The organism is Paraburkholderia sp. BCC1885 (assembly GCF_900996235.1).
Classification (GTDB): Bacteria; Pseudomonadota; Gammaproteobacteria; order Burkholderiales; family Burkholderiaceae; genus Paraburkholderia.
The window spans coordinates 1-56,705 of sequence record NZ_CAAJGM010000144.1 but is presented as its reverse complement, the minus strand read 5'-3'; the positions used below and the strand labels follow the sequence as shown (position 1 = coordinate 56,705).

Annotated in this window: 60 protein-coding genes and 2 pseudogenes (1 of these 62 running past the window's edge); 52 read left to right on the top strand and 10 right to left on the bottom strand. The window is 61.2% G+C overall.

The window, feature by feature from the left end; translation table 11 throughout:
- Positions 1-724 carry the 5' portion of a hydrogenase 4 subunit B gene (gene hyfB, locus FQ755_RS14640; RefSeq protein ID WP_144155314.1) on the bottom strand. 1,286 nt of this gene lie to the left of the window's left edge, so the window shows 724 of its 2,010 coding nt (coding positions 1-724); the start codon lies at positions 722-724; its stop codon lies beyond the left edge, outside the window.
- A gap of 20 nt (positions 725-744) precedes the next feature.
- Positions 745-1,572, bottom strand: coding sequence for a fused MFS/spermidine synthase (locus FQ755_RS14635; RefSeq protein ID WP_144155312.1), 828 nt, complete (start codon positions 1,570-1,572; stop codon positions 745-747).
- A 534-nt stretch (positions 1,573-2,106) separates the two neighbouring features.
- Here FQ755_RS14635 and FQ755_RS14630 point away from each other — a divergent pair.
- The 10 genes and pseudogenes from FQ755_RS14630 to FQ755_RS14590 all read left to right on the top strand — a co-directional run.
- The gene (locus tag FQ755_RS14630; RefSeq protein ID WP_144155310.1) at positions 2,107-2,868 is read left to right on the top strand and encodes a YoaK family protein; all 762 of its coding nucleotides are present in this window, start codon (positions 2,107-2,109) and stop codon (positions 2,866-2,868) included.
- Positions 2,869-2,890: 22 nt separating this feature from the next.
- On the top strand, positions 2,891-3,268 hold the full coding sequence (locus FQ755_RS14625; RefSeq protein WP_313957456.1) for a response regulator transcription factor: 378 nt from the start codon (positions 2,891-2,893) through the stop codon (positions 3,266-3,268).
- Positions 3,211-3,351, top strand: coding sequence for a hypothetical protein (locus FQ755_RS38550; protein WP_313957459.1), 141 nt, complete (start codon positions 3,211-3,213; stop codon positions 3,349-3,351). The genes FQ755_RS14625 and FQ755_RS38550 overlap by 58 nt, the downstream gene beginning before the upstream one ends.
- Before the next feature lie 182 nt (positions 3,352-3,533).
- Positions 3,534-3,980 carry a hypothetical protein gene (locus FQ755_RS14620; protein ID WP_186308532.1) on the top strand — a complete coding sequence of 149 codons (447 nt, stop codon included), beginning with the start codon at positions 3,534-3,536 and terminating at the stop codon, positions 3,978-3,980.
- Positions 3,981-3,991: 11 nt separating this feature from the next.
- A complete protein-coding gene (locus FQ755_RS14615; RefSeq protein ID WP_313957455.1) occupies positions 3,992-4,300 on the top strand; it encodes an HPr family phosphocarrier protein in 309 nt (102 codons plus the stop codon).
- 60 nt (positions 4,301-4,360) lie between these two features.
- Positions 4,361-5,131 (top strand): fused MFS/spermidine synthase, encoded by a 771-nt coding sequence (locus tag FQ755_RS14610; RefSeq protein WP_144155304.1) that lies wholly within the window; start codon positions 4,361-4,363, stop codon positions 5,129-5,131.
- Between the two features lie 86 nt (positions 5,132-5,217).
- Positions 5,218-5,445 (top strand): hypothetical protein, encoded by a 228-nt coding sequence (locus FQ755_RS14605; protein ID WP_144155302.1) that lies wholly within the window; start codon positions 5,218-5,220, stop codon positions 5,443-5,445.
- A 168-nt stretch (positions 5,446-5,613) separates the two neighbouring features.
- Entirely contained in the window at positions 5,614-5,811 is a 198-nt protein-coding gene (locus FQ755_RS14600) for a ribbon-helix-helix protein, CopG family (RefSeq protein WP_133893173.1), read from the top strand.
- A 775-nt stretch (positions 5,812-6,586) separates the two neighbouring features.
- Complete coding sequence (locus tag FQ755_RS14595) at positions 6,587-6,928, top strand: zinc ribbon domain-containing protein YjdM (RefSeq protein ID WP_144155300.1); 342 nt, start codon at positions 6,587-6,589, stop codon at positions 6,926-6,928.
- Between the two features lie 139 nt (positions 6,929-7,067).
- Positions 7,068-7,930, top strand: a pseudogene (locus tag FQ755_RS14590) (transposase); the annotation flags it as partial.
- A gap of 553 nt (positions 7,931-8,483) precedes the next feature.
- Here the strand turns inward: FQ755_RS14590 and FQ755_RS14585 are convergent.
- Together FQ755_RS14585 and FQ755_RS14580 are read right to left on the bottom strand one after the other, a co-directional pair.
- Positions 8,484-8,714, bottom strand: a complete 231-nt coding sequence (locus tag FQ755_RS14585) for a hypothetical protein (protein WP_144155298.1) — start codon at positions 8,712-8,714, stop codon at positions 8,484-8,486.
- A 327-nt stretch (positions 8,715-9,041) separates the two neighbouring features.
- A pseudogene (locus FQ755_RS14580) lies at positions 9,042-9,517 on the bottom strand (NADP-dependent malic enzyme); the annotation flags it as partial.
- Between the two features lie 138 nt (positions 9,518-9,655).
- Between FQ755_RS14580 and FQ755_RS14575 the strand changes: the two are divergent.
- The 4 genes from FQ755_RS14575 to FQ755_RS14560 all read left to right on the top strand — a co-directional run bounded on the left by FQ755_RS14575 (position 9,656) and on the right by FQ755_RS14560 (position 13,960).
- Complete coding sequence (locus FQ755_RS14575) at positions 9,656-9,907, top strand: hypothetical protein (RefSeq protein WP_144155296.1); 252 nt, start codon at positions 9,656-9,658, stop codon at positions 9,905-9,907.
- A gap of 77 nt (positions 9,908-9,984) precedes the next feature.
- A complete protein-coding gene (gene rpoD, locus FQ755_RS14570; RefSeq protein WP_260858584.1) occupies positions 9,985-12,090 on the top strand; it encodes an RNA polymerase sigma factor RpoD in 2,106 nt (701 codons plus the stop codon).
- A gap of 219 nt (positions 12,091-12,309) precedes the next feature.
- Positions 12,310-12,765 carry a 3-hydroxyacyl-ACP dehydratase FabZ gene (gene fabZ, locus FQ755_RS14565; protein WP_144155294.1) on the top strand — a complete coding sequence of 152 codons (456 nt, stop codon included), beginning with the start codon at positions 12,310-12,312 and terminating at the stop codon, positions 12,763-12,765.
- Positions 12,766-12,904: 139 nt separating this feature from the next.
- Positions 12,905-13,960 (top strand): isocitrate/isopropylmalate dehydrogenase family protein, encoded by a 1,056-nt coding sequence (locus FQ755_RS14560; RefSeq protein WP_144155292.1) that lies wholly within the window; start codon positions 12,905-12,907, stop codon positions 13,958-13,960.
- 2,211 nt (positions 13,961-16,171) lie between these two features.
- Here the strand turns inward: FQ755_RS14560 and FQ755_RS14555 are convergent.
- Both FQ755_RS14555 and FQ755_RS14550 read right to left on the bottom strand, forming a co-directional pair.
- Complete coding sequence (locus FQ755_RS14555; RefSeq protein WP_144155290.1) at positions 16,172-16,387, bottom strand: hypothetical protein; 216 nt, start codon at positions 16,385-16,387, stop codon at positions 16,172-16,174.
- A gap of 225 nt (positions 16,388-16,612) precedes the next feature.
- Positions 16,613-17,668, bottom strand: a complete 1,056-nt coding sequence (locus FQ755_RS14550) for a hypothetical protein (RefSeq protein ID WP_144155288.1) — start codon at positions 17,666-17,668, stop codon at positions 16,613-16,615.
- 79 nt (positions 17,669-17,747) lie between these two features.
- Between FQ755_RS14550 and FQ755_RS14545 the strand changes: the two genes are divergently transcribed.
- The 12 genes from FQ755_RS14545 (at position 17,748) to FQ755_RS14490 (ending at position 28,076) form a co-directional block, all read left to right on the top strand.
- On the top strand, positions 17,748-18,440 hold the full coding sequence (locus FQ755_RS14545; RefSeq protein ID WP_144155286.1) for a hypothetical protein: 693 nt from the start codon (positions 17,748-17,750) through the stop codon (positions 18,438-18,440).
- A gap of 121 nt (positions 18,441-18,561) precedes the next feature.
- Entirely contained in the window at positions 18,562-19,074 is a 513-nt protein-coding gene (locus FQ755_RS38135; RefSeq protein WP_260858583.1) for a hypothetical protein, read from the top strand.
- A gap of 485 nt (positions 19,075-19,559) precedes the next feature.
- Positions 19,560-19,808: a helix-turn-helix transcriptional regulator gene (locus tag FQ755_RS14535; RefSeq protein WP_144155284.1), complete on the top strand. Its 249-nt coding sequence runs from the start codon at positions 19,560-19,562 to the stop codon at positions 19,806-19,808.
- A 5-nt stretch (positions 19,809-19,813) separates the two neighbouring features.
- Positions 19,814-20,149, top strand: coding sequence for a hypothetical protein (locus tag FQ755_RS14530; RefSeq protein ID WP_260858582.1), 336 nt, complete (start codon positions 19,814-19,816; stop codon positions 20,147-20,149).
- Between the two features lie 339 nt (positions 20,150-20,488).
- Positions 20,489-21,370, top strand: a complete 882-nt coding sequence (locus tag FQ755_RS14525) for a ParA family protein (protein ID WP_186308529.1) — start codon at positions 20,489-20,491, stop codon at positions 21,368-21,370.
- Positions 21,360-22,382, top strand: a complete 1,023-nt coding sequence (locus FQ755_RS14520; RefSeq protein WP_144155281.1) for a ParB/RepB/Spo0J family partition protein — start codon at positions 21,360-21,362, stop codon at positions 22,380-22,382. Before FQ755_RS14525 ends, FQ755_RS14520 begins: the two co-directional genes overlap by 11 nt.
- Position 22,383: 1 nt before the next feature.
- Positions 22,384-22,965, top strand: a complete 582-nt coding sequence (locus FQ755_RS14515) for a hypothetical protein (protein ID WP_144155279.1) — start codon at positions 22,384-22,386, stop codon at positions 22,963-22,965.
- The gene (locus FQ755_RS14510; RefSeq protein ID WP_409937513.1) at positions 22,962-23,663 is read left to right on the top strand and encodes a lytic transglycosylase domain-containing protein; all 702 of its coding nucleotides are present in this window, start codon (positions 22,962-22,964) and stop codon (positions 23,661-23,663) included. The genes FQ755_RS14515 and FQ755_RS14510 overlap by 4 nt, the downstream gene beginning before the upstream one ends.
- A gap of 105 nt (positions 23,664-23,768) precedes the next feature.
- The gene (locus FQ755_RS14505; protein WP_144155278.1) at positions 23,769-24,068 is read left to right on the top strand and encodes a TrbC/VirB2 family protein; all 300 of its coding nucleotides are present in this window, start codon (positions 23,769-23,771) and stop codon (positions 24,066-24,068) included.
- Positions 24,069-24,080: 12 nt separating this feature from the next.
- On the top strand, positions 24,081-24,413 hold the full coding sequence (locus FQ755_RS14500; RefSeq protein WP_144155276.1) for a type IV secretion system protein VirB3: 333 nt from the start codon (positions 24,081-24,083) through the stop codon (positions 24,411-24,413).
- 1 nt (position 24,414) lies between these two features.
- The gene (locus FQ755_RS14495; RefSeq protein WP_144155274.1) at positions 24,415-26,904 is read left to right on the top strand and encodes a VirB4 family type IV secretion/conjugal transfer ATPase; all 2,490 of its coding nucleotides are present in this window, start codon (positions 24,415-24,417) and stop codon (positions 26,902-26,904) included.
- Positions 26,901-28,076, top strand: coding sequence for a type IV secretion system protein (locus FQ755_RS14490; RefSeq protein WP_144155272.1), 1,176 nt, complete (start codon positions 26,901-26,903; stop codon positions 28,074-28,076). Before FQ755_RS14495 ends, FQ755_RS14490 begins: the two co-directional genes overlap by 4 nt.
- Here FQ755_RS14490 and FQ755_RS14485 read toward each other — a convergent pair.
- Positions 28,020-28,214, bottom strand: coding sequence for a hypothetical protein (locus tag FQ755_RS14485; RefSeq protein ID WP_144155270.1), 195 nt, complete (start codon positions 28,212-28,214; stop codon positions 28,020-28,022). The genes FQ755_RS14490 and FQ755_RS14485 overlap by 57 nt on opposite strands.
- Positions 28,215-28,263: 49 nt before the next feature.
- Between FQ755_RS14485 and virB5 the strand changes: the two genes are divergently transcribed.
- The 13 genes from virB5 (at position 28,264) to FQ755_RS37345 (ending at position 42,297) form a co-directional block, all read left to right on the top strand.
- On the top strand, positions 28,264-28,929 hold the full coding sequence (gene virB5 / locus FQ755_RS14480) for a P-type DNA transfer protein VirB5 (protein WP_260858595.1): 666 nt from the start codon (positions 28,264-28,266) through the stop codon (positions 28,927-28,929).
- Positions 28,930-29,098: 169 nt separating this feature from the next.
- Entirely contained in the window at positions 29,099-29,839 is a 741-nt protein-coding gene (locus FQ755_RS14475) for a virB8 family protein (RefSeq protein ID WP_144155266.1), read from the top strand.
- Complete coding sequence (locus FQ755_RS14470; RefSeq protein WP_144155264.1) at positions 29,836-30,702, top strand: TrbG/VirB9 family P-type conjugative transfer protein; 867 nt, start codon at positions 29,836-29,838, stop codon at positions 30,700-30,702. The genes FQ755_RS14475 and FQ755_RS14470 overlap by 4 nt, the downstream gene beginning before the upstream one ends.
- 133 nt (positions 30,703-30,835) lie before the next feature.
- Complete coding sequence (gene virB10 / locus FQ755_RS14465; RefSeq protein ID WP_144155432.1) at positions 30,836-32,104, top strand: type IV secretion system protein VirB10; 1,269 nt, start codon at positions 30,836-30,838, stop codon at positions 32,102-32,104.
- On the top strand, positions 32,091-33,191 hold the full coding sequence (virB11, locus tag FQ755_RS14460; protein ID WP_144155262.1) for a P-type DNA transfer ATPase VirB11: 1,101 nt from the start codon (positions 32,091-32,093) through the stop codon (positions 33,189-33,191). Before virB10 ends, virB11 begins: the two co-directional genes overlap by 14 nt.
- A 50-nt stretch (positions 33,192-33,241) precedes the next feature.
- On the top strand, positions 33,242-33,640 hold the full coding sequence (locus FQ755_RS14455; protein ID WP_144155261.1) for a hypothetical protein: 399 nt from the start codon (positions 33,242-33,244) through the stop codon (positions 33,638-33,640).
- Between the two features lie 86 nt (positions 33,641-33,726).
- Positions 33,727-35,637 (top strand): type IV secretory system conjugative DNA transfer family protein, encoded by a 1,911-nt coding sequence (locus FQ755_RS14450; RefSeq protein ID WP_260858594.1) that lies wholly within the window; start codon positions 33,727-33,729, stop codon positions 35,635-35,637.
- The gene (locus tag FQ755_RS14445; protein WP_144155257.1) at positions 35,634-37,544 is read left to right on the top strand and encodes a PriCT-2 domain-containing protein; all 1,911 of its coding nucleotides are present in this window, start codon (positions 35,634-35,636) and stop codon (positions 37,542-37,544) included. Before FQ755_RS14450 ends, FQ755_RS14445 begins: the two co-directional genes overlap by 4 nt.
- Positions 37,545-37,586: 42 nt before the next feature.
- On the top strand, positions 37,587-39,362 hold the full coding sequence (locus FQ755_RS14440) for an LPD7 domain-containing protein (protein ID WP_186308528.1): 1,776 nt from the start codon (positions 37,587-37,589) through the stop codon (positions 39,360-39,362).
- 2 nt (positions 39,363-39,364) lie between these two features.
- The gene (locus FQ755_RS14435; protein ID WP_144155255.1) at positions 39,365-39,943 is read left to right on the top strand and encodes a plasmid stabilization protein; all 579 of its coding nucleotides are present in this window, start codon (positions 39,365-39,367) and stop codon (positions 39,941-39,943) included.
- Positions 39,944-39,945: 2 nt separating this feature from the next.
- Entirely contained in the window at positions 39,946-41,010 is a 1,065-nt protein-coding gene (locus tag FQ755_RS14430; protein ID WP_144155254.1) for a relaxase/mobilization nuclease domain-containing protein, read from the top strand.
- Between the two features lie 21 nt (positions 41,011-41,031).
- The gene (locus FQ755_RS14425) at positions 41,032-41,847 is read left to right on the top strand and encodes a DNA adenine methylase (RefSeq protein ID WP_144155252.1); all 816 of its coding nucleotides are present in this window, start codon (positions 41,032-41,034) and stop codon (positions 41,845-41,847) included.
- A 273-nt stretch (positions 41,848-42,120) separates the two neighbouring features.
- The gene (locus FQ755_RS37345) at positions 42,121-42,297 is read left to right on the top strand and encodes a hypothetical protein (protein ID WP_186308527.1); all 177 of its coding nucleotides are present in this window, start codon (positions 42,121-42,123) and stop codon (positions 42,295-42,297) included.
- A 51-nt stretch (positions 42,298-42,348) separates the two neighbouring features.
- On the opposite strand, the gene FQ755_RS14420 is transcribed toward FQ755_RS37345, so the two are convergent.
- Genes FQ755_RS14420 through FQ755_RS14410 form a run of 3 tightly spaced genes read right to left on the bottom strand, consistent with a single transcriptional unit; the run spans position 42,349 to position 43,871 of the window.
- Positions 42,349-43,224: a hypothetical protein gene (locus FQ755_RS14420; RefSeq protein WP_144155250.1), complete on the bottom strand. Its 876-nt coding sequence runs from the start codon at positions 43,222-43,224 to the stop codon at positions 42,349-42,351.
- 9 nt (positions 43,225-43,233) lie between these two features.
- Positions 43,234-43,560, bottom strand: coding sequence for a hypothetical protein (locus FQ755_RS14415; protein WP_144155248.1), 327 nt, complete (start codon positions 43,558-43,560; stop codon positions 43,234-43,236).
- Entirely contained in the window at positions 43,557-43,871 is a 315-nt protein-coding gene (locus FQ755_RS14410) for an H-NS family nucleoid-associated regulatory protein (protein ID WP_144155246.1), read from the bottom strand. Before FQ755_RS14410 ends, FQ755_RS14415 begins: the two co-directional genes overlap by 4 nt.
- An 888-nt stretch (positions 43,872-44,759) precedes the next feature.
- On the opposite strand from FQ755_RS14410, the gene FQ755_RS14405 reads away from it, so the two are divergent.
- From FQ755_RS14405 to FQ755_RS14345, 13 genes are all read left to right on the top strand, one after another.
- Entirely contained in the window at positions 44,760-44,981 is a 222-nt protein-coding gene (locus FQ755_RS14405; RefSeq protein WP_144155244.1) for a transcriptional regulator, read from the top strand.
- Between the two features lie 14 nt (positions 44,982-44,995).
- Positions 44,996-45,319: a nucleotidyltransferase family protein gene (locus tag FQ755_RS14400; protein WP_409937514.1), complete on the top strand. Its 324-nt coding sequence runs from the start codon at positions 44,996-44,998 to the stop codon at positions 45,317-45,319.
- A 113-nt stretch (positions 45,320-45,432) separates the two neighbouring features.
- Positions 45,433-45,729 (top strand): DUF86 domain-containing protein, encoded by a 297-nt coding sequence (locus FQ755_RS14395; RefSeq protein ID WP_313957458.1) that lies wholly within the window; start codon positions 45,433-45,435, stop codon positions 45,727-45,729.
- A gap of 994 nt (positions 45,730-46,723) precedes the next feature.
- Positions 46,724-46,945, top strand: a complete 222-nt coding sequence (locus FQ755_RS14390) for a hypothetical protein (RefSeq protein ID WP_144155240.1) — start codon at positions 46,724-46,726, stop codon at positions 46,943-46,945.
- Positions 46,946-46,953: 8 nt separating this feature from the next.
- Entirely contained in the window at positions 46,954-47,364 is a 411-nt protein-coding gene (locus FQ755_RS38665; protein WP_144155238.1) for a GNAT family N-acetyltransferase, read from the top strand.
- Between the two features lie 115 nt (positions 47,365-47,479).
- On the top strand, positions 47,480-48,988 hold the full coding sequence (locus FQ755_RS14380) for an integrase catalytic domain-containing protein (RefSeq protein ID WP_144155236.1): 1,509 nt from the start codon (positions 47,480-47,482) through the stop codon (positions 48,986-48,988).
- 770 nt (positions 48,989-49,758) lie between these two features.
- Entirely contained in the window at positions 49,759-49,953 is a 195-nt protein-coding gene (locus FQ755_RS38130) for an H-NS family nucleoid-associated regulatory protein (protein ID WP_313957454.1), read from the top strand.
- A 16-nt stretch (positions 49,954-49,969) separates the two neighbouring features.
- On the top strand, positions 49,970-50,602 hold the full coding sequence (locus tag FQ755_RS14370; RefSeq protein WP_144155232.1) for a hypothetical protein: 633 nt from the start codon (positions 49,970-49,972) through the stop codon (positions 50,600-50,602).
- A gap of 87 nt (positions 50,603-50,689) precedes the next feature.
- A complete protein-coding gene (locus tag FQ755_RS14365; RefSeq protein ID WP_144155230.1) occupies positions 50,690-52,960 on the top strand; it encodes a hypothetical protein in 2,271 nt (756 codons plus the stop codon).
- A gap of 503 nt (positions 52,961-53,463) precedes the next feature.
- Positions 53,464-53,922, top strand: a complete 459-nt coding sequence (gene tnpA, locus FQ755_RS14360; RefSeq protein WP_260858580.1) for an IS66-like element accessory protein TnpA — start codon at positions 53,464-53,466, stop codon at positions 53,920-53,922.
- Positions 53,919-54,266 (top strand): IS66 family insertion sequence element accessory protein TnpB, encoded by a 348-nt coding sequence (tnpB, locus tag FQ755_RS14355; RefSeq protein ID WP_144155226.1) that lies wholly within the window; start codon positions 53,919-53,921, stop codon positions 54,264-54,266. The genes tnpA and tnpB overlap by 4 nt, the downstream gene beginning before the upstream one ends.
- A gap of 29 nt (positions 54,267-54,295) precedes the next feature.
- Positions 54,296-55,885, top strand: a complete 1,590-nt coding sequence (gene tnpC, locus FQ755_RS14350) for an IS66 family transposase (RefSeq protein ID WP_144155224.1) — start codon at positions 54,296-54,298, stop codon at positions 55,883-55,885.
- Between the two features lie 38 nt (positions 55,886-55,923).
- Complete coding sequence (locus tag FQ755_RS14345; protein ID WP_144155223.1) at positions 55,924-56,520, top strand: plasmid pRiA4b ORF-3 family protein; 597 nt, start codon at positions 55,924-55,926, stop codon at positions 56,518-56,520.
- Positions 56,521-56,705: the final 185 nt, after the last annotated feature.

Genomic DNA, 56,705 nt, shown 5'->3' with positions numbered 1-56,705 from the left:
GTGCGGCCGGGTGCGCGTCGGGTAGCCAGACATGCAGCGGGAAAATGCCGGCCTTGGCGCCGAAGCCGAACAGGGCCAGCAGGAACGCGATGGATGCCCAGAATACGTCGAGATGCTGGTGACGCATGCTGGCGAACGTGTAGTCGCCGGTGTTGGCTTGCAGCAGGCCGAAACACAGCAGGAGCGCCAGCGCGCCGACATGGGAGATCAGGAAATAGAGGTAAGCGGCTCGACGGATCTCCGCGATGCGGTGATTGGTCATCACAAGGAAAACCGCCGACACCGTCATCGTTTCCCACGCGACCATAAAGCTATAGGCATCGTCTGCCAGCAGCAGCGCCGCCATGCTGGCGAGGCAGACGTGATATTCGAAGCAGATTAGCCCGGGCGGAGTGCCTTCACCTTTGCGGAAATAGCCAGCCGAGAACGCGCTTACGCCCGTGCTCACCACGCCGAGGACCGCTAGGAAGTACGCCGACAGACCGTCGAGCCGAAGATGGAACGGGAGGTCCGGCAATCCGAGCGGCAGGATGATTTCCTGAGGACCGGCGAACACGCCAGTCAGACCCAGTGCGCACAGCAGCAGACCGAATATCGCACCGACTGGAAAGAGGCCGTGCGCGACCACCCGTGTGCGGCGCAGGCTGGCGAGTCCGATGACCCCGACAAGCAGCCAGCCTGCAATGACCAGCAGCACGTAATGGATGACCAGCAACTGTCCCATCGGTGTCGTCTCCGGTGCCGTTAAACGTCTCGCTCAACGGCCAGTGTGTTGAACGAAAGGTACCCCGGAACGGGCTCCTCCCGGTGATGACGTTCCATTTTCGTCACGTGGCGCCGCAGGTCCAGACCCATCGATGTCGCGATCGTTTTCGCGCGGGCATGCAGGTAATCCCAGCCCGGCACGGATTCCTGCCTGAGCGCGACCGCAATGATGTTGCCACCGCAGTGCGCAGTGGTGCGGAACAGTCTTCCGTCAAACGCCCTGCGTATTCGCTCGAGACAGACAGCGAGCAGCAGGTCATTGTGCAGCAGGTTGGCTACCAGAACCCCTTTGTCGCGCAGGGCGGCACGGCAGGAATGGTAGAAGTACCGGCTGGACAGCGCGGCGGGCAAGCCCGATGCATCGAAGCCGTCAAGCAGGATTACGTCCGCGACGCCAGTCTTGTCCGACAGGTAGTCCGCGGCGTCGGCATGCACGATCTGGGATCTTTCTGAGTCAGGCGGGATGAAAAACTGCTCGCGTAACGCAATCACTCTCTCGTCGATTTCGATCGTGGTGACCCGTGCTGACGGAAATCTGTGGAAGCAGTATTTGGAGAGTGATCCGCCGCCGAGACCCACGATCAGGATATCCCTGGGCTCGTGGTGAAAAAGGCCAAAGGTCATCATGGCCCGGGTGTACGGGAGATCGAGTTCGAACGGATCACTCCTGCGCATCGAGCTTTGTATGCCGAAGGCGTCAAAACGCAGCGTCCGCTTGCGCAGTCCGTCGCGGACCACGGGTTTCCCAAGCGGCTTCCCGCACAGTTCCACCAGGGCGTGTCTGAATTGATTGTGATCGGCTGGCAATCCAATGCTCTCCTGCTAGTGCAGATCAGTTTCCGTTACCCCGAGTCATGTTGCGACCGATGAGTCTCGGCAAGTGCATGCTGTTACGCAACGAGATTCACGCTATCCGGTGCTCTTCAAGAGGGTCGTCAAGCGGCATGACACTTCTCCTCAATATGGCGCTCTCCGCCCCATCAGTTGCCGGGCATTGTCGACCCACCACCACAAACCACATCGGTCCTGCATCGTTACCGCGGCTTCCGGCGTCGGTGACGTGGTGCATCCCGGTGTGTTAACTACATCCAGCAGAAGGTCCATCGGCAGGAGCATCAAGTTACCAGTTTATGATAATTTCGTTATCATCCTAGCAGCTTTATTGATCTGGTTCCACATGTGATGCTCTATCGGGGTGCACGGAAAACGTGTCGCGTTCGTTCAGGGCGTCTGGAAGGCGGGCCTCAGTTTGCGTGTGGAATCCAGAAACCAGCTTGCGGAACCTGTCCGCGCTGGCGCCGAAGGGCGAAGCGGACACGCCAGTACACGAGTCGATACCTCATGCCAGCACACTATTTCCGCAGTCTGACGGGAAAGAACCGGAGCACCGGGGCGGACAGGCAGCTTGGTTTTTCGCTGGCGTTCGTGGCAGGTGGGACCAACGCTGGCGGCTTTCTCGCGGTGAAGCAGTACACCTCCCATATGAGCGGCGTGGTATCCGCGATCGCTGACCAGACCGCGCTGGGTGATCTCTCACTGGTCCTCGCGGGTGCCGGATCGCTGATCTCGTTCCTGCTGGGTGCTGCCTGTTCCGCCGTGCTCGTCAATTGGGGGCGACGCAGGCGACTGAACAGTCAGTACGCTTCACCCTTGCTGATCGAGGCTGGGCTGCTCCTTTGCTTCGGGCTGATCGGCAGTCATCTGGCGCTGTGGGAAGCCCTGTTCGTCCCAACGACGGTCGTGCTTCTCTGCTTCATCATGGGGCTGCAAAACGCGATGATCACGAAGCTATCGGGCGCGGAAATTCGCACCACCCACATGACCGGTATCGTGACGGATATCGGCATCGAGCTCGGCAAACTCTTCTACTGGAATTCCTCCTGGGGTGGGCCTGCAGAGCCGGCGGTGCTGGCCGACCGGGCGAAACTGAAAGTGCACGGCACGATGCTGGCCATGTTCTTCGTCGGCGGCATCACCGGAGCGCTGGGATTCAAGCACATCGGATACGCGGCCACCATTCCTCTCGCGGGACTGTTGATCGTGCTGGCGATCGTGCCGCTGATTGACGACCTGCGCGACCAGATATACCGGCTTGACCGCTAGTGCTACCGCTGCAGATCGCCGGATGGAGGAACCTGCAATGCGTCAACCCGGGCGGTCCCTCCCCATGCTGAGAATTTTTCTCGTTGGGCACTCGATCTCCGTCAGAAGAGGCGTTGCCGCGCTCCTTGAAACCATCGAAGGGGTCGAGCTTGTTGGCGCAGCGAACGAGCCCTGCGCAGCATTGGCCGGCATCGCGGCGAAGCATGCAGATTTCGTCATTGTGGATCTGAGATTGACCGGCGGTAGTGGACTGGAAGTCATTAGTGGCCTTGCGCGAAACAGCCCGCCTGTCATCACGATGCTGCGACCAATTATTCGGGCAAGGGATACCGGAAGGCCTGCATGTTGGCCGGAGCGAGCTATTACTTCGACAAGACGACGGAGTTCGATCTTGCCCTGAGCGAGATCAAGCGGATCGCCGTCGAACATTCAGCGGGCGCCGCCGGGCAAACACGCACTGATCTCCTCTCACCTGAAGGGTAGTGGTCCGCTCGCGAAATCGCTACCAACTCCAGGAGTTGTACGCACATTGTATGATAATGAAATCATCATTTATTTACGCTACAATTAAACCTGAATGGCATCCATGGCCCGGTCCATCGATGCAAGGGGTGATCAGATCAGGCAAGGTGGATCGTTCACTGGCGCCTGGCAAGGAGGTTGATGTGATCGACGCGAGTGTTGCCCTGCTGTCGCATGACTACACGCACCGGTTTTTGCGGGATGTGATGGGGATCCGTGGATTGATCGTGATCGGTGTTGGCAAGGCGGGCGAGCGCGGATTTCAGATGCTTTACCGCTTTTCGGACATTTGCGATCGCCTGGAAGAGTGCGGGATCAATGTGATCTTCGTCTATCAGAAGGAATCGGCACGACACGTTCAGGATGCAACGTCGCGGTTCGGGGCCCGGTACAGGCAAAAGCCCTGTCTGTTTCTGGACGATGATGGCCAGTTCTTTCGCGGTCCACCCCATCCAAAATCACTTCGCGTGGAGTATCTGGATCGGGTAATGAGACGGCTCGCGACGGTCGAAATTCCGTTGCAGGATGAAACGTGGGATCCGCTGCTGCGAAACTTCCTTGTCGAGGTCGTCGCGGGTTCCATGCACTAAGCGGGCCCGGGATGGGATGTGTGGTCCCGGGTCGCGTTACGCACAAGGGGAGCAGGGTGGTTGAGGTATTGATTCAGGTAGGCGGGCGGTGGGGCCTGAACGGGCAAGGGTCGGCCAGACTTGCGGTGAGTGCAGCCGGGTTTGCGAGCGACATCGTTTGCATGGCGAACGGCCGGTCCGTCAACGCAAAGGACGTCATGTCGGTCATGTCCCTGCGGGCGAGACCGGACACGCTGGTGAGGGTCCTCGCAACGGGGCCTGACGAAATTGCGGCGCTTGAAGCGCTCTCTGCCATCCTGCGTACACAGGAATCCTTCTGATCTGACCCATGCAAGACCTCCGCACCCGAAAACCGGCCGCGCAACGACTCACATTCGATCATGCCCAGGAAAAGAAAGAGAAATCTGAACAGGCCGCTGGTCATCCAGAACGAGCAGGTTGTCTCACTGTATTTTGATGCGCGCGGGGTCCAGAGCACCATGTTGCGGCGCGATCCCTGCGCCCTTGCGCTGGGCTACACGCGGACCATGATGGGTTTCCTGCTGTTCAGACCGTCCCCGCGCCGCATTTCGATGATCGGTCTGGGTGGCGGCTCACTGGCGAAATACTGCTACCGCCACTTGCCTGACACCACCATTACTGCGGTCGAAATCAATCCGGAGGTGATCGCGCTGCGCGACCAGTTTCACGTGCCGCGCGATGACGAACGTTTCAGGGTGGTTTGCGCAGATGGTGCGCAGTACGTCACCGTTCCGGACCACCGACCCGATGTGCTGCTGGTCGATGGCTTTAACGCCGAGGGCCTGCCTCCCGAGCTAGGCAGCCAGACGTTCTACGAGGCTTGCCGCCGCCGGTTGAGCGATGACGGGGTGCTGGTGGTCAACCTTGTGACGGACGAGCCGGATTTCCATCGTTACCTACGCCTGCTCAGGGACGTTTTCGCGGGTGCAGTGACCCTGGCGCCGTCCGAAGGTAGCGATCACAACATCACTGTTTTCGCATGGAAAGGAACGGACGGACTGCCGTCCTTTGCAGTCATGCTTGACCGGGCGCGCGCGCTCGCCCCGAGACACACGGTGAATCTTCATGCCACGGCCACGCGCATCGAGTACGGCAAGAAATTTAACTGGAACCGATATGGCCAGGCTTGATTGGCGAACCCGTCTGTCCCGGGCGCGGGGCGCGACCCTTACATCTGCGCAGGCTATCTGAGTGAGCGCACTCTTGAGGTAGGAAGATGACAACCGAACGCGACATTCCCGGCTGCACTTTGACACATGCGGCCGTTTGGGCACTTGAACGTCTGGCCCAGCAGCGATATGGCCGCGACGCCCCCGCCCTGATCTGGTCGGTCGCGCAGGAATTGCGTAATGCAGGGTTTGTCTCCTCGCCGGCAAGCGTGAGGAGCGCCGTGTCAATTACCCCGGCCGGCCAGAACTACCTGCGTGCCAGAGCGGAGCTTTAGGACGCAGGCACCGCGTTGCGTGTTGTCAGCTCTGCGTCGGCCCAATGGCCGAGCACAGAAAAACGCACGAGAATCGCCCCCGAACGAATGCTTCTGGCACCGCGAAAATGACTGGGGCCGCATGGTGTATTATAATTGCATTAACATACTTGGACATCGCACCCCGTCATGGAAACGAAAAGCGCTCGACTCACGATTTTAATCGATCCTGTGAAGAAGGAAGCGTTCGAAAAACTGTGCGCAGCGCAGGACCTGACGCCTTCACAGGTGGTGCGGCAACTGATTCGCGAATACCTTGAGCAGCATGGCGTCACCTACAAGACAAAGAGCACCGTCGGTGCGCGTCCACGTCGAAACACTGCCTGAGCTACCCCTGCACCAGGTCAATAATGCAATCTCGTGGGAAGCGCGGCATCAGGTTGTAACTCCACGATGCTATCGGTCTTTCAGGCACCCCCCTCTCGAGGGAGGCGGCAAGCCGTGCATCCTGCAGTTTTCACGACGACGCATGGTTACCAGGGGCGCAACGACCACGCGTGTTGCGAAATGCGCCACTTGGGCTGAAACCGCGACTGCTCCGTTTCCTCACATTATCTGAAGCTTTCGCCTTTCGGGAGCGTGGTTGTGGGGCGACCATCTCGTGAACAGCGCGAGGATCTGGCCATGTCACCAGATCATCACGCAGACTGGCCTCTGAGGTCCCAGTTGATTCGAAGTGCTGCCGGCTTCGCAGGATAACTTGCGGGAGCCGGCGATATCGCATACTGCGAGGACGCATCCTGCTTCTTCAGCAGTGGCATGCGGACCAATCTCGCGTCACCACGGGTGGTTGTCGTTACGCTCAATGCGGGATACGCTCACGCACAGGCGCTAGCAGATTGTGCGGCGCGGCCGTAGCTTGTGTCCCTGCGACATGGGGGGCGCGTTATCCGCGTCGACGGTGACACGTCCGCGCGGGGCGCACCTCTTAAGGTCGCGTCGCGTAGCCGAGGCTTGCGTTGGTCGTTTCGCCGGTGCGCTAGTGTCTGCCCGAAAGCGGATACTCAACGTTGACGTCATGAGCGTGGCAAGATAAGCACGTCACCGTACAGCGCTATACTTTCGCGCTTTTATTGCCTTCGTCAGGCACCAAGGATTACACATGAGCGCACTGCCTCCCTGTCCGAAATGCAATTCCGAGTTCACGTACGAAGATGGGGGCGTCTACATCTGCCCAGAGTGTGCGCATGAATGGTCGGCACAAGCCACCGTGCCGACCGAAACGGTTGACAGGGTTTATCGCGATTCAACCGGAAATGTCTTGCAGGATGGGGATACCGTCACTGTCATCAAAGACTTGAAACTGAAGGGTTCGGCTGGCGTGATCAAGATGGGCACCAAGGTAAAAAATATCCGGCTGGTGAGCGGCGACCACGATATCGATTGCAAGATCGATGGCTTTGGTGCTATGAGCCTGAAATCGGAATTCGTCAAGAAGGTGTGACCAGGCGCATGAATGGCGGCTGTTGGCCAAACTTCATCCGACGTCATCCGGATGTTGTCGAACGTCTCAAAGTGGCCGGGCCTGTGTGAAAACGCGCTCATCGCCTAAGCTGAATCAACGCATTGTGACCGGGTGATTCATGAAGCGATTCGTTGAAGGCGATGACCGCAAGCAGGTCGCACTACTTCCTGAATGTGTCGATGACTACATCGGGCAAGACAACCCAGTAAGGATCGTAGACGTCTTTGTAGACGAACTGGACCTTACGACGCTCGGCTTCAACGGCATTACACCAGCAATCACGGGCCGCCCGTCCTACCACCCGGGCGTGATGCTCAAGATCCATATCTACGGGTATCTGAACCGCGTACCCTCCAGCCGACGTCTTGAGCGCGAATGCCAACGCAATGTCGAGCTCATGTGGCTGACGGGACGTCCGGCGCTAGACTTCAAGAGGATCGCCGACTTTCGCCGCGACAACGGGCCGGCTATTCGCAACGTATATCGTCGTTTCGTCGAACTGTGTCGCGGACTGAAGCTGCTATCCGGCGACATGGTAGCCATCGACGGCAGCAAGTTCAAGGCAGTGAACAGCCGTGATAGGAACTACACCGCAGGCAAGATCGACAAGCGTCAGCGACAGATCGAGGAAAGCATTCAGCGATATCTCGACATGATTGAAAACGCAGACCGGACCAGTCCGACAGGTTTCGATGTGAAGACTGTGCGCCTGTACGAGAAGATCGCGCTCTTGCGTCAGCGGATGCGTGAGCTCGAGCAGATCAAAAAGCAACTGAAGACGCAACCAGACAGCTATCGCTGACTGACCCGGATTCCCGCTCCATGACCAGCGGCGGCAAGAGAACCGGCACCGTGGGCTACAACGTGCAGACCGCCGTGGATACGAAGCACCATCTGATCGTGGAACACGAGGTGACGAACATCGGGGGCGATCACGGGCAACTCAGCAGGATTGCGAGTTCTGCGAAGAGCGCGATGGGCAAGCCAAAGCGTCTGATCCGTCCGGCTACTGCCGCGCAGACCTCTATCTGTCCGGCCATCTCGAGGGCTTCGTCAACCTCGATGCCGAGCTATCGGACAAGTTAGCCGTTGCCGATTACGGTATGCCATTGCCGATTCGCGGTTAGGTGCATCGTTATCCTTAACGCGCCTCATGAGCCTGTCGATTCGCTGTTCAATCGCTGAGTTAGATCGAGTCGACGGCTAGTGGGCAGGTCGATCGCAGCCTCGCGTAGAGGAACCCCCGACGACAGTGGCAAGTTTCGCAACGCCTCCAAGGACGGCCCTTTAGTAAAGCGGATCAACTCTTCCGCTGCGGGCCGTTCAAAACACGCCCGCGCCTGCAGGTTCAGTGGCAACAGCGGATCATCGGCGGAGCAACCCCTTAGGGCGAGCGGCAGCCGGAAGCACCGGCTCATGTTGTGGGCCCCCGAAAAGCGGCGGCTGACGGGTTTGCTATTGCTCCTGATGCGGTTATCGCCAAAGCAACGAGTACGCATACTTTTTGCATCGGAGTCTCGTGGTTCTCGTATGGCTAGGTCCTTCGACTTTTTCCGGTCGTCGGCGGCGCAGCGTCGTAGATTGCACGCTGGATGTCGGATTCGTCAAAGAGCTTTTGAACGGCTGTGGCGTCGGCTGGTACTCCTTCGGTCAGCTCAACCTTGCCGATGTGAGTTTCTACAGTCTGTCCTGCAGTGTTAGTAACCAGCGCAAAAATCGACACGGCGCTGGCTGCAAGGAACGACGTCATTTTCACTCGACTCATGGAAGCTCCTTTTGTTCTCTTCAGAATTAACTGCGACGGGAACATCGGTATTTGCAGCAAAGCATCCAATCGTTTCACTACCGGAAAACAAATAGGCTCTGAACGCAATGGCCTTGCGCACCCAGAAACCGAGATATCTGTTTTCAACAATTCACGCAAATAGTGCCGCGCGCATGGCGACGGAAACGCTGTTCAAGTCCGTTCCCTGCTTGCGTTGGGAATGTCTCATTTTCGATCGAGAATGGACGTCCATATAAGGCCGTGTGAAAACGTATGTTGATTGCGGCGATTCTAAAAAATCGACCCTTCAGATCGCGCCGTATTGGGTTTGCGGTATTCGCGCTCGACGATGAAGCAATCGGGCACGTTGATGTCTTCGAGGTTGATGCCGCCGAAGGTCGGCTCGAGCGCGGCAATCATTTCGACCAGCTTGTGCGCATCGGACCCGTTCAGCTCGATATCGCATCGATGCCGGCCAACTTCTTGAACAGCACCGCCTTGTCCTCCATGATCGGCTTGGACGCGAGCGGACCGATGTTGCCGAGACCCAGCACCGCGGTACCGTTCGTCACAACGCCGACCAGGTCGCTGCGTGACGTGAAACGCGCGGCATTCAAGGGGTTCTCGACGATCTCTTCGCACGCGAATGCAACACCGGGGGAATACGCCAGCGCGAGGTCGCGCTGGTTGATCATTTGCTTGGTCGGCGCGATCGCGATCTTCCCGGGAGTCGGGAATTCGTGATAGTCGAGAGCGGCTTGCCCTGATCTGGGGTTGGCATGGCGTCTCCGGGTTAACAAAATGCACAGACAATGATAATGATATTATCACGTCAGCGGCACGCGAAGTGGGGGGGAGCGCCAAACCTGGCGGCACCGCATGAACCTGTCGCGGCCCGGCAGGGCGGCACAACCTACAGTAACGGATCAGGGAAAACCCAGATGGATTCAACTTCATGCGATGTTATCCGCCTGCGCCTGCAACCGAACCCCGTTAGCACCTCTGGGGAGGAAGCGCAGGCACAGCGTGACGTTGTTTTGCAGGCGTCACCCGACGGCAGAACCGTCGTGCGGGTCGAGTTCGATGAGCGTTTCAGCGACCATCATGCGACAGGCCCAGAACAGGAGGTCCGGCACGGAATTCCAGTATCAGAACTGATTCAGCTGATCCGCGCGCACGGCGCACGCCTCTGAAATGGCTATTCACCTCGATAAGGCTGCGGCGCGTGTTGCGTGCTAACCCTGACGTCATATGCAAAAGGAGCGACGGCGTGACGAACAAGACTGCGGAGCAGCAGACACTGGACATGGTGCCCGAAAACACCAACGTTGCGGACAGTTCACGCACGGCTGCCGTGGCTGCATCCAGAGCGCAATCGGCGAGCTCCACGACATCGGACGGCGCGTCGGACACCAATGCTGCGGTCGGGACAGCTCCATCGGGTGCACGCTCACGCTGGACCAAGGCAAACGCGCGTGCGCGCGCCGCCGGTGCCACACGAGCCGACGGGTCCTCCGGAGAGGTCGACGACGACCGCGCGGGCCTGCGCGCGTTGATCAAGCTGGGTGGCGACCGTAGGTTTGTCACCCGTAGAGAGATCAGCGATTGCCTGCCCGACCACCTTGCACAACCGGACGCGATCGAGAACGTGATCAGGGCCTTCAGCGACATGGGTATCGCTGTATTCGAGCAGGCGCCGGACGCCGAGTCGATGACGATGCACGACGCGGTCGCAGTTTCGTCCGACGAGCAGGCTGAAGAAGAGGCTGTGGCGGCAATCTCGAGCGTGGACGCGGAGTTCGGCCGTACCACTGATCCGGTGCGTATGTACATGCGCGAGATGGGCGCTACTGAACTCCTGACCCGCCAGGGCGAAATTTCCCTGGCGCGACGCATCGAAGAGGGCCGCAACGAAATGATCCGCGCCATATCGTCGTGCCCGACAACGATTGCGGACATACTGGCGATCGCTGATGCCGTCGCCAGCGGTGAAACGGCCATTGGCGAATTCGTCGATGGCATGATCGACCTGGCTGCAGTGAAGACAGACGACATTGCCGCGGTTGCGGAGGAAAACATCGAAGGCGATCCGGTCTTCGCCGAGGATCCGGACGACGAAGACGACGAGGGCGCTGAAGCCGAGTCGACCAGTCTGCGCAATGAGACTCTGAAGTGCGACGCGCTTGCGAAGTTTGCGGCGGTGGCGGACTGGTTCGAGCAATTGCGGGATGCCTACGAGACGGAGGGCTATGCTTCCGGGCGCTATCGCGCCGCACAGGCGGCGATCGAGACCGAACTGATGACGATCCGCTTCACTGTACCCACAATCGAACGTTTGTGCGGTGCATTGAGGCTGTGGGCCGACGAAGTCAGAACGATCGAGCGCGAAATCGCCCGGATCGCGGTTGACCGGTGTGGCGTGCCTCGCGACATGTTTGTCGCGCATTTCCGGGGCAACGAGACCAACGCGGCGTGGCCGCAGCAACTGATCGCAGCAGGGCAACCGTTCAGTCACATCCTGGAACGAAATCTGCCCGCGATCAGGTTGGAGCAGGAAAAACTGCTTGCCCTGCAGAAACGGGTCGTGCTGCCGCTTGACGACTTCAGGGACGTCTGTCGCGCGATGACCGTGAGCGAAGCAAAAATGCTGCGCGCGAAAGGCGAAATGATCCAGGCGAATCTGCGGCTGGTGATCTCGCTCGCCAAGCGGTACACAAACCGCGGCCTGCTGTTTCTCGATCTGATACAGGAAGGCAATATCGGCCTGATGCGGGCTGTTGACAAGTTTGAATACCGTCGTGGCTACAAGTTCTCCACGTACGCGACCTGGTGGATCCGGCAGGCGGTCACCCGGTCGATTGCGGATCAGGCGCGCACGATCCGTGTCCCTGTCCACATGATCGAGTCGCTTAACAAACTGAAACGGGTCTCGCGCCAGATCCTGCAGGAGACCGGACGGGAACCCAACGCCGCCGTGCTGGCCGAGCGGATGGAGATGCAGGAAAAAAAGGTTCGGGCAATGCTGCGAATCGTCAGGGAGCCGGTTTCCCTGGACGCTCCCGTCGGGGAAAACGAGGACACGTCCGTAGGTGACCTGATCAAGGACTCCGCTGCCATTTTACCCCACGAGGCTGCGCTCCACGCCAGCATACGCGATGCCGTCAGCGAGGCGCTCGCGACGTTGACGCCGCGTGAAGCAAAGATTCTGCGCCTGCGATTCGGTATCGAGACCGGGAGGGATCACACCCTGGAGGAACTCGGAGAGCAGTTTGACCTGACGCGCGAGCGGATCCGCCAGATTGAAGCCAAGGCACTACGCAAGCTGCGGCACCCGGCCCGGTCTGAACGATTGAAGTCGTTCATGGACGAGGAGTAGAAACCAGGGGAGGTACGTGCCCCTGCAGCGTGCTTCATATGCAGGCGTAGACCTCATAGGGACGACGAGCGGCGATCGACGGCTGGCCACGAAACACCGCTGCGTCGGAGGAGCAAGGCAACCTTCAGACTGGCCGAGGGAGAATATTGAGCCTGTCCAGCCACGCGAGCTGGCATCGACAGGCATCATCACGCAGTGAACGACCTGAGACGAAATACCATGAGCACCGACAAGATCAATCTCGACATTCACAGGATTCTCACGCTGCTGCCACATCGCTATCCGTTGCTGCTCGTCGACAGGGTGCTCGAACTCGAACCGCACAGGCGCATCAAGGCGCTGAAGAACGTGTCCATCAACGAGCCGTACTTCACGGGTCACTTCCCGAAGCGCCCTGTGATGCCGGGTGTGCTGGTTCTCGAAGCGTTGGCGCAGGCAGCGGCGTTGCTAACCTTCTCGGAGGCGCCGCACGATCCGGCCTGCGCGCAGTATCTTTTCGTTGGCATCGACGATGCGCGCTTCAAGCGCGTGGTCGAGCCGGGTGACCAACTCATCCTGATGGTCTTGTTCCAGCGCCACATGCGCGGCATCTGGAAGTTCATGGCGCGAGCGGAGGTGGAGGGCGCGGTGGCAGCGGAAGCCACTCTTATGTGCACGGTCAGACATGCGGATTGACCTCGCGTGATTCGTGCGCGCCACGATAGTGAAATAGCGATTCTGATCTATGCCCGGGACGCACTCCGTCGCGCCAGTTGTGACCACAATCATCACCCATCCTGGCGGGTCGCCGCCATCTAGATCTGGAAGAAGAGTCATGGAAAGTTCGACGAGACAACAAATTCCCGCAACGCTGATCCCCGGCGACGGAATCGGGCCGGAAGTGGTTGACGCCACGGTTCACATTCTTGACGCCTTAGGGTCGCCATTCGTTTGGGACGTGCAGCATGCCGGAATCGCCGGGGTCACCCACAGTGGCGACCCGCTACCAGTCGCGACACTCGATAGCGTTCGCGGGAACAGGCTTGCCCTTAAAGGTCCATTGACGACCCCGATCGGCGAGGGGTTCCGTTCTTCCAACGTCCGGCTTCGCGAAGAATTCCAGCTTTTTGCCAACGTCAGGCCCGTACGTACCATCGTTCCCGGTCGCTACGACGAGATCGACCTCGTGCTCGTACGCGAGAATCTGGGCGGGTTCTATGTCGCACACGAGTACTATGTTCCTGTCGGCAACGATCCGAAAGCAGTCGCGGTCGCGACAGGTGTTAACACACGCGATGCATGCACGAGAATCACCAGATTCGCTTTTGAATACGCCTTGAAGCACGGACGAAAGAAGATCACTGTTGTCCATAAGGCCAACATCCTCAAAGCACTCACCGGATTGTTCCTGGAAGCCGCGAGAGACGTGGCGCGGGAGTACGCTGGCCGTGTGGAAATGAATGACATGATCGTCGATGCCTGTGCCTTGCAGTTGGTGATGAACCCGTGGCAGTTCGATATGCTGCTTTGTACCAATCTGTTCGGGGATATTCTCTCGGACCAGTTAGCGGGTCTTGTCGGCGGACTGGGCATGGCTCCAGGTGCGAACTACGGCAATGACACTGCGATATTTGAAGCCGTGCATGGATCGGCGCCGGACATCGCAGGCAAGGGCGTGGCCAATCCCATCTCCTTGCTCCTTGCGTCAGGCCTGATGCTTGACCACATCGGCAGAGGTGACCTCGCCCAACGATTGCGCGGCGCAATCACTGAAACACTGAACGCGGACCATATCTGTACGCGCGACCTGAAAGGAGCTGCGTCTACGCACGAGTTTGCTGATGCAGTGGTTCGTCGGATCGAGAACGCCTGGTCTAGCGGAAGAGGTTGAATCGTCATTTTTCTCACGACCGGATGCTGACGCGATCATCTGCGCTTCAGCGCCCACATATGCCGATGTGCCGTCCTGGCGCTGGCGCCCGCACTGCAGCCACGGCTTGATGCGGTGTGCATTCAGTGATCTTGCATTCGACGGAGAGACGGGAATAGCCGCTGCCGCGCCGGTATTCGTCCGCCAATATCCTCCTCATTGCTGACGTAGAACCCGGTCTGTCCCAATGGCAACTCAGGCCGAGAACCTGCCGCCTGGTTCGACTGCTCGAATGGCCGCTGTACCTCGACCCGCCGTCGACGTCGTGCCAAGTCGAAGGACGAGGATGGGTCGAGGTGAGGCGTTCGCCCTTCTCGAAAGCGGACGTTCTTTCGGAACGGATTTCGCGCTTCGCCGGGCGGCCCCCACCGACCACCGTCCGGGCAGGGCATCCAGCCCTTTGCGAGACATCTCGTCGGCCGATTGAGGCAGGCGTGGTGGGATTTATTGGCTAGTCCACGAATATGGCACTTGATGTTCATCGAAATACGCGATTGGATCCGGGCGAAGTGAGATCACTTAATGTGTGGGTAAGTTAATATAGGGTGATTTTCTATTTAATATCATGTACTTAAGATGGTGTAAGTGCTTAAAATTCCCAGCTAGCTACCCACGTAGCTACCCGTCTCGATGTGGCTACCGTGTTGAAGATGAAGGGGCATCGCGCGCGGCGTACCGGTCCGCACTGTGTGTTTGATTTCTCGTACGCTACCGGATCGCGAGCAAACGAACCGGTGGGCGCGAGGGTGGAGGCATCCTTGGTGACGAACGCTAAATAAGGGGCCGCGCCAGAATGACTAAGGTGCCCGCGAACGTGCGCAAACAGCCGAGTCCAAGCTAGGCGAAATATTTCGGGCATCACACGGACAATGTGTTCAGGACAAAAGGTTTGAGCGGATCACAAAAGTACCTGACGAACATCCTCGTACGTCAGAGCGAACGTGAGACCGTGCTCAGCGAGGTTTCATATACGTCTCGTGCGGCCAGCGTGAAGATCACAAAGCGCCCTCCGTCGCTCGGACAGTTCACCTTGGTTGCCCCTATCTCATAGTCGAGAATCTGCGCTATCAGCCGGGTTGCCCGCTCTGGCGAATTGTCGAGTTTCTCCGTCTCCGCCATTTGATGGAAAAAACCCCCCGTAAAATCAATGTTTTACGGGGGTTTTGTTTTTTCCACCCATCATTCCACCCATCACGGACCATGCGCTCGACAGATCGCGTGGTCGACCCACTGTAAGCTTGCTCGGCCCGCTAGGACTTCGGGCGCGTTCATGCGCACCCGCAGATCTTTGTGTCTGAACGGGGGTCATGAATCTCTGACGTCGAATGCTCGCAGAGTTTGCATGGGCGGACCGCGTCGTCGATAGGACCCGTTCTTTACGAGAGGGATCGATGGGCCGGCCGGATTCCAGGTTGCCAAATTTCTTCTGGAGGAGATGGAGGTTCTTTTCCCGGTCGACCGGATCAGGATGTTCCAGCCACGCCGTGGATCTCAGGTTTCATCTCTCCGACGGCCATTAGCGCGCCGACATGGACGATGCCCTTGGCACCATGGTTCTAGAAGATTAGCAGTGCTTCTCTTTTTTGGGGTGAAGGAATCCGGTCGTTGTCCGTCAACCGGCATTGGGGTCACGTGGGCCGATTTTTTAATGCTTTGCGTTGGCGGGAGGAGCCGTCCCGAGGACTGGGGCGTTGTGGTCTCACAAACCTGACGGAGATGTCAAAATAACCTTGCTGCCGCCCCGGTTCCGGACAAGGTCGACCATGCAGAACGAGCTCATGCCGCGGTACAGATAAACTTCAGTAACTGTCTGCATATCCATGCGAGAGCGGTGTGCCAAGCATCCCTGTCATGTGAAATCGAAGCGCCGATCGCGGGTCGCCGTATGTCTCCATGATGTGAGGGGACGCGCCATGTACGAATCCCGGGAACGTTTTGTGAATGGCTTGCAGCATAGCTTTGGACGAACTGGGATCGGGGCCGGCGGATGGATTCGAGCTCGGTAGGCATGGATACGGTCACGAGGCGTGTTCGGCCGTTTGATCCTGGTTTGGGCGGGGACGCGTAGCGTCTTCGAAATCTTCCAGATAAAAATCTTCGAAAACCTTTTGTGCAGATCCGTTTCGCCGTGAACCGCCCAACGACAGGAATGTGATGTCTTCGCTGCTCTCGTCAATCATTCTGCAGGGCGCGGCGCGCTCCTGAGCGTAGCCCTGCGTGAGGAGGATATGCGCCGCCCGGAAGTCCGCTCACCACCTTGGCCATCTTTTGCACGATCGCCTGAATGGCGCCTTGCTCAGCGTAGCGGAAACCGTAGACCGATCCGGAATGCAACCTCCATTCGGGCGGGTCGATCCGCGAAGCGAGATGGTGGATCGTGTGCTCCATGTTGCCGAGTGCCTGAACGTACTGCCTCGTCTCGCGTCACACGATCCCTTGAAGATGGATCGTGATCGGAAGCTGGATGTTACGAGACATTCGCGACCCGGTCAGAAAGCATAATCGACGCCGGCCGTTGTTTAGGGAACGCGGATGCGCTGCATCGAGCGAGCCCGTTGGCCAGGTTGAGGCATGACTCGCGCTCAGGATGAGTCGGCGAGGGCACCAGAGACGTCAGGGGCGCGCAGCCACCGTCTCCGGTCGGGCGGCCGTCCGACGGGAAGAACGGACCAGCCTGACGAAGCGACGGATTTCACCGTCGGTCAGTCCGCTCATGGCGTAGCGTTCCTGTCCCGACGCTGGCGGCGTCACCGCATGGCAGTCAAGGCCGTGAAATTCCAGATACTGCGTGAACGTGAGCCGGTCATCGTCCTGCATGTCCTGCAGCCATTGCTTGAGTGCGGCCATCTCACTGACGGAGAGTTCGGAGGGGGCGGTATTGAGGATGTCCAGGGCGAACCGCGTGTGGTCACAGTTTGCCGGCGGGCGGTAAAACAGATCCCCGTGTTCCTGATGCGACGATCGCGGGTCGACGCGTACGGCGGCTACCGGACGTCGCGGTGTTGCGCCCGCAGCCCGCGGGCGTGCTGCTGCGGCACGCCCGCTGCCTACGATCGGGGCGAGACGCCGGCGCCGTGCCTTTTCGCGCTCACGCCACAGGACCTCCAGCCCGGCGTATTCCTCGGAGACGGAGATCCTGTACGCAGCATCGCACCACGCGCTTTCCTGCCAGCAATCGGCGGAGTGCGTGCGCTCCAGTGCGCAGATGTGCTTCGCTGCATGGCCGGTTTCCATTCGCCCTTCCGTACACAGTCGGCGCATCAAGGTGAGTGCCTTGCGAAAGTACCGGGTCGACGTCGGGTCTTCGGTGTGCAGGTGCTCCGGAAATACCTGGACGTTCACCGGGGCGATGTGCCCGTTGGTGGCATCGGTAATGCCAGTTGCGATCCAGAATGCATACTGGGGAAAAGCATGCGCCATTGCCTGGATCATGTCAGGTGTCGCCCGCTGGCGACGCATGAACGCCTTGCGCCAGCGCTGGGCGGAAATGCCGGTGAATCCGTGAAGACGCTCCCAGAAACCATGACCACCGAGGCCGCATTTGTCGACCGCCGTCCAGAGCGATCTGATGGGCTCCGCGGCATGAATATCGAATTCCTGCCAATGTTCCACATTATTCAGAAGCCCTTTCAGCAGCAGGACAATCCGGTCTTCAATGGTTATTGACATAGGCGGCTGGGTATATATCATACGTTTACATAAAAGTCACTTCGTCTATTTTAGACGATACTGAACCGCAGGGTCCAGTGTGGCAAAAGAGCTGGCGGCGAAGTCCGGGGCAAATGGCCGCCAGCAGACGAGGATCGTGCTCACGCGCGGCACGAAAGGGAGCAACGCGGCCGCCCCGCACTTCCTGAGTGAGAGCAATACCGTGACTGACGAAGAAAAGAAATGGCAAGCTGAAACCACACAACGCGACGGGGCAACGTATAGGGAAGGCGAGGACCTCAGACACCGCCTGGAACTGGCTGAGCAGCAGGCAAGGCGGCTAGCCCGACAGCTGCAGGGGCGCAATCGTCAGGTCGAACTGCTTGAACAGGGTATCGCGCTGACCGTTGCCATATACGGCGCGTGGCGGGCGAGTGCGGAAAGCGAAATGAAGGAATTGCGGCGCGAGATTGCGACCCTTCGCACGCATCGTGCTTCCGGTAGTTCACTGTCGACGCCAGAGGACAGTGTCGACGTTAGCCTGCCGTACATGACGGATCCACTATGTGGTGTGTTCGATGTCATGCGTGATGTGTCCAGGCACTACGACGGGCGACATCCACCCAAATCGACGCTTATTGCGCTCGCCATCGACGATCGTCTGGGCATGAGACATCAACGCAATGGTGATGCGTCGAGAAGTGCGCAGGCCATCGCCTCCCTGATTCGGCCGGATCCGCAGAGGCAGGTCGGATCAATGCGACGGCGCGACCACTCCAGTGGACGCAGGTAAGCGTCGCAGTGTGCTGTTTCGACGGAGTCTCCCCGCGGTAAGACGGTGTTGCCCGCGGTGACGGTTCGAGGCTTGAATGGGTCATGTGGTCGAGACCTTCAACGAGTCCAGGAGGTGCTACATGACGGCTTTCAAACAGGCGTTGACGTCGGCGACGCGGCGGCGCGAACCGGGCCAGGCTGGTTCATTGCGCCCGGGTCTGGTCAACCATCGAGATGTCGATACCACAATGCCCCCCGCGCGGGCGCCGTTATGCGTGTGTTGCCTGGCGACCCACGTCACAGGCATCGAGCAGCGGGACGCCCAGTCGAGCAGGAGTACATCGTCACAGAACCGGGACAGGGCCGGGCCGCTCTCCGCAACCATGCACGTATGGAGTATCGAGGAGCGCCTGCGTAACTGGGGAAGCGAACGACGCGGGTCTTACGATCCGGTCGATGCAGGGCTTGTGGACGCGGCCTGGCGACGGCTCCATGTACGCCACCGCGACCTGCTGCAGATGGTCTACCTGTGGAAGGCGGGCCGCGAGGTTGTGTGCCGGCGTCTGAAAATCCGGCGGCATCCTGCGCAGTTTTTTGAACTCGAAGTGGCCGCAGCGAAAGCTGCGTTAAAAAGAATTCTCAACCCAGGATGATGTCATGGGAACACGTGAGAACACATGGGACGTCAAGGGAAAATGGGCTTGAATGGTATGCGCCGTGGCGCGCAAAAAAGCGCTTGCAGTACCCCGAATCCCGAACTAGAGTGACCTCAACAATCTGATCCGGTTAAAGCGTTCGACGCTACCGAGTACGCGTTAGCGGCCCACGAAGTATCGATGCAGAGCGCAGGTGCCGTTCGTCGGCATAGCAGAAAGCCCGCTTGGCAGTTCATGCAAGCGGGCTTTCTGTTTTCTGCAACTGACAGGCGTAGCTGTCGTGACGTTGTCCTTGCAGCCGGCTTTGCGTCGATACCGAATGGGCCCGACAAGGAAGTGACGGTGATGAAAGCCTCTTCTGACGAGATACATCAACGCAGTGCCGGCAGGCCGGCGTCGCGTTGCCAGATAGCGCAATGTGAATGCGCCCCGGCAAGCTTGCGCTCGAGCGCTACGCCCATGCGAGCTGACGGAGGTGCGCGATGAGCGACGCTCCACGCACGGCGCTTGCGATCCTGCGGCGCAAGCAGGTCGAGCGCGAAACGGGACTGTCCCGCTCGTCCATTTACCGGCGCATGCATGCGGGAACATTTCCCGCGCCCGTGCAACTGGGTGTGCGTTCGGTGGGCTGGCGCGTGGCGGACATAGAGCAGTTTCTTACCGATCCCATGGCGTATCGCGTGTGTGCGGGCGAGCCGTCGTCGCAGCGTTTCGCAGGGGATGGGCGATGAACACAATGATGCACCGTTCCCTCGAGGAGCGCCTGCGTAACTGGGGAGGTGACCGGCGTGGCGTGTACGATCCGCAGGACGCCCAGCGGGTCGAGGCGGCGTGGCGACGCCTTGATCCACGGCATCGGGATCTGCTGATCATGATCTACGTATGGAAAGCGGGCAGGGAGGTTGCCTGCCGGCGGCTGAAGATCCGCCGGCATCCACCACACTTCCTTGAGCTTGAACTCGCGGCAGCGAAGGTCGCGCTCAGGAAGCTGCTTGAGGGCACGCCGCAATATGCTCAAGGCCGGATGGGAACTCCCAGGACGGCTGCGGCATATGATCAGGAATTTCCGTGAGTGCCGTAGTAAAAATACGTTGTAGTGCTAATCAATGTGTTCTAGACTGAATTCAACAATCTGATCCGGTTAAAGCGTTTGACGCTACCGAGTACGCGTTAGCGGACCATGAAGTACCGGTGTAGATCTGGTGCGAATCTGTAGGGCAGTCGCAAGCCCGTCTGGCAATCAATGCAGGCGGGCTTTGTGTTTTGCACGTCGGATTTCGTGTGTGTGGTTTGACTGACCCTGTACAGTCCCCGTTGAACCCGCGACTGGCCATCACTGCAGTCGCGGGTTCTTTTTTACCGTCCCTACCTGCCCGGTACCGAATGGTCCGGACCTATGGAAACGACGGTTATGAAAACCCTTCTTATCGCGACACAAAAGGGCGGTGTCGGCAAGTCGGCCCTGCTCTGCCAACTGGCGCACTACCTGCACTTCATCGTGCAGTGGCGCGTTCTGGTGATCGACCTGGATGACCAGGCGAACTGCAGCCGGTCCCTGGAGCGCGCACACAAGGCGAGCGCCCTGGGCGTCACCGCGTCGACGCTGTTCATGAACGACGCGCCGGATGTCGGGGCCGACCTCGCTGCGTTCGCGCTCGTGAAGGCCGACGACGTGCTGCGGCGCCTCGTCGAGCAGCCCGAAGCGCTCAGCCGCTATCACGCGAACCTGAAGCGCTTTCTCGCGAGCGTGGCGCCCTCATTCGACGTGTGCCTGATCGACTGTGCACCGACATCGGATCTGCGTACCGTGTATGCGCAGTCCGTGGCGGACTTCATGCTGAGCCCGATCCAGCTGAATCAGGAAGCAGTGGAGGGCGTGACGGAAACCATTAATGGCCGGCGCGGCGTGCGGCGCATCCAGGCGAGCTTCAATCCGGCGCTGCGCTTCATCGGCATCCTGCCCAACATGGTCGAGCAGACGCCGCTGCAGCAGGCCAACGGCCGCGAGGTCGCGACGCATTTCGCGCAATACCTGGTGCGGGACCCAGCGGCGCCCGAACGGCTCCTCGTGATTCCGCGGCGTTCCGCGATTGCCGAAGCGCAGGCCGAAGGCATACCGCTCTGGGAGCTGGGCAAGACGAAGACCGCTGCGCGTGACGCATGGCGTGAGGTGCGCCCGTGTTTTGAGGCGATTGTACGGCACCTGCAGACGAGCGCTTCGCTCGGGACCTGCGCGCCGGGGGTGGACCTGGCGCGTGACGAGACATCAGGCGAGGTCACTCATGGCGCTTGATCTTTCCGCACTGGACCTTTCGGTGCTCGACGACGTACCCCGTGGCGCGCTGGCCGCGAACCAGATCGGGATCGTGGTTACGTTGCCGCTCGACAGGGTCGAAGAAGATCCTGGCCAGCCGAGGCAGATTTTCGGCCTGCCGGAACTGGAACAACTGGCCGATTCAATTCGCGAGCGAGGCGTGCAGACACCGATCGTCGTGCGCCCCAGCAATGCAGGAGGTGCAATGCACCGGATCATTCATGGCGCGCGTCGCTATCGCGCGTCGAAACTCGCAGGCAGTGCGACCATTCCCGCGATCATCCAGGCCGACATGGGGCGCTTCGACGAGTATTCGCAGGTCGTCGAGAACCTGCAGCGCGAGGACCTGAAACCGGTCGAAATCGCGGAATTCATCCGCAGGCGCCGGGCGGCGGGTGATCGCAACAGCGATATCGCACGGCGACTTGGCGTGCGCCCGGAGTTTGTGACCTGGCACCTGGCGTTATTTGCTGCCGCGGCGCCGGTGCTCAGCGCGTTCCACGAAGGGCGGATTACCGGTGCGCAGCAGGTGTACCGGTTGAACCTGCTGCACGAGCGCGCCCCCGACAGGGTGCAGGCGCTACTCGACTCGTCGAGAGACATCACGCAACGGATGATCACGGACCTTGCTGCCCAAATCGAGGGCCGCGCCGGGGCAGCGGGTGGCGATGCGCCGGACGCCGCGGAATCAGGAGGGACAGCGTCAGCTGCCGCGCGCAACACGGCTCTGACGCGTCGGGCCGGACCCACCGCGTCGCGCGGGCCAGGTGGCGCGGGCGGGCGCGAGGATGGCTCCGCTGGCGGTCCTGATCCTGACCGGCTCGACAGACCGTTGCTGCGTGGCACGCATGACGGTCGCGAGGTCACTGTGCAACTCTTCCGTCGACCTCTCGCAAGAGGTCACGCGTTCGTGGTGTCCGATGATGGGCATGCGCACGATGTGGAACTTGCGGTGCTCTCGGATCTGATATTGACGGACAGCGAGGCCTGACATGGGAAACGGCCTGATCCACATCATCCAGCAGGTCGCGCGCCAGTGTGTGCTCGCGCTGGCGCTGATGACAGCGTGTTCGGTTCTCACGCCGACGCTGGCACGCGCGGACGACTGGGGCTGCCAGGTGCTGTTGTGCCTGGCAAATCCGGGCGGCCCCGAACAGTACAGCGAGTGCGTGCCGCCGATCGAACGACTCTGGAGCGCACTCAGGCATGGAGATGCGTTCCCGACATGCGACTTCGGCACTGGAGGGTCGCAGGGCACATCGGCATCGAACACGTTCGCGAGCGCCGGGTATTGCCGCGAGGATCTGCTGCACTGGGGCGGACCGGAAGACAGCGAACTGCTGTGTGGCGCGGCCGGCGCGATCAACGTCGAAATCAACGGCCAGCTCTATACAAGGGTGTGGTGGGATGCAGGCGGCAACGTGGGCATGGCTGCGCCAGGCGCAAGCTCAACGCTGACCGAATACTACGGCGCCGGCAGCACTCAGGTGAGTTATGACCCGACCCAGGCCGCGCGGAAATTCCTCGAGCGGCAGTACCGGCGGAGCAACGAGGGCGGCGGAGGCGGGCAATGATGGTGCCGGTCGATTTCACGATGCTCGCGCAGCAATGCGCGCCCCAGGTAGCGCCCGTAACGCTCGCTGCGATCGTTCGCACCGAATCGGGCTTCAACCCGTACGCAATCGGGGTGGTCGGAGCGCGTCTAGTGCGACAACCCGCATCCGCTGCCGAGGCGGTGGCGACCGTCCATGAACTTGAGCGCCAGGGTTGGAACTACAGCGTCGGTCTGGCGCAGGTGAACCGGTCCAACTTCAGCCGTTACGGGCTGGGCCCGGAAACCGCATTCGAGCCCTGCCGCAATGTCGCCGCGGGTGCGGCGATCCTGGCCGGGTGCTTCGCGAAGGCGCGCACGCGCTCGCCTGACAGTCAGGAAGCGTTGCGTAAAAGTTTCTCCTGCTATGCGGCAGGCGACTTCGTGACCGGTTACCGCACGGGCTATGTGCAGCGCGTTGTGGATAACGCAGCAATGCATCCCATACCGGTTGTGCCGGCGATCGAACCCGCGATTGATCCGGCGATGACGCCGATCCGTGTTCAGCCGCTGGATGCGGCGGGCGCCGGCGGCGGGATGCCGTCGCAGGCGGGGGCGGTTGGCGAGCAAACCGGCGATGAGCGGGCAGGAAGCGAAGTAGACCCACATGCCAGAAAACGGGAGGGGCAGCCAGGCGACGGCGAGCACGACCCACTGGACAGTAGCGCAGTGGCGTTCTGAGCGCTAATCACGGGATGAGGGTAAGGAATAGCCGTACAGGAGCAGACGATGAAATCAGTCGTACGAATCAGATACGAATTATGCAAACACCGACCGGCATCGCGGATGGCGCGCGGCACAGCCGGCCCGGGACGGCGCGGTCGAATTGTGACCGGTGCAGTGCTGATGTTGTTGGCAGCTTCGCCCGCTTACGCGCAGCTCTCCCAGGTCAATACGCTGCTCACCACCATCCAGACCACGCTGCTCGGCGTCGGCGGCGTGATCTGCTCGATCGCGATCATCTGGGCAGGCTTCAGGATGATGTTCCAGCACGCCCGCTTCGGCGACATCGCCAATGTGTTCATTGGTGGCCTCTTTGTCGGCTGTGCGACGGTCATCGCCGCCATGCTGATTCCCACGAGCTGAGCGGGGCGCGACATGGAACCACGTCAGGACTCGTTGAGGGACCCGGTATTCAAGGGCTGTACGCGACCCGCGATGCTGTGGGGCATCCCCCTCGTCGCGTTTCTTCTGGTTGGCGGGGGCATGCTGCTGCCGGCGATCTGGGCACTGCTGGCAAGCCCGCCGCTGGGTGTAGGGATTCTCTTCCTGATGATCCCCGTGTTCATCACGATGCGTACGGTCACGAAGCGCGATGACCAGCGTCTTGCGCAACTCGCGCTGCGGCTTCGCATGAGGCTCCAGCAGCGCAACCTGCGGTTCTGGGGCGCGCACGCGTATGCACCGGTGCGGTTCAAGAGGAGAGGGTGACATGCAGGCCAGATCCCAGTTCGCGGAGGTCGCGAATCGCGAGGTGTTCGTCGCGGATTTCATTCCCTACTCGTCGCATATCAGTGACACCGTCATCCGGACACGCGAGGACGACTACGTGGCGATCAGGAAGATCGGTGGCATCGCGTTCGAGGCAACGGACCCGGTGGACATCCTGGTGCGCCACAACGGCTTCAACCAGCTTGTGCGCGGCCTGGAAGGCGGACATGTGGCGCTGTGGGTGCACCGCGTGCGCCGGCGTGTGACGGACCGGTTCACCACGCGTTACGAGAATGCGTTCTGCCAGGACCTGGCCGAGCGGTACTACTGCAGTTTCGATGGCTACCGGATGATGGCCAATGAGCTGTATCTCACGGTTGTGTACCGCCCCAGCCGGACCCGGCTCGGGCGGCTCTTCAGCCGGGCGGCACGGCGCACGCTCGCGGAAATCCGCCAGGCACAGGCCGATGCGTTGCGGGTGATGGCCGAACTCGGCAACCAGATCGACGCGGGGCTCAAGCCCTACGATCCCGAGGTGCTCGGCGTGTACGGGCGGGCGCGCAGCAACGGCCGGGCGCTCGTGCGTTATTCGCGCGCGCTGGAATTTCTTGGGTTTATCGTCAATGGCACGTGGGAGCCGGTGCCGGTGCCTGCCGGTCCGATCCGGGAGGCGCTACCGACCTCGCGTCTGTTCTTTGGCGCCGAGAAGGTAGAGATCCGGGTGCCCTCGGCAACACGGCACGGCGCGCTGCTCGACATCAAGGATTATCCGGACGAGTCCGAGCCGGGGATGCTTAACGGGTTGCTCTACGGCGACTACGAATATATCGAAACACAGAGTTTTACGATTCTCGACCGGCCGTCGGCCAAGGAGGCCCTGGAGCGTCAGCGCAACCAGCTGATCGCGGGGGAGGATGTCGCGGGCTCGCAGATCGCGGCGATGGACCACGCGCTCAACGATCTCGTGAACGGCGATTTCGTGCTCGGGGAATATCACTATTCGCTCGCGGTCCTGGGCGACAGTGCCGCACAGGTCGGAAAACACGTCGCAACGGCGCGCACCCAGCTCGCCGACGCGGGATTCCAGAGCGCGCTGATCGATCTCGTGGCCGATGCGGCATGGTTCGCGCAGCTACCGGCCAACTGGCGCTACCGTCCGCGCGAGGCGAAGCTCACGTCGCGCAACTTCTGCGGACTGGCGAGCCTGCACAACTTTGCCACGGGCAAACGCGATGGCAATCCGTGGGGCGAGGCAATCACGATCGTCAAGACGCCAAGCGGCCAGCCGCTGTACCTGAATTTTCATGCGACGTCGGAGAAGGTCGATTCGGCCGACGAGAAGGCGCTTGCCAACGTGCAGATCATCGGGCCCTCGGGCGGTGGCAAGACCGCGCTCGAAATGCTGCTGCTTGCGATGGCGACGAAGTACGGGATTACTGCGGTCGTGTTCGACAAGGACCGGGGCACGGAGATCGCGATCCGGGCGATGGGTGGCGTCTATACGCAGATCAGGCGTGGCGAGCCGACCGGATTCAATCCATTTCACATGGAGCCGACAGCGGCGAATATCGATTTCTGGGAGCGACTGATGCGCAAGCTCGTGGACATCGGCGTTCCCCTGTCGGCCAGGGAGGAACTGGAGATTTCGCGCGCGGTACGCGAAGTCGCCCGGATGGTGACGGCGTTGCGGCGCCTGAGCACGGTGCGGCAGCTGCTGCCTAATGTTGGCGAGAACAGCCTCTATGCGCGTCTTACGAAATGGTGTGCGGGCGGCCGGCTCGGATGGGTGCTGGACAATCCGGCCGACCGTTGCGATTTCGATGCGGGGTCGCTCTTCGCGTTCGACGACACGGAACTGCTGGACGATCCCGAGGTGTCGACGCCGGTCACGATGTATCTGCTGCACCGGACCGAAAGCCTCATCGATGGGCGCCGGTTCGTGTATGTGATGACGGAGTTCTGGAAGCGCCTGGGCGACCCGGTGTTCGCGGACTTTGCGAAGAACAAGCAGAAGACGATCCGCAAGCAGAACGGTCTGGGCATCTTCGACACGCAATCGCCCGAAGACGTGCTGGGCAGCGACATCGCCCGTGCGCTGGTCGAGCAGACGGCCACATTCTTCTTCCTCGCGAACCCGCGTGCGGACTACGACGACTACGTGCACGGCTTCAAGCTCACTGAAGCCGAATTCGGCATCGTGCGCAGCCTGGGCGAAAACAGCCGGATGTTCCTGGTGAAGCAGGGGCATCGCTCGGCGATCGGCAAGCTGGATCTTGGCGGACTGGGAGACGTTCTGGATGTGCTATCCGGCACGACCGATAACGTCGAACTGCTGGACGAGATCCGGGCCGAAACGGGCGATGCTCCACAGCGCTGGCTGCCGGTTTACCACGCCCGGCTTGCAGAGCGCCGGAGCGCGACCAGGGCGGTGCGGCAAGGTCTCGCGCGGCGCCTGGCGAGTGTGGTGACAGCCGAGGGAGACGGAGCATGAGCGGCCTCTTTACCTCGATTGGCGGGACTCTCGAGAACGGCACCGCGACGTACGTCACCAGCACGTCCGCGGCGCTGTCCAGTGCGCTGGTGCCCGTGGTGACCACAGCGGTGACGATCTGGATCATCACGTACGGGCTGGCGGTCATTCGCGGCGAAGCGCACGAAGCGGTCCAGGCGTTTGCCTGGCGAGGGCTCAAGGTCGCGCTGATCCTCGCGTTCGCGCTCGGCAGCGGGATTTACCAGAGCCAGGTGATTTCGGCCGTGAATGGCGCGACAACAGGGCTCGCGCAGACGATCCAGAACGCAGCCGCCAGCAACGGTGCGGGCAATCCCGGGTGCGGGGCGGTCAATGCCAGTTCGGTGAGTGGCGGCAGCGCAGGTGGGAGCGATACCGGTATCTACCAGACGCTCGACTGCTACGACCAGCAGGTGGCGCTGGTGGCGGATGCCTATTTCAAGAAGGCGGCGCACGAGAGTGTGGGCTTTTCGATGATCGGCGCGTCGATCGGGGATCTCATCTGTGGCGTGGTGTCGGCGATCGGGGGGGCGATCTTCCTGATCGTGCTGGGCGTCGAGGTCGTCATGGCGAGGATGCTGCTCGATCTCGTGCTGGGACTGGGTCCGATCTTCATCGCGTGTGCCGCGTTCGCGCCGAGCGCGAAGTTCTTTGAGGCGTGGACCGCGAAGGTTGCCAACTATGCACTGCTGCAGGTGCTGGTGGCGGCGTTTCTCGGAATGGCGCTGACTGCCTTCTCGGCGGACCTCACCACGCTGGGCGTGACCGGATCATCGCCGGCGACGAACGCCGCTGCGCTCGAGACGCAGGTGCAGACGACGCTCGAGGGCGTCTCGGATATCGCGACCGCACTTGGTCTCTTCATGACCGCGGTGTTTCTCACGATGGTCGGCTGGCAACTGCCAGCAGTGGCATCGGGACTCGCCGGTGGCGCCACCCTCTCGGGCTTCGGTTCGTTCGTGGCTGGCGTCGCGTCGCGCTCATTCGTCGATTCACTGGGCAAAGCCTTGCGCGGTGCGGGCGGCGGCCGTGGCGGTCCGCCGGGCGGGGCCATCGATAACGCGTCCGGCCGCTCCGGCGGGAATGGTTCAGCGGGATCAATCCCTGCCTACCAGCGCGCGGCACGAGATCACCTCGGCCGGGACGGCGGCTAGCAGGTTGACGAAAAAAGGGCCCATGACGAACGGGCCGACGATGAACAGGCAGATGACCAGCAGGCAGATGACCAGCAGGCAGATGACCAGCAGGCAATTGACTAACAAGTAGGTGACTAACAGGCAGGTGATTGTCATGAAGCGACTCTTGAAATCCATTCTGTGCCGTACGACCTTGCTCCTCGCGATGACCGGGACGGCCCTCTTCGCGCAGTCCGCTCACGCCCAGGGCATTCCCGTGTTCGATGCGGCCAGTGTCGCGCAGGCGATTTCGCAACTCGTGCAGTTGGAGCAGCAGGTCCAGCAGGAAATCCAGCTGTTCAATTCGCTCAACGGCAGTCGAGGCTTCGGTGCGCTGCTGAGCAACCCGGTGGTGGCCAATTCGCTGCCGTCGAACTGGCAGAGCGTCTACACGGCGATCCAGCACGGCGGCTATGCGGGCCTCACCGGCAGTGCCCAGGCGTTGCGCTCGGCGAGCGAAATCTACAACTGCGAGGACCAGACGGGAACGGACCAGCAGCTCTGCCAGCGCCAGCTGAACAAGCCGTTCCAGGACAAGGCGTTCGGCACGCAGGCCTACCAGACGGAATTGCAGGAACTGAACCAGATCCAGAGCCTGATGCAGCAGATTGATGTGACGCAGGATCCCAAGGGCGTAGCCGAACTGCAGGCGCGCATCCAGACGGAGAGCACGACTGTCGGCAACGAAATGACGAAGCTGCAGCTCTTCAGGATGCTGGCTGATGCGGAGGACAGGCTGATCGCCGAGCAGAACGAGGAACTGGTGATGAGCCGCGCGGGCAACACGGCACGTCCCCAGGACCAGATGGTTCCTGTCACCTTCGGTAACTGAGGAGCACGGTCATGAACCGATCCCTTTTGACGGTACTTGCAGTTTCATTAGTCATGCTTATGGTTTCATGCCGGAGTACTCCGCCCAAACCGGTTCTTCCGGACGGATCGCACCGCGTGCCGGTCAACACCGTGCCGGTACAGGTGATCCCGCAGGACCGGGGCGCGCCATGAAACCAGACACGACCACACGCGACTATCGCCGCGTGCTGGACACGGAAGCCTCGCTCACCGACCTGACGGAGCGCTCGGAGCGTCGGGCCTGGCACGTTGCGTACGTGGCGTGTGTCGTGGCGGCGCTGTGCGCGGCGGGGCTCGCGATCATGGCGCCGTTCTACCGCGTGGTGCCGCTGCCGATCGAGGTGGACCGGCTCACCGGCGAGGCGCAGGTGATCGACGTGCTCGACGCAAAACACGTTCACGCGGGCGATATCCAGGACAGACACTGGGTCGATGCATACGTCCAGTCCCGTGAACGGTATGTGTGGGGGCTGCTGCAGATGGACTACGACAGCGTGCTCACCATGAGTGATGACGCGGTCGCACGGGATTACCGGCAGATCTATGGCGGGCCCGATGCGCTTGACCGTCAGCTTGGGGCCGATACGGAGCGACATATCCGCATCTTGTCGACGACGTTGCCACCCGATGAACCTGGCCACGCCGTCGTGCACATCGAGCGCACGACCCGCAAGCACGGGATCGACAACGCGGAGCCGCCTGTGCGTTTCGTGATCACGCTGGCCTACACCTACCGGCCGCCGGTGTTCACCCGGGAAAGCGTTGCGATCAGCAATCCGCTCGGGTTTCGGGTGACGGCCTACAGCCGCGATCCTGAGTACACGCCACCGGTTGCTTCCGCGGGCGGCGCGGGGAAGGCGGGCGTCACATCGGGCGGAGGGTCGCAATGAAACCGGCAATGTGGCTCGTCTGCCTTAACTGTGCCTGGCTCGGTGTGTGTTGTGCGCCGGCACTGGGCTGGGATCTGCCTGGCTGGTCAAGGGATTCTCGCGTGCGCGAGGTGTTGTACCGGCCCGATGCAGTGGTCCGGATCGATGCACAGCGCGGTTTTGCCACGCACATCGTGCTCGACGCAAAAGAGCATATCGAGGTGGTGGCGCCCGGTGACCGGGATGGCTGGCAGGTGCTGGCGAAGCGCGGCGATCACGACGTTTACCTCAAACCGCAACTCGCCGCGCACGACACCAACCTCGAAATCCGTACCGACCGGCGCAGCTACAGCTTCGACCTGGTCGTGCTGCCTCTCGCGGCCCGGTTAGGCAACAGACAGGAGATGTACCGGGTCACCTTCACCTATCCGGCTGATCAGGACGGCGAAGGCGGCGAGGGCGATGGCACCGAAGCGCGGCAGCGGCAGGACGCTGCGGCTGTGCAGGCGAGGCTCGACGCGCCGCCGCTCATCCGCAACACGGCGTACTCGATGCAGGTCATGCCCCATTCCGATGACATCACGCCGGGCACGGCGTGGGACGACGGTCGCTTTACGTATATCCGCATTCCGGATAACCGGCGGATTCCCGCGGTCTTCCGGGTGGCCGAGGACGGATCGGAGAGCGTGGTGGACAGGCACATGCAGGGCGACCTGATCGTGGTGCACGAAGTGGGTCGCCGGTTCGTGCTGCGTCTGTCCGATGAGGTGGTGGGGCTGTGGAACGACGCCTACGACGTGAACGGGGTACCGCCGGTGGGAGGCACCACGGTCGATGGGGTGAAGCGGGTCCCCAGGCAGACAGGGGAGCACGGCGATGACTGACCAGACACGGCGGGATGCACAGAATGCAGCGGATGCACAGGATGCGCGCAACGGGCAGGGGCGTGCTGAAGGGAGCACTCAAGGCAGCACTCAGGGAAGCACCGGAGGGGCCGCTGAAGGGGGCGCCGACCGGATGCCGGCCAACGGCGCAACTGCGGCGCCCAACACGATTTCGCCGGCTGAGGCGTCCCCGTCTGGTGGCGGGACGGCCGGTGGTGTGGCGGCTGGAGACGGGGCGGCGGGTGGCGCCGCGACCGATCGTGGACTGCCGGAGCTGGGTCAGGGACGCGCGCAGGGGCGTCCCCGTGCGTGGTGGCTCACGCCGCTGACGATCATCGTGGTGGCCGTGGCGGGAGCCGTGTGGACGGTGCACGGCATGCTGGCACGACACGAAGCTGAGGCACGGGCGAGGCGTGACCACGCCATGGAGCAGGGCCAGCAGGGCCGCACTTTTGATGATGCCTCATCCGCGCCGGTGGGTGCATCGGATACATCAGGCGTCGCGCACCCGACGTCTTCTGTAGCGGCGTCCGCGCCCGTCGAAGCGAGGCCCGTCAGCCGTACGGCCTCCGTAGCGCCGACCCGGACCTATTACGACGCGCCACTGTTCGACGGCGGCGCGGGCGGCAAAGACGGATCGACACCGATGGTCCCGGAAGGCGGCGCCGGTACGACAGCCGGCGGTGCCCAGGCGGGTGTTCCACGCGGCGCGCTCGCTGCCACATCGGCGTCAGGCAGTCCTCTTGCGCAGGCCTTGAGCCCGACGCTGACCCCGCGCGCGAGCGCGTCGATGCTGGGTGACCGGAACCTGATCCTGGCCCAGGGCGCGAAGATCGACTGCGTGGGCGACACCGCGTTCGATTCAACCGAGGCAGGGATATCGACCTGCACCGTGACGAAGAACGTCTACTCGGACAACGGGCACGTGCTGCTTATCGAACGGGGTTCGCAGGTGAACACCGAGTACCGGGCGAACCTCGGGCAGGGGCAACGGCGTGTGTTCATCCTGTCGGCACGTATCAGGACGCCGACGGGCGTGACGGTGGAGATCGATTCGCCTGCCGCCGATGCGCTGGGCCGCATGGGTGTCGGGGGATATGTCAACAACCACTGGGGCGAGCGCATCGGCGCGGCGCTGCTGCTCGGACTTGTCCAGGACTCGATCGGCTATCTCGCGACACGCGGAGGTAACGACAACGGCTCGATCGAGTTCGAGAACACGCAGCAAAGCGGCAACGACATGGCCACGCGTGTGCTCGACAGCACGATCAATATCCCGCCGACGCTTACGCAGAACCAGGCGGCGGAATTCACCATCGTGGTCGCGCGGGACCTGGATTTCAGTTCCGTCTATGCCCTGCAACCGGCACACATGGAGGAGAACCACCATGACAGCCCCTGACGATCCGCACTTCGACGAACGGCTGGCAGACGACGCGTCGGTGCGCGAACTGATGCGACCGTTCGCCCCGCTGCTGCGCGACCATGATGTAACCGAGCTCGTGATCAACCGGCCGGAGCGGGCATTGACCGAGACCCACACGGGCTGGCATGAGCACGAACTGCCAGGGCTCGACTTCGAGCGGCTGATGTCGTTCGCGGTCGCCATCGCGACCCTCACGAGCCAGGAGATCTCGGCGCAGCATCCGATCCTGTCGGCGTTGCTGCCCGACGACGAGCGTATCCAGATCGTGGTGCCGCCGGTGGTCCCGCCGCGCACCGTGTCGATCACGATCCGCCGACCGTCCTCGCGCGAGCGCGCACTCGACACGTATGCGGGTGAAGGTCTCTTCGACGGGACGCTCTGGCAGCGCCCCGCGCGGCTGGATGCCTTGATGGACCGGCTCGGCGCGCTCGATCAGCAACTCGTGCGACTGCTCTCGGCAGGCGATTTTGCAGGCTTCTTCCGGCGCGCGGTCGAGGGCCGCAGGAATCTCGTGACCGTGGGTGACACGGGATCAGGCAAGACGAGTTTCATGAAGACACTGTGCCAGCACATTCCGGCGACCGACCGCGTGGTCACGATCGAGGATGTGCGTGAGCTCTTCATTCCGCACATCGACAATCGCGTCCATCTGCTCTACAGCAAGGGCGGCCAGGGTCAGGCGCGTGTCACGCCGGCCGACCTGATTGCGAGTTGCATGCGCATGAAGCCGGACCGGGTACTGCTCGCCGAGTTGCGTGGCGCCGAGGCGTACGACTTTCTGAAACTGCTGACGACGGGACACGCGGGGTCGATTACGAGCTATCACGCGCAGAACGCTGCGGTGGCGATCGAGCGGTTTGCACTGATGGCGAAGGAGCATTCCGAGGCCGCGGTCTATCAGGATGCCGCGTTAAAGCGCCTGCTGTTCCTCACCATCGACGTGGTCGCGCACCTGGAGGCGATGCCGGTGCGCAATGAACAGGGCGTCCAGACGGGCAAACGCTGGGCGATGACGGAAATCTGGTTCGATCCGACCCGCAAGTCGGAGAGTGCTTTCGGATAAAGCGAGGGCGGGTGAACGTGCAATTTCTTTTCATATAGAAAGGAGTACATATGAATTCGTTGAGATTATATCACCTGGTGCTGCTCGCACGGCATGCATGGCGTCATCTCTACCCGGCGCTGGTGGCGTTGACCGTCGTGGTTGCGGTGGGGTGTGCAACGGTGGCGGCATTCTGGCTTGCGTCGTTCCTGCTCGTGGCGAGCGAGCATCACAATCCGCTGCACGCGGGTCTGTGGGGCTGGTGGGATGCGGCATCGGCCTGGCATGACGGCAGACTGCCGGAGGCGGGCCGGAAAGTCGCCGGGGCCGCGGTGCTGGGTTGCCTGATGGCTTTCGGTGGGCCTCCCTTTGCATGGTGGGCGATCCGCAACGGAAGCGGTGGGCGCGAACTGCATGGCAGCGCCCAGTTTGCGACCGAAGCGGACATCAGCCGCGCGGGGCTGCTGTGAATACGATAGTGAAAGCGGCTGCGGGCACGGCGCGCGCAAGCACGGGCAACGCCACTGGCAGCGCCACTGGCAGCGCGCCGGGGAGCCTGCCCGCGATCGTCGTCGGGCTCTGGCGCGGCCGCTATCTTCGCTTTACGGGCCAGCAGTTTGTGCTGCTGGCGGCACCCGCGCGCTCGGGCAAGGGGGTCGGTATTGTGGTGCCGAACCTGTTGAGTTACCCCGATTCGGCGGTGGTGCTGGACATCAAGCAGGAGAATTTCCGGATCACGGCAGGCTTTCGTGCGGCACACGGGCAGCAGGTTTTTCTGTTCAACCCGTTTGCTGAGGATTTCCGCACGCACCGCTACAACCCGTTGTCCGCGATCTCCGATGGCGTGTTCCGGGTGGGCGACATCCTCGCGATCGGCTATGCCCTGTACCCGGCGGGTGGCCACGACGACTTCTGGAAGGACCAGGCGCGCAACCTGTTTCTCGGGCTGGTGCTGCTGCTGTGCGAACTGCGGGATGTGCGTGACTCCGCGCGCGCCCGGCAACCGGCGGGACGCGAAGAAACGACACCGGATGTGCCTGACTATCCGGTGACGATGGGCGAAGTGTTGCGCCAGTCGTCGGGCAACGGCGTGCCGCTCAGACGATATCTGCAGATGACACTGCGGCGGTTCAACGAGCACCTGTCCGGCGCCTGTGTCGACGCGCTGAACCGGTTCCTGTCGAACGACGACAAGGTGCTTGCGAGCATTCTGGCGACCTTCAATGCGCCGCTGACGATCTGGGCCAACCCGATCGTCGATGCGGCGACGAGCGCCAACGATTTTGACCTGCGCCAGGTCCGCATGCAGCGCATGACAGTTTATATCGGCATCACGCCGGATCACCTGCCCGAGGCGGCGTTGCTCGTGAACCTGCTGTTCTCGCAACTCGTCAACCTGAACACGAAACAGCTGCCGCAGGATAACGCCGGGCTTCGCTATCAGTGCCTGCTGCTGATGGACGAGTTCACGGCGATTGGCAAGGTCGACATCATCGCCAAAGCGGTGTCGTACATGGCGGGCTACAACCTGCGCCTGCTGCCGATCATCCAGTCCGTGTCGCAACTTGAGTCGGTGTACGGGCGCGCCGACGCACGCACCTTCGTGACCAATCACGCGATGCAGATCCTGTACGCGCCGCGCGAGCAGAAGGATGCGAACGAGTATTCGGAGATGCTGGGCACGTTCACGGAAAAATCGCGCAGCGTGAGCCGTCCGAGCGGCTGGTCCGGTGGTCGCGGAGGGAGCGAAAGCATCTCAGACCAGCGCCGGGCCCTACTGCTGCCTCAGGAGCTGAAGGAGATCGGGCAGACGAAGGAAATCATCCTTCTGGAAAACACCCGCCCCATCCTGGCGGAGAAGATCTGCTATTGGAAAGACCCGGTGTTCATCGAAAGACTACGGCCGGCACCGGCGATCCCCGTGCTTGACGTGGCACTTTTCCGCGCGAGGCTCGAGCGACGTCTGCGCGTGCTGACGGTAGACGACATGGACTCGGCCAACCGGCGTCTCACGGGCACAACGGTTAACTACCTTGAGGTGCTGGCGGCGTGGGATGAGCGCGATCTGCCCGTCGACATGGTGGACATCAGCGAGGGTGAGGCCAGCGAGTATGTGAGCCGTCATCTTGCGTTCATCGGTGTGCCGCAGCCGGCCCTCGCTGAGGCCAATCGCGCACTGTCGCTGGCCGAACTGGAGGGCGGCGAACTTCAGGCCGAGCCGATACTGGCGCCCGCGGCTGCGGCTGCCGTGGTGCAGGGGCTCTTCTCCCAGGTTGGCGGCGGTGGCGCCGATGCCGGGGGAAGCGCCACACCGGCAGGCGAACAGGAGAAGACCTCGCGCAAGCGTGGTCCACGCAAAGCCGCCGGAGCGGCCAGCGCGAAGCAACTGGCCCAGCAGCCCGGTCAGCCGAAGCGCACTAAGGGCAAGCGCGCTGCGGGAACAGGCGATAAAGGAGCACGGCCATGAACACGCCGTTCGCAACCGAGGCCGACCGTGTGCGGGCCGCGCTGTCGGTCATTCCGGCAGAGGACTACGAGACGTGGGTGGACATGGCCTTCGCGGTGAAGAGCGGCCTGGGCGAGGCGGGTTTCGATCTGTGGGACGCGTGGAGCCGTACCGCCGACAACTACGACGAGCGCAGCGCCCGTACCACCTGGAAATCGGTACGTGAGGAAGGAGGAAAGACACTTGCGTCGCTCTTCTGGCTCGCGCGTCAGCACGGATTCGATCCGGCAGCCTGGAGACGCGGGCGGCCCGCGCCGGTGAGTCCAGCCCACCGCGAACATGAGGCGGCGGCACTGGAGGAGCGCAGGCGTCGCGCGCAGGCCGATCTCGACGCGCGCCATCGGGCGGCAGCGACGCTGGCACGGGCGCTATGGGAAGAGGCCTGGGGCGCTGAGGCGGACCATCCGTATCTGGCGCGCAAGGGTCTGCCGGCGGTCGGGACACTGGGCGAACTGGATGCCCCCGATCTGCAGCGTCTTGCCGGTTATACACCTCATAGCGAGGGTGACGTGCTGACGGGTCGCGTGCTGCTGGTGCCCGTGTATATCGATGACGCGATCTCGACCGTGGAATTTATCGACGAGGCGGGTCGCAAGTCGACGCTGGCAGGGGGCGCCAAGGCGGGCGGCTACTGGGCGACGGGTGGCTTGCCGTCTTCTCAAGACGGGCAGGGGCCGATCGTTATCGCCGAAGGCATGGCGACTGCGCTCTCCGTCCACCTTGCGACCGGCTGGTTTGCGCTCGCCGCGCTGTCCGCCGGAAACCTGCCCAAGGTCGCGCAGGTCTGGCGAGACCGGTACCCGGATGCGGAAATTGTGATCCTCGGTGACCGGGGGCGTGGAGAGGAATTCGCACAGCGCGCTGCACGCGACATCAATGGGCGTCTGGCCATTCCCGCGTTTGCACCCGAGGCACGTCTGAACAGCAAGCTGCCCACTGACTTTAACGATCTTGCGGTGCTGGCTGGTCCCGAAGCGATCAGGGCTGTGCTGGCTCATGCCCTGGACGGGCCGGCCGCGAGGGTGTCGGGCGAACGCGCCGCAGGCGTCGATAAAGACGGTATGCCCAGTCGGCAGGGCGGCGGGGAGACAGGAATTGACGGCGTGGGGAGCGACGACGGCGAGGCGGGATTCGCCGTCATATCTGAGAGTCCGGAGGAGGACCACATCATGGGCAAGGTAAAGGCGGCAATGGAAGGATCGGGACCGCAGGGTGCGCAGGATGCGCGTAATGCGATGCAAGAAAGTGATCAGGATAACGAACGGAGAATGGAACCATCTGCTGCGGGTACCCGGGCGGCTCCGTCGGCATCGCGCCGTCAGGTCGGTGAGCCGCTTTTTATGCTCGCTGACGTGCCGGACGAGATCAAGGTATTGGCGAAACACCGGTTCGGTACGGACATCCGGATGGGCACGCCACGGGAGAACGGTGGACCGTACCGCGGCGAAGTCTTCGATGCTGATGGGTACCTGATCCAGGAGGTTGCGCTGCGCAGCGTGGTGTTTCACTCGAAGGAAAGAGCCGACTTTGTGTCCGAGCGTCTGAAGTGGGCTGCGGACCATCAGCGTCTGAACGGCATGGATATCCAGATCGGGTATGACCGCGATGTACCGAAAGTGTATCCGTGGGACCGGGCGCGGGACCAACTCGACCGGGCCGTCGCATCGCTGAAGAAATCGGCAAAGGAGCTGGGGCTGGGCGACGAGGTCGTGCAGACGCTTGACCGTCTGCAGACACAGTCCTGGTCGCGGGTGAAGGACGCGCGCCGGGCCGTGCTCTCTCGTGCGAAGGAGCGCAGTAATCCCCGCAATGAGCCTCGCGGTGAACCCATCAGTCAGGACCGCGCTGATGATGGCCCGCAGCGTTGACGGCCTGCGCATCGCAGGCATTTGCATTGACGAGGTATCGTGATGGCAGACAACCTTTCCTCCTCAGACGCAGAGGCGCCTGAGTCCGGGTCCGCGCCCGGCGCGCAGCCACCGGATGTGATTCCGGCCAACGTGATCGAGCGTGATGATGACGCGTCCGATCCGGGATCCGCGGCTCCCGGGCGCGAGGATGATCCTGTGGCCGAAGGGCTGGACCCGGCAACGCTTGAAGCGCTGGCCGCGCGCCGCCGGCGTGATGCCGATGCGGCGCGCGCGCATCTGGGAACGGATGCGCGAGGCTGGGACCAGCAGTCGGGACCACCATCAGCTTCGCCGGCCGCCGCACCGCAGGCGGGGGACACCCGGCGTCCGGGCGGCCCACCCGATCAGGACGCTGCCGCGCGTGCTGCCGGGGTACTGGACGATCCTCCCGAACTGGTGAAAAAGCGCTATCTGCGTGCGGGCCATCAGTATTTCCTGAAAGACGAGCCGCATCACCTGGCGTTCGAGGACTCGGGCATGCGGCTGGTCACGGGGCACAACCGGGCGGACATCGTCGAGTCGATGGTGGAGATGACGGCGGCGAAGGGTTGGCACCGTATCCGTGTATCGGGCCACGAGGAATTCCGGCGTGAAGTGTGGTTGCAGGCATCGCTGCGTGGCATTGAGGTCCGTGGCTATGAGCCGAAGGCGGTCGACCGGGCGCGTCTGGACGAACTGCGCAAGTCCTGGATGCACAACCGGATCGAGCCTGAGCCGCCGTCTCAAACAGCGAGCCAGCCACGTGGCGCGCAGACCGACAGCCGCTACCCGCGTGAGCCCGCTCCGGATGCGCCGGGTCCCGGGCCTGTGCCGACCGGGCCGTCGCGTGGGCCATCTGGGGCGCGACAGGAGCGCAGGCCTTTGCAGCCGTCGGCGCCGAGGCCGGCGTCGTCACAGGACCCGAGGCCGGCATCGCCGGATCCGCTGGACGGGGTCCGGCCGGTCAACCGTGCGGGGCGGGATGCGGTCGATGCGGAGCGGCAGGCACGGGAAACCGTGCGCGTTGGCCAGTTGCTGGATCACGGCGCAGCGCCCTATCAGCACGATCGTGAAAACAGCGACTCGTATTACGCGGTGGTCCTCAACCGGACAGGCAAGGAGCGCATCGTTTGGGGCGTGGATCTCGAGCGGGCGATCGAAGAGGGCAACGCCAACATCGGCGATACGGTGTCGCTGGAGAATCTCGGAAAGCGCTGGGTCACCGTGGAAATTCCGATGCGGGATGCCGCGGGCAAGGTGGTCGATGTCGAGGAAAAGGAGGTGTATCGCAACACGTGGCAGGTCGATGTACTCGAGCGTACGAAGGCAAGGGACACGCCCGGAGACACACCGCAGGAGGCACGACCGGCACCGTATCGTGAGACCAGTGTGGGCGATGACGACCCCGGTGTGGCGCGACGTGCCCCGGACAGGACGCGTGACGGTATGGCGGCGGGCAGGGCCGATGGGGGCGATGGCGGTCGCGGGGCCGGCGCGCGACCAGCGCCGCAAGGCAGTGAAGTGCCAGCCGCGGACCGGGCGCTGCAGCTTGCAGTGATCATGGAAGCGATGCGGGAGCAGGGCTTCAGCGAGAAATCGGTCGCCAAGGTCCAGGCCCGGGCCGGCCGGGTGCTCGACACCCTGGTGTCGCAGGGCGTCACGGTGCCCGCGCCTCGCGTCTTCGATCCCAAGGCGCCGTCAGAACGCGCGCGCACGGTGCGCAAGGCGGAACCGCAGCGTGCGCGGGACAGGGAGCGCGCGCCGGCTGCTCCCGACCCTTCCATGCCGGGGCTGTGACGATGGACGCGAATCCGGATGTAGGCGCCTGCCTGGCTGTCGGTCGGCGGCGGCGCGCGCGCGTCTCGATCGATCTGGGGGCGTTAAAACCGCACTGGGATGCCTGGTGCAGGTCCACCGGGGAGGCCCCCGCGCAACGCCTTCGACAACTGGTGCTGGACACGCTCGCGGAGCACGCAGTCACGGAGCCATCCGAGGCGGCCCCCGTGCTTATCGACAACAGTGGTCCGCGCCTGCGGGTGGAAGTCCGTCTGACCACAGCGGAGTTCGGTGCCGTGGAGAAACTGTCAGAGCGGGCCGGCATGTCGGTGAACCGCTGGATCGTGGCGGCGGTCCGGGTGCAGATCAGCGGAGAGCCTCAGTTCGGCGATCGTGAACTGACGGTGCTGGCCGACTCGAACCATCAATTGGCGGCGCTTGGCCGCAACCTGAACCGGATCGCTCGCGCCCTGAACATGGCACCGGACGGATCGGCACGTCACAGGTTGGAGGCGCTGGATGCGTTGAGAGCCGACGTGGACCGCCATCTGGAGCGCGTGGGTGAATTCATCCGCGCGAATCTCTCACGGTGGAGTCGCTGAGCATGCCGTTTCCCAAACGCTTTGTCGACGGTGTGCTGCTGAACTGGGGCGATCGCCTGTTCTACGAGCCGCTGCGCCGGCGCCGTGCACCGCGCATGGGTGCGGGGAAGCTGTCCGCGGGCACGCAGGACGCCGCGCGGTTGCGCGCAGAACTGGCACGCACGGTTCGCCGTGCGCCTGAGGTGATGGTCAAGATCACCAACAAGGCCAGTGGCAGTAACGGGATCAACGCCATCCGTCGCCATCTCGACTACATCTCGCGCAATGGCAAGGTCGAACTGGAAGACCAGGACGGCCAGTCGATTTCAGGTGCCGGGGCGCTGGGTGATCTGGTCGAGGAATGGCGGCGGGGCGGCTGGGGTATTCCCGCCGAAAGCCGGCGTCGCGAAACCTTCAATGTCCTGCTGTCGATGCCGCCCGGAACGGATCGCCAGGCCGTGCGCGACGCCGCACGCGAGTTCGCACGTATTGAATTCGGCGACAACCACGCGTATGTGTTTGCGGCCCATAACGACGAGGCGCATCCGCACGTGCATCTGAGCGTGCAGGCGAGGGGCCGCGACGGCCGGCGACTGAATCCGCGCAAGGCGGATCTGCAAGGGTGGCGGGAGACTTTCGCCGCGCAGCTGCGCGAACACGGCGTGGAAGCGAATGCGACACCACGGCGCACGCGCGGCGTGACACAGCGCTACCCGAAACAGGCGGTGGTCCACATGCGCGCGCGCGGTGTCGTGCCCGACTATGACCGGGATGCCGCCGGGCGCGATGACGCATATCGATCGGCGACGCTCAATGCACACATCGGGGCGCTCGCTGCATGGCGGGAGATGGGTCAGGCGCTGGCGGGGTCGTCGAGTGCACAGGATCGTCGCCTCGCGATTGATGTGGCGGACTTCGTGAGAAGGATGGCGATCGTGCGTGAAGCGTCCGTGCCGCGGCCGGAGGCAGTTCGCGGGCGCCCACCGGAGCGCAGCCATGCATCGTATGACCCCGGTGCGGGCAGGGCAGATGCGTCGCGCCCCGTGGAACCGGGCCCGGGTCGGGTTGACCCCGATCCCGAGCGGTGAACCCCTGCAGGAGGTAAGCTTATGGCACAACCGATTTTTCCCTGGATCGGCGGCAAGCGCCGTCTCGCACCTGTCCTGTTGTCGCGCTTCCCGGACCACAGTTGCTACGTTGAGGTATTCGCCGGAGCCGCCGCGTTGTTCTTTCTGCGCGAGCCCGCCGAGGTGGAAGTCCTGAACGACCTGGACGGCGATGTTATCAATCTCTATCGCGTGGTCCAGCATCACCTGGAAGAGTTCGTGAGGCAGTTTCGCTGGGCGCTGAGCAGCCGGCAGGTCTTCGGATGGCTTAGCGACACGCCGACCCATACGTTGACGGATATCCAGCGCGCGGCGCGCTTTTACTACCTGCAGACGAACGGCTTTGGCGGCCGCGTGAAGGGTCGCTCGTTCGGCACGAGAACAACGAATCCGCCCAGCCTTAACCTCCTGAGGCTGGAGGAAACGCTGTCGGCCGCGCACCTTCGGCTCTCGGGTGCCTATGTCGAAAATCTCGACTGGCAGACCTGCGTGGCGAAGTACGATCGGCCCCACACTTTCATGTATCTTGACCCTCCTTTCTGGGAGACCGAGGGCTACAGTCGGCCCTTTGCTTTCGAGGAATATGGCCAGATGGCCGACATCGTGAAACGGCTCAAGGGACGTGCCATCGTGAGCCTGAATGATCATCCGGAGATGAGGCGGCTTTTCGCGGACTTCCAGCAGGAAACGGTCGACGTCAGATATACGGCAGGCGGCCGCGGCAGCAGTGTGCGTCGTAATGAACTCATCATCTACAGCTGGGATCGACGCCAGGACCCGGAGCGCATCTCCCAGAAGAATCCTGTGTGGGCAGGGTGAATTGCTCCCCGTGACTGTGGCATTCAGCGTCGCGTGAACTGGGACCGGTAGCCGGCAAGATGACAAGGCAAGTTGCAGGGCGGCGAGCGCGCATTTCGCACGGGCCGCCCGCCGCGTAAAATGGCCGTTCACGTGACGGAGTGGAATACCTATGAATTTGCACAGTCCCGGGCGGAATTGTCGTAATCAGGGGGGCCTCGCATGAATGCGCGCGATCCCGTGTTCGGCGAACGAGATCGCCCGGCTGGCGCGCGTACCCGTACGAGCGCGTTCGTGGGTTCACGGATCAGCTATCAGGGCATCGAGCTCGATGTGGTGGAAATCGGACCGTTCCCACTCGCGGCCGGTAAGGCGTCGGCCCGCTTCCGGGCCCGTCTGGTCGGGGGAGGCACGCTTGCGGCTGGATCGCTGATTGATACCCGCTGGGGCGTATGCGAAGTCGTGGTGTGACGCGTAAAGGATGTGGCAGCGTGCCGTCGATCGCGGCATCGATTGCGGCGGCTATCGGGTCTTCATGTATGTCGCATAGAGCGGCGAGCTCAGATCGCGCAGCACCTTGCGTCGCTCGACCAGGTCGTGATGACGGCCGTGGCGTTCGAGGTTCAGCAGATCGAGGATGAGCCGCATTGCCCGCTCAGGCGCGAGCTGCCGAGATGGCTGCGCTTGTGCAAGCCATCGCGCGATGCCGGTCTTTTCCACGAGCGCCCAGGCCGGGAACCAGCAGAGATCGGACGTGTCACCGTTGCCGTCGAACGTGGCACTGAACCGCGCGAGCAGGGCGTCAAGTGACGGGTCCGCAAGGCGCCGAGCCAGCGCGTCAAGGCGTTCCGCCGATAGCCATGCGAGTTCGGCCATCATGGGCCACGCGGCTTCCATGCCAGTGAGCCGGTAGGTGGCCTCGCACATCCAGGCAAGCGGCGCGGGAATGCGCCGCCACGATTCAATACGCTCGACCGTGCTAACTGCTGAAGTCCAGTCTCCGGCACGAAGCCAGAAGGGCGCGGCATGGCAGTCGCCGCGATCAGGCCGGAAGGAAAGCGAAGCTGCACGGTATGCCATCTCCTTCCAGCGCCTCGCGAGCCATGCGATCGCTTCGCGTCGTCCGAGCAGTTCAACGGCGGCGGCCTCAAGCCGGGTGAGTAGCTGGTCGCGTGCAGCGGCCGCGGCATCGTGATCCACAAATGGCGTTGCGGTGGCCTCCTCGAGCGGGAGCAGCATCGTCTGCAGCGGGGCAATACTGCGGTCATCTGGATACTCCGTAACGAGCACAAGCAGCAACCGACCGGCTGCTGCTGCGTCATCGTTCTGCAGCGCGGCGATGACGTCGTTACGCAGCATGACGTCCCGGCTGTTATCGAAGATATCCAGTTGGTCCATGACAGCGCCTCAGAATAGCTGCTCTCCACACGGTTCAAGGCTGGTCCATTTGACAGGGCTCTTGTGCAGGCGACCCGTGTCGTCGATGGATTCGATGATAACGCGTTGCCCGCGCGCTTCCGCGACGACACGGACAATCCGGTCCCGATAGCGCATCAGCGACAGTATTCGCGGACAGACCGGGTTCGCTCGCCGTTCGGGTGACTTGCGTCGACGCGAGGGTGCGATACGGTTTGACGTCGTCAGGCCGTCAGACGGCAGCGGCGTTTTCACCGACGCCTGTGTCGATGTCGCCGGGCGCTCGCTTGAGCTCGCGTCGACGATGTCCTGGCTCACGTCGCGATCAGGAACCGGTCGCGCTTCTTGCCCTTGATCCAGGACGGTTCGCGACCGCGACCGCTCCAGGTCTTGCCGGTTTTCGGGTCCTGGTATACAGGAGGCAGAGGAGTGCCATTCCGGGCGGTCGGTGAAGACGTACCATTGGAGGCGGCCCGTTTGCGGCCGAATACCTGTTCAGGCGTCAATCCATATTCCTTCACCCGGGCCCGAACCTCGTCAAGTACGGTCTGCAGTTCTGCGAGACGGGCCTGTTCCGCTTTGGCCGCAAATTCTTCTGCCTGGGCCTTGAGTTCCAGATAAGTCGCCATCAATCACTCCGTTTCATGTCAGGCAGAAGGGATTCATGCTGAATGCCTTGCGGCTTTGTTTGATATCGCGAATGAACTGCCTGCCTTCATTTGCTTTTCTGTTGCTATCAGCAGAGCGATTGTATCAACCTCACCGCTCCCGGGCCAATTGCGGTTCAGGTCTTCCGACGGTGCGGCGTCAATAAGGAATCAGGCGCGTGCTGCTCCGACACGAGAAATCAGCCGGCGGCATTTGACTTGCCGCAATACGCGGCCAACAGCACCTTTCCATCGCCGGGCGCCGCGACCTGAACATCCTGGTACCGCGGGTCGGCGTCCTGGCGCACGAATGAGGGTACGCCGGTCGCCCCAAATCTTCCGAGAACACAAGATTTTTCGCGGATTGTCCTGAAAAGGAGCGCCATGTCGTTCTCTGTCGTAACAGGCTCGAATTCGAGCGTATTCCGAGACGCAGAAGCGATGCAAGCGAAGCGGGCCAAGATCCTTTCCCCCTTCTCAAATCCGGCATCTGTTGCGCGTCGCCAACGCAACCAGCCGACATGCCCGGCGCGGCATGCTCGTACTGCTGCTCGGCTTTCTCTCGGGCCGGCGGCCGTGGGCGTGGGTTATCGAGCCTTACGGCCAGGCGAACCTTTGCGACAGGGCTTCCTGAGCGAGGGCACTCGCCTGATACGGTGCAGTTACGACCTGGCCACAGAGCTCGATCGCGTCTTGCCCTACGTCGCGGACTTGCACAAGGATCGCCGCGCGGCATTGGTTGGGTTGGGAGGAGCCTTTTGTGATGATTGAGCTTTGGCTGACTTTGCCGATAACAAGGTGTCACGCCCGGCATGACTGGATGCTATGACGGTACGCAACGCGTATCAATAGTTTGGAGAGCATTCCAGCATGGAAGAAAACCCCCAGCAGGCGTTTCTGCGTCGCGCCAAGGATACCCTTGGCGTGACGTGGGACGAGCTTGCCGAGGCGAGTGGTATTAGCCCCCGCGCCTTGAAAACATATCGCATGCCAGAAACGTCCCAGGATCATCGAGCCTTGCCAAATCTGGCTCGGGCGGCCATTGCGCGCTTGCTTGAGGAAAAGCCGCGTAGCCGCGCAAGACGCGCTTGACGAAGCCGTATTGCGTGCCACACTTAACACCTCTCTCGGAGCTTTTCTTGAAGCCTTCTATCGCACTGAACGCGCATCGCGCGGAGATTCGGAGGATCGTGGAAGACAACCGCGCGTCGAACGTCCGCGTGTTCGGTTCGGTGCTGCGTGGTGAGGATGCGGAAGAAAGCGATCTCGACCTACTGGTCGAGCCGCTGCCGGGTATGTCGTTAATCAACGTCGGGATCATTCGCTACAGGCTGGCAGATTTGCTCGGTGTTGCAGTGGACGTGCTGACGCCGAATGCCCTGCCGGACAAATTCCGGGCTCGGGTGCTCGCGGAGGCGCAGCCGGTATGAGCAACGAAGATCCTCGCCTGCCCGATTATCTCCGCCATATTGTGGAAGCCATCGATCGAATCGCATCCTACGTTGGCGATATGTCGAAGGCGGATTTTTAGGAGAATCAGCTTCTGATTGATGCTGTCATCCGCAATATCGAGATCGTCGGGGAAGCGAGCAACAGGATCTACAAGCAGCATCGCGAGTTCCGCGAGGCGCATCCTGAAGTGGAATGGCGGGGCAGCTACGAAATGCGTAACGTAGTTTCGCACGACTACTTCAAGGTGGACCTTGAGGTGGTATGGGAAGCGATCAAACACTATTCGCCGACCATGAGGCAAGCGGTGCAAGGACTGCTACTGGAATTCAAGGACGGTGACGAAGACAACCAGGCGAATCGGCCCATTGTGCCGCGTTCGCGCATGTAATGGAAAAGCCAGACACGCTGTGGACCGCGGAAGGCAGGCGCGACCTCGCGTCCCGCATGTCGGCCGGTAGCCGACATTTGTGAAATAGTATGTCGACTGTCAGCACTGACGGAATTACTGACGCAGTGGCTCATGCGCTAGCTCAGAAGGTTGGGCGCACGATTGGAATGAGACTGGGCGCGCAACAGCGTACGGCACTTTTGCTGATCGCAAGCACCCTGCAAGACACCGCGACAATCAGCGATCTAGTCGCAGGAAGTTCCATCGAAAACGCAACGCGACTTGGCATTGCGTCCGACACCATTGGTCGCTTCGCACCGGTTCGATTGGCTTTGCAGGCCCTCTCGACCACGCGAGGGCAACTATTGTTGTTCTATGCGTTTGTTTCTGACCGACAAGTGCTGGCCCGCAAGCTTGACGGTGCTCCTACGCATATCGAGGTGACCTGCAGACAGTGCGGAGATCGCATTCGCTCGCCTGCTAAGTCATGGCGCGACATCAAGCGCCGTCCCCGGCAATGCTCACGCGGTCACGTCTTTGCTTTTGGGAGTGCAGCGTTCATCCGATTGACAAAGAGCCAAAGTGCGCCTTCGTGATCGACGGTCGCGGACCGACAATCGAATAGGAAAACAGGAGCGTAATTGATGAAGAAGCTTACCCGCCCGCCGCGGTCTGCCAAACAGACGTCCGCTGACCGGGTGCGCGCCAAGGCAGAAGACGAGGGGTACGCGGCGGCGAAAGCAGGGCGTGCCGCCACACCGCTCAGCCGACGCGCGCGCAAGTACCTCGACGCATTCCACAAAGGCTATTCAAGGGGCGAGAGGGAAGTCATCCAGGTGGCTATGGCAGCCCCGCAGGTTGCGCCTGCGCCACTTCCCCCAGCCATGCCGGTTGCGGTCACCCCCGCGACCCCATAGGTTGAGGTCGGCAAACAACTGGCAGTCTGACCGGCCTGACTGCTGGCCGGACGCCGGGTGAAAGGAGAGAAAGCGAAATGTCGATTGACATCAATGTTTTGGTTGACGCGGCGAACAAGGCTGAAACCGCTGAGGGATTCATAGGCTGCCATATCAAGTCTGCCGGCGAGCGCCTGCTCGCATTTCATTTCGATGATGTGATGAACGCACACGTGTTCCTCGCAGCACGCCAGGCCTTGAACATGTATGCCTACATGGACAATGAACGCCAGAATGTGGTGATCGTTCGTCAACCATAGGAAAAGTGATGTGCGTAAAGATGCTGCACCGATTTCTGCTGTCTTTCGCTCGTTCCGGAGGAGCTGGCGAGCCGGCTCCGAATGTAGTCTACAGCGAGCCCATAGTGATGGGGGAGCATTTCGTGATCAAGGCGTGCGGCGGCAGCTACGGTGGAGAAATCGGTAGAGTCGTCGCTGAACCTCTGGCACCGGCAGACTGTTGCTACGTGATGGACGTACTGATTGACCCAGAGCATCGGAGGCGAGGAATCGCGCTCGAACTGCTCAGCCGGGCATTGCAATATTCCGGATGTTCAACGCTAGTACCAGTTTCAATCGAGCGCGAAGCGATACGCTTTTGGTCTCACCTGGCTGTCAATGGCAAAGTACCGGTCAGTGGATATCGTCAACTACGATGTCCGGTTGCGCGACAACTATGATGGCCGGCGCATTGACTCACCAAAACTGCAACTTCCGCTGACCTGTTGCCTCATGTAGTTTGCTACCGGTCGGATTGCCCGGCAGGAGCGGCGCGAGGTGACGAGGCAAATCAGCATGACGACACGCAAGGAGTTGGTTGCAGCATTGCAATTGCGGTATAGCAGCGCGGCGTTCGGCGACCGGATCAAGATTCTCGACGAGTTCGTAGCTTTGACTGGGTATCACCGCAAGCACGCCATCCGGCTGCTGCGTGAGAAAGCATCCCCTACGCAGGGGATGCCCGCACGGAATCGTCTCTATGACGAGGCAGTGCGCCAAGCATTGATTGTGTTGTGGGAAGCGGCCGATAGGATTTTCGGCAAGCGTTTAAAGGCGCTGATTCCAATGTTGGTTGATGCCATGGAACGGCACGGTCACCTTGACCTGGATCCCGTTGTCAAATCGAAGCTCGTTCAAATCAGCGCGGCGACTATCGATCGCATGTTGGCCGATGCGCGGTTGCACATCGACGGCCAGCGTAAGCGGCGCAAGGGCGTGGGTGCAGCGATTCGACGAAGCATCCCGGTGCGCACATTTGCTGACTGGCGGGATCCGCCACCCGGCTTCTTTGAAATCGACATGGTCGAACACTGCGGTGGTCCGAAGACCGATGGTGACTTTGTTCACACGCTCACGTTGACTGACATTGCCACCGGCTGGACAGAATGTGTGGCGATGCAAGTGCGTAACCAGATGCTGGTCATTGAAGGGTTGGACAAAGCGGCGGCCGATCTGCCATTCGCAATGCTTGGGGTGGACTCGGATAACGACAGCGCGTTCATGAACCAGAGCGTCTTCGATTACTGCAAGGGACGTGGTCTTGTTCAGACTCGATCGAGAGCCTACAAGAAGAACGACCAAGCGTGGGTGGAGCAGAAGAACGGCTCCATTGTGCGTCGTTTGGTCGGCTATGGCCGACTGAGCGGCCGCGATGCCAGGAATGCCTTGGCGCAGCTGTACGCATCGTCGCGGTTATACATTAACTTCTTCCAGCCCTCGTTCAAGTTGAAGTCCAAGACGCGTGATGGCGCGCGCGTGCACAAGGTCTACTTCGCGCCGGCGACGCCGTGCGATCGGCTTCTGGCGCATGACAGCATCGAACCCGCTATCAAGGAAAAACTGAAGGTGCAGTTCAAAGGTCTCGATCCTGTGCGACTGCTGCAAGAGATGCGAACGGCTCAGCAGATATTGAGCGACTTCGCGGCTCACGGCGTGCGTACTGAGGAGAGACCAACGGACGAATCAGACGTTACCGTCTTCCTCGCAAACCTGTCTGTGGCGTGGAAGGACGGGGAAGCACGGCCCACTCATCGAAAACAGCCTGCAGCGAAACACTGGTGGAGAACCCGAGTCGATCCGTTTGCTGACGTATGGCCGGTTATTGAAGGCTGGTTGATTGCTGAACCCTCTGCATCGGCAAGAGCCGTGATGAGTCGACTTGCTGCAATGGTGCCCGACGTCTATGCAAGCGAGGCACAGTTACGGACGCTGCAGCGCCGCATCAAGGTGTGGAGAGCCGAGCGCGTAAGAGAACTAATCTTGGGCGGCGTACGCAAGTCCGCCGAGACGCCGGTTGAAGCTTAAGTTGCGGAAAAGCTGGAAGCGAGAGAGGCCGGGCGCTTCGCGCCCGGCAAACCATAAAAGGAAGAAAAAAGGCAAAACGACAACAATCGGTCGGGTAACATTCCTTCTTGAGGCAACACGAGCGGACTTCCCAATTGTCGCGCACCAGGTCAGGCTCGGATTGATGCACAACGAAGTCCAGGCGCTTCGTTATGCCATGCGACCGCTCAGAGCATACGACAGTCGGTGACTTCGTAGATCATGATCACGTTTACACCTTCAACCCGAATGAACTGTGGATTATCGGTATCGTGGCATACGCGGCAGTAATCTCGACGTTCGTGCCTGGCTGGGATGCGTACAAGTGCTTTTGGTCTGGGGCGGGAATCATATTATCCGTATCAACCGGCACGAAAATGGTGGTGGCGGTGTGGAAGATTCAAAGGGCTATGTGTCCATGACGGCGCTCAACGTAGGTGATCGGCCGGCGACGGTCACCAACCTTGGGGCATGTATTTCGAATTATGGTGGCGCACCTGTCCGACAGATGACAGACCAGCCTCATTCGACGGCCGCGTTTTCGTGCCGATTGTTTTCGGCGCAATAGTTGAGGCGTGGCGTCGCGTCTATTGATAGAGGAAAAGTGGCGTTACGGGGTGTGTGAAAAATCCATATGACTATGGAGAATTGAGTGGCAAGGTACCGTCAACTTCTGGAGCAGCGCGAGGCGTTGCGAAAGCGACTCAACGAGGCGCGAGATCAGGAAGTCGCTGCCGCGATCGAGAAAGTTCGTGCGATTGTCAGCGAGTATTCCATTGACGCAGGAGCAGGTGTTTTCTCAGCCCAAAGGTAAGCATGGGCCGAAACCGGGCGTTCCGGCACTGAGGTATCGCGACCCCTTTTTCGGTGTGGCATGGAGCGGTCGGGGCCGTGCGCCAAGCTGCATCAAAGGACAACCGCGAGAACAGTTTTTGATTCAGGCATAGGGGTGGAGAAAAAGTGATGAGTTACGACCCGCAAGACGCTGCATTTGACCAAATGTACGAGCGTATCAGTGACGAACTCTACCCTGAGCACAAAGAGCAGGCGGTGAGCGAGTTCACTGGGGAACGCCTGCGGTCGTTTTACCTGGGCAACCCTACGGTGATGCGTCCTGCGGTGGAAATCCTTCAGGAAGTAAAGCGGCTCCACGCGAATGGGCATTCATCGGCGACAGTCGTATTCTGCGCAACCGCGATCGAACTGTTTCTGAAGGCAACCCTTTTGCAACCGATCGTATACGGACTCGTGCTCAGTGCAGGGCTCGCTGACGTTATCGTGGAGCATGCGGTCAAGCAGCCGGGATTTGACCGCTACCGAAAGCTGTTGTCGCGGTTGTTCCAGGAATTAGCCGACCTTGATCTGGCAAAAGTAACGCGCGATGGCATGCAGGCTGCGCTCATAGACGAGAGCAAGGGCGTACAAGACCTTAGGAACGATATCATCCACAAGGGTAGTTCATGCGATTCGGAAGCCGCGAAACATGCGATCGAGGTCGCGGTCGCGGTCTACGAGAAGGTTGTCGTGCCTATGCTGTGGTCGCTTGGATTAACGGTCGTTGCAAAAGGCCGGATCGAACCTCGACAATTCACGTAGGAAAACCCATATCGTGCATGCTATCGTGTCCTAATATTATGAAAGTCGAGGTATGCGCACCCGAAGAGTCAATGGTAGGGGGACAGGATGACGACATCAGACATCTTGCGGGAATCACGTGTGCCGGGCACGGGGGCGGTGTTTTTGCTCGGATGCTTTGACAAGCGGGTCACCCTGTACTCGCAACAGGTGCGCGCACTCAACCTCGTTGACGCAGTTCTCTCGAATTGCAAGGAGCTTTTATCCCCGCGGGGCCGAGTTGCTGTTATTGGCGGCGGTGCGGGCGGGATGACGGCAGCTGCGGCATTCGCAAGATCAGGCAATGCACTCGAAGCCATACACCTGTATGAGCGCAAGCCAGATCTTCTGCACCTGCAGAGCGGGTGCCGTGATCGCTATCTTCACCCACGTTTGTACGACTGGCCACGTCCCGGGTCGACTGAGCGAGATGCCAATCTTCCCATCATGACATGGACGGCTGGTCCAGCCGATTCCGTCGCTGTTGCTCTCAAGGAGGGATTTCGAGCGTGCCGTAAGTTCGAACTCGAGACCCGCCTGGATTGCACCGTAACAAAAATTTGTCCCCTCGCGGCGGGATATGCGGTGGAAATCGACGGCGAAATTCCCCAAAGGCAAAAGCCGTACGATGTGGTGCTGCTATGCGTTGGATTCGGCTATGAGATCGGAACCGAGGCCCGACAGGCCACGTCGTACTGGGACCCGTTTCCAATACTTGGCCCGGTACGAGCGTCGGACCGTAGTCATCGGATATTCATATCGGGAAACGGCGATGGTGGTCTGGCCGACCTCATTCTGTCGGCGTTCGTTCACATGACACATGAAGGTCTGCACGATTTCGTGCTTCGTCATCTGAGTGGTCCGGAGACGGAGAACATCCGGGTCCTACTGCTGGAGATCGACAGGCAGGCCTGGAATGACGGGGACATTGATCTTCTTGCGCAGTACAGAAGGCTGGTCGTGCCGCTCATGCTCAGAAACAAAGCTTTAATGCGCGAGACAGCCCAGAAGCTCCGGTCCGACACTGAAATATGGTTTCACACAAAGGACCTGTATGTTTTCAAACGTGAATCTTCAATTCTGAACCGGTTTCTCGCGTTGCTTGCGGCCGTGGCTGACGAGAGCTATTTTGGAGGGAAGCGCATACACCTGCTCTCGAATGTCCCGGCCCAAAGTCTACCGGACGGAACTGTCAAGATAGGAAACCAGGAACCGTTCGTCGCACGTTTTCGGTTTCAGCGTTTCGGGCCAGATCTGAAAGACAATTTTAACCCGTTCACCAATTTTAAAATCTTTCATGATTTCGTTCACGCAGCGCCGGGAATTCAAGCTCCAAAAGTTTCCGCTTATCCGCTGACCCCCGACCTCAACCTGTCTGCATGGACACGCTTCAAATATCCAGACTACGAACGTCGCCGACACTACCCGACTCATGGCAAGTACGACGAAAGCACTGTAGGCGAGATCGCGAGACAGATCCACTTTGCCTACGACGTGCCGAGCACCTATTTTCGCATGGAACGCCTGTTGCAGGCTTACGATATCGCTCAGATATCGCGTGACGCGGATAACCTTGGCGTCAATGATGATCCTCATCTGATGCATGTTCGCTACTGGTCCGGTATGTACCTGGCATGTGTTGGCCGATTGAGGGAGGGAAACCTCATATACATACATGCGAAGCGTTCACTGCACGGAACACAGGTAGATAACGAGCGTGAACTGCGAACCGGCTTGGAACACCAATTAAATGGACATCTGGACGAACATGCGGGGGAGATCGAAATTGCGGGAGATTGTTTCGGTGAAGGCTCACCGCAAGTGTGCCAGGCGACGATCTGCAGTGCATGCCGGATGATAGCTAAAAAACGCAATACCGACCTCGACCGCGCGGAGGATGTTCTCGAGAAAATTGCCTTTCGTGTAGGGAACGCAACGGCAAATAATCCGTTTTTGGGATGCTGTTATTTTCTCCAGCGCGCGAAGATTTGCCTACGGCGTGCGGACAACGAAGCAACTGTTGAGGGGAGGAGAACATTCGCGACCAGAGCGCTGGAGTATATTAGTGATGGAAAGCGCTACTCCCATATAGATAACGCGTTGGGCGGTGCGTCCGAAAGCGTATACGTCCAGTACCTGCTCGTCTGTGAGCTGATGGCGAGACAACACCTTGGCGACACAGCGTCAGAGTTTTACGGACACTTGCAGATCATTGTCCGGCAACTCGTTGACCGACTACCAAGGCAACTGGCGTTCTGTCACTTCACTGCTGAAGAGATGGCGACTGCAACTGGCGTATCAAGGGGCCCGGTGTATCTGCTTGGACCCGATGGGGGATAGTCACACGCGGCCGGCGAAGATCAGCGCATCCAGACCATCCCGACAGGGAAAAAGCCCCCGCGACCGAGATCGTCGCGCAGGCCCAGAGAATCGAACGGGACGGCATCAACCCGGGTGCGCTCCCGGTTTCCACATCCTCTTCCGCAATGTCGCTTTCGCAAGATGGCATGCCGTTGTGTACTGGTGACCTAAACCAGATCCACGGGACGGTGATCATCGCGATGGACGCCATGGCGATAATGCAAGTGGCCGTCTACGGTTCAGCAAATAATCGACGTGGCCCCAATCGGAATAACCTTGTGGCGGCATCCGAAGTGCGTCCGGGTCGGCGTTCATCGGCCAAACGCGGCCTCTGGCTGCACCATACCGCCTACACCGCGTGCGCGGGAAGGTGCTCTGGACGGTCGGGTGGTCTGACAGTAAGCGAGTCGGTAGGGCCGTCTGTACGTCGCGGCCGGATTTAGCTATTTTCATGTGCACCAAATTGAATGGTGGACATAAAGATGGACGACGTTTTGAGTGGGCGTGGCAACGGCGGTCGGTACAAACGGCCGAACTTTCCGATTGAGTTCAAGCGGCAGTTGGCGGAACTGTCGTTTGAGCCGGGTGCGTCGGTTGCATTGATTGCCCGACAGAACGACGTGAACGCAAATTTGCTGTTTAAGTGGCGGCATCAATATCAGGCAGGCGCTTTTGGTTTGCCAACGAAACCGGAAGCGTCTGCGAAGTTGCCGCCGGCGATGGCTCCAGTCTTGTTGCCGGTTTCGATCGTGGACGAATTGCCGGTAGAGGCTTCTACATCGTTGCCAACCAAGACTGAGCTGTCGAACACGACAGCGGAGGATGGCATTTGCGAGATCGACTTCGACCACGCGCGTTTGCGTATCCGGGGTGAGGTCTCGCCAAGCGTGCTTCGACTGCTGATTCGCGAGCTGTCGCGCTCGCCGCAAGAAACCCAATGATCGGTCTGCCGGCGGGTACGCAAATCTGGCTTGCAGCCGGGGTCACCGACATGCGCAACGGTTTCCAAGGCCTGGCGGGCAAGGTCGAAGACGCGCTCAAGGCCAATCCGTTCTGCGGCCATGTCTTTGTGTTCCGAGGCAAACGCGGCAATGTCATCAAACTGCTGTGGGCCACCAGCGATGGGCTATGCCTGCTCTCGAAGCGTCTCGAGCGTGGCCGCTTCGTCTGGCCCCAGGCCGAAGATGGCAAGGTGCACCTCACACCCGCCCAACTGTCGATGCTGCTTGAGGGCATCAACTGGAAACAACCCGAGCGGACCTGGCCGCCGTTGTCGGTGTTGTAAACGCGAGGGCATGTGCGTAAACTGCGCCTATGCCGATCCCTGCCAACCCGCTACCCGATGACATCGAAGCCTTGAAGGCTTTGCTGAGTGCGCGCGAGGCGGAATTAGCCGCGCGTGATGGGGTGGAGCAGCAGCTGCGCGATACGATCTCGACGCTCGAACAGGCCTTGAGCATTCGCACGCTGGAGATCGAGCAACTCAAACTGCAGATTGCCAAGCTCAAGCGCATGCAGTTCGGTCGCAAGTCCGAGAAACTCGATCGGCAGATCGAGCGTCTCGAAACCCGACTGGAAGACCTGATGGCCGAGGAAGGTGTAGCCGACGCCGCCGTATCCGATGACGCGGACGCGGCGACGCGGCAGAAATCGGTGCGCCACCCCTTGCCGCAGGACCTGCCGCGCGAAGACTGCATTCTTGAACCGATCGAGCACGACTGTCCCGCGTGCGGCGGCCAACTCAAGCCGCTGGGCGAGGATGTCTGCGAGCAACTGGACATCATCAACGCGGCGTTCAAGGTGATCCGGACCATTCGCCGCAAGAAAGCGTGCGCGCGGTGCGACTGCATCGTACAGGCGCCGGCGCCGAGCCGCCCAATCGAGCGTGGAATTGCCAGCCCGGGTGTACTCGCACGCATTCTGGTTGCGAAGTTCGCCGACCATCAACCGCTGTATCGCCAGTCAGTGATCTATGCTCGCCAGGGTGTCGAGTTGGACCGCTCCACCATGGCGCGCTGGGTCGGCGCCTGCAGCGCACTGGTCGAACCGCTGGTGGATCAGCTGCGCCGCTACGTGCTCGCACCGGGTAAGATTCATGCCGACGACACGCCGGTCTCGGTCTTGGCGCCAGGCAATGGTCAAACCAAAACGGCACGACTGTGGGCCTATGTGCGCGACGACCGCAACTCGGGATCGGCGGATCCGCCCGCTGTCTGGTTTGCCTATACGCCCAATCGGCAGGGACAACATCCTCAGTCTCATCTGGCCGACTTCAGCGGCGTACTTCAAGCAGACGCTTATGCCGGCTTCAACGCGCTCTTTGCTGATGGCCGTGTTCGCGAGGCAGCATGTATGGCACACGCTCGTCGCAAGATTAGCGAGTTGCACCAGCATCGCGCAACGGCGACCACCACCGAGGCGCTACGCCGTATCGGCGAACTCTATGCCATTGAGGCAGAAATACGCGGCAAGCTACCGGCCGAGCGCCGGCGTGTTCGCCAAGAGCGCGCCCGGCCATTACTCGATAGCTTTGAGATCTGGTTGCGGGAGCGATTGCTAACGCTATCGTCACAGTCCGACACCACCAAGGCGATCAACTACTTCCTCAATCAATGGCAGGCGTTGATCTACTACTGCGATGACGGGGTGGCGGAGATCGACAATAACCTCGTGGAAAATGCGCTGCGCGTGGTCAGTTTGGGCCGCAAAAACTTCCTCTTTATGGGCGCAGACAGCGGTGGTGAACGTGCTGCCGCCATGTACTCGCTGATCGGCACCGCCAAACTTTGCGGCATTGAGCCCGAGGCCTATCTGCGGCATGTGCTGACCCACATCGCCGAGCATCCCATCAACCGGATCAGCGAGTTGCTGCCCTGGAACATCAAGGTGTTCTCAGCAGCCTAGGCGATAATAGCGTCCATGCTGGCAACCCGCTCTCCCCCATGGCCAAATCCTTCACGCTTTACACACTCCACGCGCAAATTCGCGACGTCAACCCGCCTGTCTGGCGTCGAATCCAGGTCGAAGGCGCCACCACCTTACGCAAGCTTCATCATATTCTGCAGGCGGCGTTCGGATGGTCTAGCTCGCACTTGCACGAGTACGATATTGAACATCGCCGTTACGCCATGTTCGATGTTGACGACGTGCTCGACTCGATGGATCCAGAGGTCACCTTCGACGACTGCAAAACCAAGTTACAAAAGCTCGCCTATCCAGGTCTGCGCTTCGTCTACGAGTATGACTTCGGTGATGGCTGGAAGCACGACATCGTCGTGGAAACGATGGCGCTCATTGACGGCGAGCCGCAGGGAATTGCCTACATCTCGGCTGGCGCGCGAGCCTGTCCGCCGGAAGACGTCGGTGGTCCATGGGGTTATGAGAACTTCTTGACTACGCTACGCGACGAGCCGGACAGCGAAGAAGCACAGCACCTGAGAACTTGGATCGGCGACGGGTTCGACCCGGAGCAGTTTGATCGACATGCAGCCAACGCCGCTTTGCTGCGCATGGCCTGGAATCGATGGGGCGGTAAATAGCGGTTACGTCAATACGGTGCTGTCGCCGCGCTTACGTCTGACAGGAAACCAGTTCTGTTTGTAAGCGGCTCGGCTGGGCCGTGTCCTCACGCGCGCGCGAGCAAGGCATGATGGTGATGGCGTGTTGGAGTCCGTGTAGATCAAGGGAGATCGTGTCCACGATCGGCGATCGTGGACACGATCTA

Bases quoted from the DNA above. Each gene is read 5' to 3' on its own strand.
- FQ755_RS14630 (WP_144155310.1), top strand. From the start codon at position 2,107: ATGCCAGCACACTATTTCCGCAGTCTGACGGGAAAGAACCGGAGCACC.
- FQ755_RS14495 (WP_144155274.1), top strand. From the start codon at position 24,415: ATGCAGGCCAGATCCCAGTTCGCGGAGGTCGCGAATCGCGAGGTGTTC.
- FQ755_RS14595 (WP_144155300.1), top strand. From the start codon at position 6,587: ATGAGCGCACTGCCTCCCTGTCCGAAATGCAATTCCGAGTTCACGTAC.
- FQ755_RS14530 (WP_260858582.1), top strand. From the start codon at position 19,814: ATGATGCACCGTTCCCTCGAGGAGCGCCTGCGTAACTGGGGAGGTGAC.
- FQ755_RS14535 (WP_144155284.1), top strand. From the start codon at position 19,560: ATGAGCGACGCTCCACGCACGGCGCTTGCGATCCTGCGGCGCAAGCAG.
- tnpC (WP_144155224.1), top strand. From the start codon at position 54,296: ATGCCGATCCCTGCCAACCCGCTACCCGATGACATCGAAGCCTTGAAG.
- FQ755_RS14405 (WP_144155244.1), top strand. From the start codon at position 44,760: ATGGAAGAAAACCCCCAGCAGGCGTTTCTGCGTCGCGCCAAGGATACC.
- FQ755_RS14475 (WP_144155266.1), top strand. From the start codon at position 29,099: ATGAAACCAGACACGACCACACGCGACTATCGCCGCGTGCTGGACACG.
- FQ755_RS14455 (WP_144155261.1), top strand. From the start codon at position 33,242: ATGAATTCGTTGAGATTATATCACCTGGTGCTGCTCGCACGGCATGCA.
- FQ755_RS14505 (WP_144155278.1), top strand. From the start codon at position 23,769: ATGGCGCGCGGCACAGCCGGCCCGGGACGGCGCGGTCGAATTGTGACC.
- FQ755_RS14425 (WP_144155252.1), top strand. From the start codon at position 41,032: ATGGCACAACCGATTTTTCCCTGGATCGGCGGCAAGCGCCGTCTCGCA.
- FQ755_RS14500 (WP_144155276.1), top strand. From the start codon at position 24,081: ATGGAACCACGTCAGGACTCGTTGAGGGACCCGGTATTCAAGGGCTGT.
- tnpA (WP_260858580.1), top strand. From the start codon at position 53,464: ATGGACGACGTTTTGAGTGGGCGTGGCAACGGCGGTCGGTACAAACGG.
- FQ755_RS14625 (WP_313957456.1), top strand. From the start codon at position 2,891: ATGGAGGAACCTGCAATGCGTCAACCCGGGCGGTCCCTCCCCATGCTG.
- FQ755_RS14380 (WP_144155236.1), top strand. From the start codon at position 47,480: ATGACGACACGCAAGGAGTTGGTTGCAGCATTGCAATTGCGGTATAGC.
- FQ755_RS14370 (WP_144155232.1), top strand. From the start codon at position 49,970: ATGAGTTACGACCCGCAAGACGCTGCATTTGACCAAATGTACGAGCGT.
- FQ755_RS38135 (WP_260858583.1), top strand. From the start codon at position 18,562: ATGACGGCTTTCAAACAGGCGTTGACGTCGGCGACGCGGCGGCGCGAA.
- FQ755_RS14365 (WP_144155230.1), top strand. From the start codon at position 50,690: ATGACGACATCAGACATCTTGCGGGAATCACGTGTGCCGGGCACGGGG.
- virB11 (WP_144155262.1), top strand. From the start codon at position 32,091: ATGACAGCCCCTGACGATCCGCACTTCGACGAACGGCTGGCAGACGAC.
- FQ755_RS14520 (WP_144155281.1), top strand. From the start codon at position 21,360: ATGGCGCTTGATCTTTCCGCACTGGACCTTTCGGTGCTCGACGACGTA.
- FQ755_RS14600 (WP_133893173.1), top strand. From the start codon at position 5,614: ATGGAAACGAAAAGCGCTCGACTCACGATTTTAATCGATCCTGTGAAG.
- FQ755_RS14515 (WP_144155279.1), top strand. From the start codon at position 22,384: ATGGGAAACGGCCTGATCCACATCATCCAGCAGGTCGCGCGCCAGTGT.
- FQ755_RS14345 (WP_144155223.1), top strand. From the start codon at position 55,924: ATGGCCAAATCCTTCACGCTTTACACACTCCACGCGCAAATTCGCGAC.
- FQ755_RS14430 (WP_144155254.1), top strand. From the start codon at position 39,946: ATGCCGTTTCCCAAACGCTTTGTCGACGGTGTGCTGCTGAACTGGGGC.
- fabZ (WP_144155294.1), top strand. From the start codon at position 12,310: ATGAGCACCGACAAGATCAATCTCGACATTCACAGGATTCTCACGCTG.
- virB10 (WP_144155432.1), top strand. From the start codon at position 30,836: ATGCCGGCCAACGGCGCAACTGCGGCGCCCAACACGATTTCGCCGGCT.
- FQ755_RS14435 (WP_144155255.1), top strand. From the start codon at position 39,365: ATGGACGCGAATCCGGATGTAGGCGCCTGCCTGGCTGTCGGTCGGCGG.
- virB5 (WP_260858595.1), top strand. From the start codon at position 28,264: ATGACCGGGACGGCCCTCTTCGCGCAGTCCGCTCACGCCCAGGGCATT.
- FQ755_RS14585 (WP_144155298.1), bottom strand. From the start codon at position 8,714: ATGAGTCGAGTGAAAATGACGTCGTTCCTTGCAGCCAGCGCCGTGTCG.
- FQ755_RS14440 (WP_186308528.1), top strand. From the start codon at position 37,587: ATGGCAGACAACCTTTCCTCCTCAGACGCAGAGGCGCCTGAGTCCGGG.
- FQ755_RS14510 (WP_409937513.1), top strand. From the start codon at position 22,962: ATGATGGTGCCGGTCGATTTCACGATGCTCGCGCAGCAATGCGCGCCC.
- FQ755_RS14615 (WP_313957455.1), top strand. From the start codon at position 3,992: ATGGGATGTGTGGTCCCGGGTCGCGTTACGCACAAGGGGAGCAGGGTG.
- FQ755_RS14490 (WP_144155272.1), top strand. From the start codon at position 26,901: ATGAGCGGCCTCTTTACCTCGATTGGCGGGACTCTCGAGAACGGCACC.
- FQ755_RS14610 (WP_144155304.1), top strand. From the start codon at position 4,361: ATGCCCAGGAAAAGAAAGAGAAATCTGAACAGGCCGCTGGTCATCCAG.
- FQ755_RS14550 (WP_144155288.1), bottom strand. From the start codon at position 17,668: ATGTCAATAACCATTGAAGACCGGATTGTCCTGCTGCTGAAAGGGCTT.
- FQ755_RS14575 (WP_144155296.1), top strand. From the start codon at position 9,656: ATGGATTCAACTTCATGCGATGTTATCCGCCTGCGCCTGCAACCGAAC.
- FQ755_RS38550 (WP_313957459.1), top strand. From the start codon at position 3,211: ATGTTGGCCGGAGCGAGCTATTACTTCGACAAGACGACGGAGTTCGAT.
- FQ755_RS38665 (WP_144155238.1), top strand. From the start codon at position 46,954: ATGTGCGTAAAGATGCTGCACCGATTTCTGCTGTCTTTCGCTCGTTCC.
- FQ755_RS14390 (WP_144155240.1), top strand. From the start codon at position 46,724: ATGTCGATTGACATCAATGTTTTGGTTGACGCGGCGAACAAGGCTGAA.
- FQ755_RS14420 (WP_144155250.1), bottom strand. From the start codon at position 43,224: ATGGACCAACTGGATATCTTCGATAACAGCCGGGACGTCATGCTGCGT.
- FQ755_RS14485 (WP_144155270.1), bottom strand. From the start codon at position 28,214: ATGACAATCACCTGCCTGTTAGTCACCTACTTGTTAGTCAATTGCCTG.
- FQ755_RS14555 (WP_144155290.1), bottom strand. From the start codon at position 16,387: ATGGAGCACACGATCCACCATCTCGCTTCGCGGATCGACCCGCCCGAA.
- FQ755_RS14560 (WP_144155292.1), top strand. From the start codon at position 12,905: ATGGAAAGTTCGACGAGACAACAAATTCCCGCAACGCTGATCCCCGGC.
- FQ755_RS14470 (WP_144155264.1), top strand. From the start codon at position 29,836: ATGAAACCGGCAATGTGGCTCGTCTGCCTTAACTGTGCCTGGCTCGGT.
- FQ755_RS14525 (WP_186308529.1), top strand. From the start codon at position 20,489: ATGAAAACCCTTCTTATCGCGACACAAAAGGGCGGTGTCGGCAAGTCG.
- FQ755_RS14445 (WP_144155257.1), top strand. From the start codon at position 35,634: ATGAACACGCCGTTCGCAACCGAGGCCGACCGTGTGCGGGCCGCGCTG.
- FQ755_RS14605 (WP_144155302.1), top strand. From the start codon at position 5,218: ATGACAACCGAACGCGACATTCCCGGCTGCACTTTGACACATGCGGCC.
- tnpB (WP_144155226.1), top strand. From the start codon at position 53,919: ATGATCGGTCTGCCGGCGGGTACGCAAATCTGGCTTGCAGCCGGGGTC.
- FQ755_RS14410 (WP_144155246.1), bottom strand. From the start codon at position 43,871: ATGGCGACTTATCTGGAACTCAAGGCCCAGGCAGAAGAATTTGCGGCC.